Source organism: Paenirhodobacter huangdaonensis (assembly GCF_004022465.1).
Taxonomy (GTDB): Bacteria; Pseudomonadota; Alphaproteobacteria; order Rhodobacterales; family Rhodobacteraceae; genus Rhodobacter; species Rhodobacter huangdaonensis.
Window position 1 is genome coordinate 558,967 of the sequence record NZ_SAVA01000001.1, and the last position, 56,951, is coordinate 615,917.

The 56,951-nt window shown below is 69.9% G+C and carries 48 protein-coding genes and 1 riboswitch (1 of these 49 running past the window's edge); of the genes, 33 read left to right on the top strand and 15 right to left on the bottom strand.

Translation table 11 applies throughout. The features are described 5' to 3' along the window. Window positions 1-313 carry the start of a hybrid sensor histidine kinase/response regulator gene (locus EOW66_RS02690; protein ID WP_164881000.1) on the bottom strand. The gene continues 1,667 nt to the left of window position 1, outside the view, so only the first 313 of its 1,980 coding nucleotides appear in the window; the start codon lies at window positions 311-313; the stop codon falls past the left edge of the window. A gap of 342 nt (window positions 314-655) precedes the next feature. On the opposite strand from EOW66_RS02690, the gene EOW66_RS02695 reads away from it, so the two are divergent. From EOW66_RS02695 to metH, 9 genes are all read left to right on the top strand, one after another. Beyond that, entirely contained in the window at window positions 656-2,848 is a 2,193-nt protein-coding gene (locus tag EOW66_RS02695) for a 3-hydroxyacyl-CoA dehydrogenase/enoyl-CoA hydratase family protein (protein WP_128154606.1), read from the top strand. A gap of 51 nt (window positions 2,849-2,899) precedes the next feature. Further along, the gene (locus EOW66_RS02700; protein ID WP_128154607.1) at window positions 2,900-4,540 is read left to right on the top strand and encodes an acyl-CoA synthetase; all 1,641 of its coding nucleotides are present in this window, start codon (window positions 2,900-2,902) and stop codon (window positions 4,538-4,540) included. A gap of 166 nt (window positions 4,541-4,706) precedes the next feature. Further along, window positions 4,707-4,906, top strand: a riboswitch (cobalamin riboswitch). A 117-nt stretch (window positions 4,907-5,023) separates the two neighbouring features. Then, on the top strand, window positions 5,024-6,835 hold the full coding sequence (locus EOW66_RS02705) for a TonB-dependent receptor plug domain-containing protein (protein ID WP_164881001.1): 1,812 nt from the start codon (window positions 5,024-5,026) through the stop codon (window positions 6,833-6,835). A 43-nt stretch (window positions 6,836-6,878) separates the two neighbouring features. Beyond that, entirely contained in the window at window positions 6,879-7,667 is a 789-nt protein-coding gene (locus EOW66_RS02710) for an ABC transporter substrate-binding protein (protein ID WP_239017479.1), read from the top strand. Between the two features lie 8 nt (window positions 7,668-7,675). Beyond that, window positions 7,676-8,665, top strand: coding sequence for a FecCD family ABC transporter permease (locus EOW66_RS02715; RefSeq protein ID WP_128154773.1), 990 nt, complete (start codon window positions 7,676-7,678; stop codon window positions 8,663-8,665). Next, complete coding sequence (locus EOW66_RS02720) at window positions 8,662-9,402, top strand: ABC transporter ATP-binding protein (protein WP_164881002.1); 741 nt, start codon at window positions 8,662-8,664, stop codon at window positions 9,400-9,402. Before EOW66_RS02715 ends, EOW66_RS02720 begins: the two co-directional genes overlap by 4 nt. Next, window positions 9,399-10,082: an adenosylcobinamide amidohydrolase gene (locus EOW66_RS02725; RefSeq protein WP_128154613.1), complete on the top strand. Its 684-nt coding sequence runs from the start codon at window positions 9,399-9,401 to the stop codon at window positions 10,080-10,082. The genes EOW66_RS02720 and EOW66_RS02725 overlap by 4 nt, the downstream gene beginning before the upstream one ends. Window positions 10,083-10,187: 105 nt before the next feature. Next, window positions 10,188-11,231 (top strand): homocysteine S-methyltransferase family protein, encoded by a 1,044-nt coding sequence (locus EOW66_RS02730; RefSeq protein WP_128154615.1) that lies wholly within the window; start codon window positions 10,188-10,190, stop codon window positions 11,229-11,231. 9 nt (window positions 11,232-11,240) lie between these two features. After that, on the top strand, window positions 11,241-13,964 hold the full coding sequence (gene metH, locus EOW66_RS02735; protein ID WP_128154616.1) for a methionine synthase: 2,724 nt from the start codon (window positions 11,241-11,243) through the stop codon (window positions 13,962-13,964). Between the two features lie 87 nt (window positions 13,965-14,051). Here metH and EOW66_RS02740 read toward each other — a convergent pair whose 3' ends face one another. Continuing rightward, the gene (locus tag EOW66_RS02740; protein ID WP_128154618.1) at window positions 14,052-15,143 is read right to left on the bottom strand and encodes a hybrid-cluster NAD(P)-dependent oxidoreductase; all 1,092 of its coding nucleotides are present in this window, start codon (window positions 15,141-15,143) and stop codon (window positions 14,052-14,054) included. A 4-nt stretch (window positions 15,144-15,147) separates the two neighbouring features. Then, entirely contained in the window at window positions 15,148-16,386 is a 1,239-nt protein-coding gene (locus tag EOW66_RS02745; protein ID WP_128154619.1) for an aromatic ring-hydroxylating oxygenase subunit alpha, read from the bottom strand. Between the two features lie 252 nt (window positions 16,387-16,638). Here EOW66_RS02745 and EOW66_RS02750 point away from each other — a divergent pair, with 252 nt between their 5' ends. The 8 genes from EOW66_RS02750 to EOW66_RS02785 all read left to right on the top strand — a co-directional run bounded on the left by EOW66_RS02750 (window position 16,639) and on the right by EOW66_RS02785 (window position 25,948). Beyond that, window positions 16,639-17,586: a LysR family transcriptional regulator gene (locus EOW66_RS02750; RefSeq protein ID WP_128154621.1), complete on the top strand. Its 948-nt coding sequence runs from the start codon at window positions 16,639-16,641 to the stop codon at window positions 17,584-17,586. A gap of 131 nt (window positions 17,587-17,717) precedes the next feature. Beyond that, window positions 17,718-18,689 carry an ABC transporter permease gene (locus EOW66_RS02755; RefSeq protein ID WP_128154622.1) on the top strand — a complete coding sequence of 324 codons (972 nt, stop codon included), beginning with the start codon at window positions 17,718-17,720 and terminating at the stop codon, window positions 18,687-18,689. 63 nt (window positions 18,690-18,752) lie between these two features. Then, window positions 18,753-19,778: a sugar ABC transporter substrate-binding protein gene (locus EOW66_RS02760; protein WP_128154624.1), complete on the top strand. Its 1,026-nt coding sequence runs from the start codon at window positions 18,753-18,755 to the stop codon at window positions 19,776-19,778. Window positions 19,779-19,867: 89 nt separating this feature from the next. Further along, window positions 19,868-21,991 carry an ABC transporter permease gene (locus EOW66_RS02765; protein WP_128154626.1) on the top strand — a complete coding sequence of 708 codons (2,124 nt, stop codon included), beginning with the start codon at window positions 19,868-19,870 and terminating at the stop codon, window positions 21,989-21,991. Then, window positions 21,988-23,034, top strand: a complete 1,047-nt coding sequence (locus EOW66_RS02770; protein WP_128154628.1) for a hypothetical protein — start codon at window positions 21,988-21,990, stop codon at window positions 23,032-23,034. The genes EOW66_RS02765 and EOW66_RS02770 overlap by 4 nt, the downstream gene beginning before the upstream one ends. A gap of 2 nt (window positions 23,035-23,036) precedes the next feature. Continuing rightward, the gene (locus EOW66_RS02775; protein ID WP_128154630.1) at window positions 23,037-24,536 is read left to right on the top strand and encodes a sugar ABC transporter ATP-binding protein; all 1,500 of its coding nucleotides are present in this window, start codon (window positions 23,037-23,039) and stop codon (window positions 24,534-24,536) included. Window positions 24,537-24,558: 22 nt separating this feature from the next. Then, on the top strand, window positions 24,559-24,963 hold the full coding sequence (locus EOW66_RS02780; protein WP_128154631.1) for a carboxymuconolactone decarboxylase family protein: 405 nt from the start codon (window positions 24,559-24,561) through the stop codon (window positions 24,961-24,963). Between the two features lie 13 nt (window positions 24,964-24,976). Then, window positions 24,977-25,948: a quinone oxidoreductase family protein gene (locus tag EOW66_RS02785; RefSeq protein ID WP_128154633.1), complete on the top strand. Its 972-nt coding sequence runs from the start codon at window positions 24,977-24,979 to the stop codon at window positions 25,946-25,948. 3 nt (window positions 25,949-25,951) lie between these two features. Here the strand turns inward: EOW66_RS02785 and EOW66_RS02790 are convergent, their stop codons facing one another. Further along, a complete protein-coding gene (locus EOW66_RS02790; RefSeq protein WP_128154634.1) occupies window positions 25,952-27,337 on the bottom strand; it encodes an SLC13 family permease in 1,386 nt (461 codons plus the stop codon). 85 nt (window positions 27,338-27,422) lie between these two features. Between EOW66_RS02790 and EOW66_RS02795 the strand changes: the two genes are divergently transcribed. After that, a complete protein-coding gene (locus tag EOW66_RS02795; RefSeq protein ID WP_128154636.1) occupies window positions 27,423-28,223 on the top strand; it encodes an AraC family transcriptional regulator in 801 nt (266 codons plus the stop codon). Window positions 28,224-28,225: 2 nt separating this feature from the next. Here EOW66_RS02795 and EOW66_RS02800 read toward each other — a convergent pair whose 3' ends face one another. The 3 genes from EOW66_RS02800 to EOW66_RS02810 form a co-directional block, all read right to left on the bottom strand. Then, on the bottom strand, window positions 28,226-29,545 hold the full coding sequence (locus tag EOW66_RS02800; RefSeq protein WP_128154638.1) for an aspartate aminotransferase family protein: 1,320 nt from the start codon (window positions 29,543-29,545) through the stop codon (window positions 28,226-28,228). Next, window positions 29,542-30,609, bottom strand: a complete 1,068-nt coding sequence (locus EOW66_RS02805) for a phosphotransferase (RefSeq protein WP_164881003.1) — start codon at window positions 30,607-30,609, stop codon at window positions 29,542-29,544. The genes EOW66_RS02800 and EOW66_RS02805 overlap by 4 nt, the downstream gene beginning before the upstream one ends. A 174-nt stretch (window positions 30,610-30,783) precedes the next feature. Continuing rightward, a complete protein-coding gene (locus EOW66_RS02810) occupies window positions 30,784-31,716 on the bottom strand; it encodes a pirin family protein (protein ID WP_128154641.1) in 933 nt (310 codons plus the stop codon). A gap of 163 nt (window positions 31,717-31,879) precedes the next feature. Here EOW66_RS02810 and EOW66_RS02815 point away from each other — a divergent pair, with 163 nt between their 5' ends. The 9 genes from EOW66_RS02815 to EOW66_RS02855 all read left to right on the top strand — a co-directional run bounded on the left by EOW66_RS02815 (window position 31,880) and on the right by EOW66_RS02855 (window position 41,100). After that, entirely contained in the window at window positions 31,880-33,412 is a 1,533-nt protein-coding gene (locus tag EOW66_RS02815) for a VOC family protein (RefSeq protein ID WP_128154643.1), read from the top strand. Further along, window positions 33,405-33,734, top strand: coding sequence for a GNAT family N-acetyltransferase (locus EOW66_RS02820; protein ID WP_128154645.1), 330 nt, complete (start codon window positions 33,405-33,407; stop codon window positions 33,732-33,734). The genes EOW66_RS02815 and EOW66_RS02820 overlap by 8 nt, the downstream gene beginning before the upstream one ends. A 49-nt stretch (window positions 33,735-33,783) precedes the next feature. Further along, window positions 33,784-34,680 carry a LysR family transcriptional regulator gene (locus EOW66_RS02825; RefSeq protein WP_128154647.1) on the top strand — a complete coding sequence of 299 codons (897 nt, stop codon included), beginning with the start codon at window positions 33,784-33,786 and terminating at the stop codon, window positions 34,678-34,680. Window positions 34,681-34,828: 148 nt separating this feature from the next. Next, window positions 34,829-36,466, top strand: coding sequence for an ABC transporter substrate-binding protein (locus EOW66_RS02830; protein ID WP_128154649.1), 1,638 nt, complete (start codon window positions 34,829-34,831; stop codon window positions 36,464-36,466). A 94-nt stretch (window positions 36,467-36,560) separates the two neighbouring features. Continuing rightward, window positions 36,561-37,553, top strand: coding sequence for an ABC transporter ATP-binding protein (locus EOW66_RS02835; protein ID WP_128154651.1), 993 nt, complete (start codon window positions 36,561-36,563; stop codon window positions 37,551-37,553). Beyond that, entirely contained in the window at window positions 37,550-38,539 is a 990-nt protein-coding gene (locus EOW66_RS02840; RefSeq protein WP_128154653.1) for an ABC transporter ATP-binding protein, read from the top strand. Before EOW66_RS02835 ends, EOW66_RS02840 begins: the two co-directional genes overlap by 4 nt. An 11-nt stretch (window positions 38,540-38,550) precedes the next feature. Then, complete coding sequence (locus tag EOW66_RS02845) at window positions 38,551-39,477, top strand: ABC transporter permease (protein ID WP_128154655.1); 927 nt, start codon at window positions 38,551-38,553, stop codon at window positions 39,475-39,477. Window positions 39,478-39,487: 10 nt separating this feature from the next. Next, complete coding sequence (locus EOW66_RS02850; RefSeq protein WP_128154657.1) at window positions 39,488-40,345, top strand: ABC transporter permease; 858 nt, start codon at window positions 39,488-39,490, stop codon at window positions 40,343-40,345. Window positions 40,346-40,356: 11 nt separating this feature from the next. After that, on the top strand, window positions 40,357-41,100 hold the full coding sequence (locus EOW66_RS02855) for a glycerophosphodiester phosphodiesterase family protein (protein WP_128154659.1): 744 nt from the start codon (window positions 40,357-40,359) through the stop codon (window positions 41,098-41,100). Here the strand turns inward: EOW66_RS02855 and EOW66_RS02860 are convergent, their stop codons facing one another. Beyond that, window positions 41,101-42,318, bottom strand: a complete 1,218-nt coding sequence (locus tag EOW66_RS02860; RefSeq protein ID WP_128154661.1) for a bifunctional alpha/beta hydrolase/OsmC family protein — start codon at window positions 42,316-42,318, stop codon at window positions 41,101-41,103. It abuts the gene before it with no gap. A gap of 181 nt (window positions 42,319-42,499) precedes the next feature. Between EOW66_RS02860 and EOW66_RS02865 the strand changes: the two genes are divergently transcribed. The 6 genes from EOW66_RS02865 to EOW66_RS02890 all read left to right on the top strand — a co-directional run bounded on the left by EOW66_RS02865 (window position 42,500) and on the right by EOW66_RS02890 (window position 49,750). Continuing rightward, window positions 42,500-43,210, top strand: coding sequence for an ABC transporter ATP-binding protein (locus tag EOW66_RS02865; protein WP_128154663.1), 711 nt, complete (start codon window positions 42,500-42,502; stop codon window positions 43,208-43,210). Beyond that, a complete protein-coding gene (locus EOW66_RS02870) occupies window positions 43,204-45,573 on the top strand; it encodes an ABC transporter permease (RefSeq protein ID WP_239017475.1) in 2,370 nt (789 codons plus the stop codon). The genes EOW66_RS02865 and EOW66_RS02870 overlap by 7 nt, the downstream gene beginning before the upstream one ends. Before the next feature lies 1 nt (window position 45,574). Next, window positions 45,575-46,792, top strand: a complete 1,218-nt coding sequence (locus EOW66_RS02875) for an efflux RND transporter periplasmic adaptor subunit (RefSeq protein WP_128154665.1) — start codon at window positions 45,575-45,577, stop codon at window positions 46,790-46,792. A 118-nt stretch (window positions 46,793-46,910) separates the two neighbouring features. After that, a complete protein-coding gene (locus tag EOW66_RS20790) occupies window positions 46,911-47,528 on the top strand; it encodes a helix-turn-helix domain-containing protein (protein WP_128154667.1) in 618 nt (205 codons plus the stop codon). A gap of 10 nt (window positions 47,529-47,538) precedes the next feature. After that, on the top strand, window positions 47,539-48,801 hold the full coding sequence (locus EOW66_RS02885) for an FAD-dependent oxidoreductase (RefSeq protein ID WP_164881004.1): 1,263 nt from the start codon (window positions 47,539-47,541) through the stop codon (window positions 48,799-48,801). A 10-nt stretch (window positions 48,802-48,811) separates the two neighbouring features. Continuing rightward, a complete protein-coding gene (locus EOW66_RS02890; protein ID WP_128154671.1) occupies window positions 48,812-49,750 on the top strand; it encodes an ornithine cyclodeaminase family protein in 939 nt (312 codons plus the stop codon). On the opposite strand, the gene EOW66_RS02895 is transcribed toward EOW66_RS02890, so the two are convergent. From EOW66_RS02895 to EOW66_RS02925, 7 genes are all read right to left on the bottom strand, one after another. After that, window positions 49,751-50,671 carry a LysR family transcriptional regulator gene (locus EOW66_RS02895; protein ID WP_128154673.1) on the bottom strand — a complete coding sequence of 307 codons (921 nt, stop codon included), beginning with the start codon at window positions 50,669-50,671 and terminating at the stop codon, window positions 49,751-49,753. 70 nt (window positions 50,672-50,741) lie between these two features. Further along, complete coding sequence (locus EOW66_RS02900; RefSeq protein WP_128154674.1) at window positions 50,742-51,410, bottom strand: amino acid ABC transporter permease; 669 nt, start codon at window positions 51,408-51,410, stop codon at window positions 50,742-50,744. 12 nt (window positions 51,411-51,422) lie between these two features. Beyond that, window positions 51,423-52,091, bottom strand: a complete 669-nt coding sequence (locus tag EOW66_RS02905; protein WP_128154676.1) for an amino acid ABC transporter permease — start codon at window positions 52,089-52,091, stop codon at window positions 51,423-51,425. A gap of 7 nt (window positions 52,092-52,098) precedes the next feature. After that, the gene (locus tag EOW66_RS02910) at window positions 52,099-52,860 is read right to left on the bottom strand and encodes an amino acid ABC transporter ATP-binding protein (protein WP_128154678.1); all 762 of its coding nucleotides are present in this window, start codon (window positions 52,858-52,860) and stop codon (window positions 52,099-52,101) included. A gap of 65 nt (window positions 52,861-52,925) precedes the next feature. After that, window positions 52,926-53,756, bottom strand: a complete 831-nt coding sequence (locus tag EOW66_RS02915; RefSeq protein WP_128154680.1) for a substrate-binding periplasmic protein — start codon at window positions 53,754-53,756, stop codon at window positions 52,926-52,928. A gap of 471 nt (window positions 53,757-54,227) precedes the next feature. After that, a complete protein-coding gene (locus tag EOW66_RS02920; RefSeq protein ID WP_128154682.1) occupies window positions 54,228-55,961 on the bottom strand; it encodes an ABC transporter permease in 1,734 nt (577 codons plus the stop codon). After that, window positions 55,954-56,943, bottom strand: a complete 990-nt coding sequence (locus EOW66_RS02925; protein WP_128154684.1) for an ABC transporter substrate-binding protein — start codon at window positions 56,941-56,943, stop codon at window positions 55,954-55,956. Before EOW66_RS02925 ends, EOW66_RS02920 begins: the two co-directional genes overlap by 8 nt. Between the last annotated feature and the right edge of the window lie 8 nt (window positions 56,944-56,951).

The following is a 56,951-nucleotide window of genomic DNA, read 5'->3' on the forward strand; positions in this document are numbered from 1 at the left end:
TCACCCGGTCCATCGGCTTGGCCAGTTCGATCTGGATCCGCTCGGCGCGCCGCGCGCCGGCCATCCGCCCGCGCACCAGCACCGCTGCATCGCCCGGGCCATAATCGCCGCGCTCGGCAAAGCAGCGCACGAAGCTTTCATACGCCGCCCCCGGAAAGGCCAGCGCCGCGGGCAGGTCGTGCAGCTCGAGAAAGCGCCGGTTCCAGGCCAGCAGCCGGAACTCGGCGTCGAAGACGGCAAAGCCCTCCTCGAGTTCATTCAGCGCCTCCTCGAGCGGCACCGACAGGCCGGGGCGCACGGGTCTGTTGTCCATCTCGATTCCGATCGGTTCTCCTCCACCGCGGCCAGCATGCAACATCCCCCGCCCCGTTCAAAAGCCTGAAGCGCCGCGCGTCACATTTCGATACAATTCGACAAAACTTGCGCAACACCTGCATGAGCTAGTGCCGGATGCAGCCGGGGTCGGAGGGGCCCGGGCTGCGCACGGGAGGACCCGTCACCGGATCTCAGGGCCAGCGGCCGGCCGCCTTCCGCACGCGGAAGGCCGCCCTGCGCAAGGCGCCGCCGGACCGTCCCCCGGCCCCGAGACAGACGACCGGAGCGGCCCCCGCCCGGTCCCGACGGCCCCGCGGGGCATGACGAGAAAGGCACGAAGATGACGGAACTGACGCAGGCCTGGGGCGTGACGACGAGCGGATGCCGCCGCGCCGTGGTGATCGGGGCGGGCTCGATGGGCGCGGGCATCGCCGCGCAATTCGCCAACGCCGGCGTTCCGGTCGACCTGCTCGACATCCCGGCCGAGGGCAACCGCAACGCCCGCGCCGAGGCGGGCATCGCCGCGCAGCTGAAGGCGGGCGGTTTCGCCGGCCCGGGCCCCGCGGCACTGGTGCGCCCCGGCAACGTCGAGGATGACATCGCCCGCGTCGCCGAGGCCGACTGGATCATCGAGGCGGTGATCGAGAACCTCGAGGTCAAGCGCGCGCTCTTCGCCAAGATCGCGCCGCTGCTGGCGCCGGGCGCGGTGGTGTCGTCGAACACCTCGACGATCCTGCGCGAGCTGCTGACCGAGGGCTTCGGCGCCGAGTTCGCATCGCGCTTCGCGATCTCGCATTTCTTCAACCCGCCGCGGCACATGGCGCTGCTCGAGCTGGTCGCCGAGGACGGCGGGCCGGCGCAGGCCTTCATCCGCAAGGCCGGGCGCGCGGTGCTCGGCAAGACGGTGATCGACTGCCGCGACACCCCCGGCTTCATCGCCAACCGCATCGGTTGCACCTGGATGTCGATCGCCATGGTCGAGGCGTTGCGCCTTGGCCTGACGATCGAGGAGGCGGACGCCGTGCAGACCGCCTTCGGCATCCCGCGCACCGGCGTCTTCGGCCTGTCGGATCTGGTCGGCGTCGACATGATCCCGAGCATCTGGGGCTCGCTGATGGGCGAGCTGCCCGCCGGCGACGCGATCAACCGCTTCGACCTGCCGGCGAATGCGCTGGTCAGGGAGATGATCGCCAAGGGTCGCTTCGGCCGCAAGTCGGGCGCGGGCTTCTACCGCAAGGCCGCCGATGGCAGCCGCGAGGTGATCGACCCGGCAACCGGCGAGTATCGCGCGGTGCAGACCGTGGCGGTGCCCGGAGGCGGCAAGGATCTGGCGGCGCTGCTCGCCGATCAGGGCAAGCTTGGCGCCTATGCGCGCGAGGTGCTGGGCGAGGTGCTGCGCTATGCCGCGGCCCATGTCGCCGAGATCTCGACCGGCCCCGCCGCGCTCGATGCGGCGCTGGAGCTTGGCTTTGCCTGGCGCAAGGGTCCCTTCGCCATCGCCCAGAGCCTCGATGCCGCCAGCCGCGCCGCGCTGAACCTGCCGGCGATGCCCGCGGTGGTGAAGGACGCCGCGGCGCAGGACCCGCTCGACCGGGCGAAGGCGGCGGGCGCGAAGCTTGCCGGCAATGCCTCGGCGAGCCTGTGGGATCTGGGCGATGGCGTCGGCTGCCTCGAACTCACCACCAAGATGAACGCGGTCGACGACGGCGTCTTCGACATGATCGAGGAGACGCTGGGCCGGATGGGCGGCGCGGTGAAGGCGCTGGTGGTCGGCAACCACGACCCGCGCGCCTTCTCGGCCGGCGCCAACCTCGCCCGCTTCGTCGAGATGATCGAGAGCGCGGACTGGGACGCGATCGGCGGCTTCATCGCCCGCGGCCATGCGCTTTACCCGCTGCTGCGGCAGGCGCCGGTGCCCTCGGTCGCGGCGGTGCAGGGGATCACGCTCGGCGGCGGCTGCGAGCTGACGCTGCATTGCTCGGCCCGCGTCGTGCATCTCGAGGCGAAGATCGGCCTGCCCGAACACACGCTTGGCATCCTGCCGGGCTGGGGCGGCTGCACCCGGCTGACCGCGCGGCTTGGCGCGGCGAAGGCCTTCGCGGCACTGACCCAGCCGCGCCCGGCGGGCTCGGCCCGCGAGGCGGTGACGCTTGGCTTCCTCGATCCCACGACGACGCAGGTGGTGATGCACACGGATGACCGGATCGGCGCGGCGATGCAGACTGCGCTCGCGATGATCGACGGCTACGAGGCGCTGGCGCCCGAGCGGATCACCACCGGCGGTGCCGAGGAGGCCGAGGCGATCCTCGCGCCGCGCCGCGAGATGGTGGCGGCGGGCAAGCTCTCGGCGGCCGATCTCGCCGTGCAGGCGCACATCGCCTCGGTCATCACCGGCGGCCCGCTCGGCGGCGAGCTGGCCGAGGAGGACCTGCGCGCACTCGAGGCCCGCGCCTTCGTCGAGATGATGCAGGTGCCGCTCACGCTTGCCCGCATCAAGCACATCCTCGAGACCGGCAAGCCGCTGAGGACCTGATCAGACAACCTGCGGCCGGGCGCCCTGCCCGGCCACCCCAAGGGAGGACCCATGGAGCACAACATCTACAACATCGGGGGCGAAAAGACCCCGGCGAACTATCTGCCGATCACGCCGCTGAGCCTGATGGACCGCTCGGCCAAGGTCTATCCGGACCGGCTTGCGGTGGTCTACGAGGGCGTGCGCCGCACCTGGGGGGAGACCTATGCGCGCTGCCTGAAGATGGCCTCGGCCCTGTCGAAGCGCGGCTACGGCAAGGGCGACACGATCTCGATCATGGCGACCAACATCCCCGAGATGTTCGAATCGCATTTCTCGGTGCCGATGGCCGGCGCCGTGCTGAACGCGATCAACACTCGTCTCGATGCCGAGGCCGTGGCCTTCATCCTCAGCCATGCCGAAAGCAAGGTGATCTTCGTCGATCCGGAATTCGCCGAGATCGTCGACCGCGCCGTGCACATCGCGCGTCCGCGCGACCTGCTGGTGGTCGACATCACCGACCCGGCCTTCGGCGCGGCGCGCAAGATCGGCCAGATCGGCTATGAGGAGCTGCTCGCCGAGGGCGACGCCGATTTCCGCTGGATCCGCCCCGATGACGAATGGGACGCGATCACGCTGAACTACACCTCGGGCACCACCGGCAACCCGAAGGGCGTGATCTACCACCACCGCGGCGCGCATCTGAATGCGCTCGCGAATGTCGTGTCGTGGCACATGGCGGACCGGCCGGTCTATCTGTGGACGCTGCCGATGTTCCATTGCAACGGCTGGTGCTTCCCCTGGACCATCGCCGCTTCGGCGGGCGTCGCGGTCTGCCTGCGCGCGGTGCGCGACGAGCCGATCTATCGGCTGATCAAGGAAGAGGGCGTCACCCATTTCTGCGGCGCCTCGGTGGTGCTCGCGATGCTGGTGCACGCCCCGGCCGAAATGAAGGACGGCCTGCAGAAGGGCGTCAAGGTGCTGACCGGCGGCGCCCCGCCGCCCGCGATCATCATCGAGAAGATGGAGGCGCTCGGCTTCGACGTCACCCATGGCTATGGCCTGACTGAGACCTACGGCCCCGGCGTCACCTGCGCCTGGCACGAGGAATGGGACGGGCTGTCGCTGCCCGAACGCGCGAAACTCAAGGCGCGCCAAGGCGTGCGCAACCACGCGATGGAAGAGATCATGGTGGCGAACCCCGACACCCAGGAGCCGGTGCCGGCCGATGGCGTGACGATGGGCGAGATCTTCATGCGCGGCAACAACGTGATGAAGGGCTATCTGAAGAACCCCTCCGCCACCGACGAGGCCTTTGCCGGCGGCTGGTTCGCCTCGGGCGACCTCGGCGTGATGCATCCCGATGGCTATATCGAGCTGAAGGACCGCTCGAAGGACATCATCATCTCGGGTGGCGAGAACATCTCCTCGATCGAGGTCGAGGACGTGCTCTACAAGCACCCCGAGGTGATGGAGGCAGCCGTCGTCGCCCGCCCGCACGAACGCTGGGGCGAGACGCCCTGCGCCTTCGTCAAGCTGCGCCCGGGCTCGGAGGTGAGCGACAAGGAGCTCATTGCCTTCTGCCGGCAGAACATGGCGCATTTCAAGGCGCCGAAGACGGTGGTGTTCGGCGAGCTGCCGAAGACCTCGACCGGCAAGGTGCAGAAATTCGTGCTGCGCGACCGGGCGCGGGCGATGGAGCTGCAGTCCTGAGGCCGCAGCCTGCGGCGACAGACCAAGGGGGCCCGCGCGGCCCCCTTTTTCGTGGTGCCGCCGCCGCGGCATCCGCCCGCCCGCTGCCCTGCGGTATTTCCGCATCGCCGGCTCACCCGGCGCTCGCACCGGCTCACGGGCGCTTGACAGCGCCGCCCCCGATCGCGCAAGACGAACGCGCCTCGGTTCCGGGCCCAAAGTCCGGATGAAAAGGGAATGCGGTGCGCCTTCGGGCAATGCCGCAGCTGCCCCCGCAACTGTAAGCGGCGAGCGAAGACGGTAACTGCCACTGGGGCGATCCCCCGGGAAGGCCCGTCCGAGCCCAGACCCGCAAGCCAGGAGACCTGCCGCGGCACTCACCCTTGTCCGATGCGGGGCGCATCAGGTCAGCGGCCATCCGCAGTGGTGATTGTCGCCGTCTGCGGGATCTCCCGTCAGATTTCGTGTCACAAGGGGCCCTGCCCCGTCCTGAGGGAGTTCCGCATGCAACCGCTGCGCATCTCGCTGCTTCTCACCACCGCCCTCGTCGCCGCGCAGCCCGCCGGCGCCGAGGACACCACCGCACTCGACGAGATCACCGTCTCGGCCAATCTCGAGGCCACCGGCACCGACCGCACCGGCGCCACCGTCACCGTCGTCACCGCCGACGCGCTCGCGCAGGCCGGCGACACCCGCGTTGCCGATTACCTCGCGCGCCTGCCCGGGATCTCGGTGAACAGCTCGGGCCCGATCGGCACCACCGCCTCGCTCTATCTGCGCGGCGCACCGGCGCAATACATCCCCGTGCTGGTCGACGGCATCGAGGTGGGCGACCCCGCCGCGACCCAGGGCGCCTATGACTTCGGCACGCTCTCAACCGCCGATGTCAGCCGCATCGAGGTGCTCGAGGGCTCGAACTCGGCGCTTTACGGCTCGCAGGCGGTGGCCGGGGTGATCAACATCACCACCAAGCGCGCGACGAAACTTGGCACCGAGCAGTCGGTCGCCGCCGAATACGGGCAATATGCCACCCGCAAGTTCAGCTATTCGGTCGCCACCAAGACCGAGAATGCCGAGGCCGCGCTGACCTATTCGCATATCTCGACGCATGGCTTCTCGGCCCGCGACGAGAACGACGGCAATTACGAGGCCGACGGCTATCGCGCCAACCGGCTCAGCTTCTTCGGCCAGTACACCTTCGCGAACGGGCTGACGCTGGGCGCGAATGGCTTTGCCGAGAAGAGCCGGGGCGCGTTCGACGATTACGAAGGCGACGTCGCCGGCACGCCGGGCGATGACTATTCCACCCGCGACAGCAAGGGCGCGCGTGTCTTCGCCGATTTCGTCACCGGCACCGTCGCCAACACGCTCGAGGCGACCTGGTTCGACAGCGACCGGCAATCGTGCTCGAACGGCTGGTGCGACCCGTTCGACGGCACCCGCACCAAGTTCGGCTATCAGGGCGCGACCGATCTTGGCGCCACGGCGCGGCTCGCCTTCGGCGCCGACACCACCAAGGAGAAATCCGGCAGCGCCTCGACCCGCACCAACGGCGTCTTCGGGGAGCTGAACTGGGCCGCGGCGGAAAAGCTCGACCTGACCTTCTCGCTGCGCCACGACACCCACAGCGATTTCGGCAGCTTCACCTCGGGCCGGATCGCGGCGGTCTACCGGCTGCAGGACGACCTGCTGCTGCGCGCCTCGCTTGGCAACGGCTTCCGCGCCCCCTCGCTTTACGAGCTTTTCAGCGTCTATGGCGACCCGGAGCTGAAGCGCGAGGACAGCCAGAGCGCCGACATCGGCATCGAGAAACGCTGGGGCGAGACCGCAAGCCTGCGCGCCACTGCCTTCTATCTCGACGCCAAGGACCTGATCGGCTGGGATTACGCCGCCACCGCCTGCGGTCAGGCCTGGGGCTGCTATGCCCAGGTGCCGGGGCATTCGCGCCGCTCGGGGCTGGAGCTTGCCGGCCATTACCGGGTCTCGCCGCGTCTCGATCTGGCCGCGGCCTATACCTATACCGACAATTCGGTCTCGACCGGCTGGGCCGCGGTCGCGCATCATGACCTGACCGTCACCGCGACCGGCGCGATCACCGAGGCGCTTTCGGGCGACATGTCGGTGCATTACGTCGCCGACCGGCCCGACGGGATGGAGGATTACGCGGTGGTCAATGCCTCGCTCAGCTACGACTTCGGCGCCGGGCGGAGCGGCTATCTGCGGGTCGAGAACCTGTTCGACAAGGAATACCAGACGAACAAGGGCTATGGCACCTCGGACCGCGCCTTCTACGTCGGGCTTCGTGCGTCGTTCTGAGCGGCATAAGGGCTGGCGGGCGCTTGCGCTTGCCGCCGCGCTGATGCTGGCGCCACCCGCCGCGGCCGAGATGCCGCGGCGGGTGGTGTCGATCAACCTGTGCACCGACCAGCTCGCGATGCTGCTCGCCGCGCCCGGGCAACTGGTTTCGGTGTCGAACCTCGCCCGCGACCCGCTCGCCTCGGCGATGGCCGAACGCGCCGCGGCCTATCCCGAGAACCACGGCCTTGCCGAAGAGGTGTTCTCGCTGCGCCCCGATCTGGTGCTGGCCGGCACCTTCACCAGCCCGGCGACGACGGGTCTGCTGCGCCGCCTTGGCGTGCCGGTCGAGACCTTCGCCCCCGCCTCCGACATGGCGGCGGTGCGCGCCGAGATCCTCGCCATGGGCACCGCCCTTGGCCGTGACGAGGCCGCCCGCGCGATGGTGGCACAGTTCGACGCCGACCTTGCCGCGCTGCGCGCCGATCCCGCCACCGGCCCGCGCGCCGCGCTCTACTACGCCAACAGCTATTCTCTGGGCGACAAGACGCTTTCGGGCCAGATCCTCGCCGCCGCCGGGTTCCGCAATGTCGGTGCCGAGGCGGGGCTGAGCATCGGCGGCACCCTGCCGCTCGAGGTGCTGATCCTCGCCCATCCCGATCTCATCGTCTCGGGGCAGCGCTATCCCGGCGCCTCGCGCTCGGAAGAGGTGCTCGACCACCCCGCGCTCGCCGCGCTCGGCACCGCCTCGGCGCGGGCGGCGATGGCGGATCGTGACTGGATCTGCGGAACGCCCTATGTTCTGCGCGCCGTGCGGGCGCTGCGTGCCGCCCGCGACGGCCTGACGGAGTGACCATGCGCCTGCCCTATCCCGCGCTTCTTGCCGCGCTCGGCCTTGCCGGCGCCCTGCTGTTCCTCGCCTCGCTGCTGGTCGGCCCGGCGGCGATCGGGCTGTCGGACAGCCTCGCCGCGCTGATCCATGGTCAGGGCGAGGCGGTGACGCTGGTGATGCGCGAGGTCCGGCTGCCGCGCGCGATCCTCGGCGCGGCGATCGGCGCGGCGCTCGGGCTGTCGGGCGCGCTGCTGCAGGGGCTGTTGCGCAACCCGCTGGCCGAGCCCGGGCTGATCGGCACCTCCTCCTCGGCCGCGCTCGGCGCGGTGCTGGCGATCCAGACCGGGGTCTCGGCGGCCTTCGCGCTGGCCCTGCCGCTTGCCGCACTTGCGGGCGCGCTTGCCTCGGTCGCGGTCCTGCTGCTGCTGTCGGGCCCGCGCGGCTCGACGCTGACGCTGATCCTTGCGGGCATCGGGATCTCGTCGCTGGCCACCGCCACCACCGCGCTGATCCTGAACCTCTCGCCCAACCCCTTCGCCGCGAACGAGATCATCTTCTGGATGATGGGTTCGCTTGCCGACCGCTCGATGCTGCATGTGCAGCTGGCGCTGCCCTTCCTCGGCCTTGGCGCACTGCTGGCGATCCCCGCCGCGCGCAGCCTCGATGCGCTGACGCTGGGCGAGGATGCCGCGGCCTCGATGGGGGTGAACCTGCGCCGGCTGCGGCTGCTGACCGTGCTTGCCGCGGCGCTGATGGTCGGCGCCGCGACCGCGGTTGCCGGCGCCGTGGGCTTTGTCGGCCTCGTCGTGCCGCACCTGCTGCGCCGCGCCTGCGACGCGCGGCCCAGCCGGCTGCTCGCCGCCTCGGCGCTTGGCGGGGCGGCTGTGGTGCTGGCGGCCGATGTCGCGGTGCGCCTGATCGCCCCCGATCGCGACCTGAAACTGGGCGTGCTGACCGCGATCGTCGGGGCGCCCTTCTTCCTGCACCTGATCGTGCGCACCCGGCAGGAGGGGCTGTGATGCGCCTTGTCCTCGAGCATCTGACCGCCCGCCGCGGCCCCCGCCCGGTGCTGCATGACATCTCGCTGACGCTGGCCGAGGGCGAATTCGTCGGCCTGCTCGGCCCGAACGGCGCGGGCAAGACCACTCTGTTGCGCGCGGCGCTTGGGCTCTTGCCGGCCGAGGGGCACTCCTCGATTGCCGCACTGCCGCCGGCCGCGCGCGCCCGTGCCGCGGCCTTCCTGCCGCAGGGCCGCGAGATCGCCTGGCCGATGCCGGTCGAGACGCTGGTCGCGCTTGGCCGTCCCGGGCGCCGGCCCGAAGACACCGCCGCCGTCGCCCGCGCCATCGACCGGCTCGGCCTTGCGCCGCTGCGGCCGCGCCGCGCGACCGAGCTTTCGGGCGGCGAGCAGGCCCGCGTGCTGCTCGCCCGCGCCCTCGCGCAGGAGGCGCCGCTGCTGCTGGCCGACGAGCCCACCGCCGGGCTTGATCCCGAGCAGCAGCTTGCGGTGATGACGCTCTTTGCCGGGCTTGCGGCCGAGGGCGGCACGGTGCTCGCCTCGCTCCATGACCTCGGCCTTGCGGCGCGGCACTGCACCCGGCTGATCGTGCTCGACACGGGCCGGATCGTTGCCGATGGCGCCCCCCGCGCGGTGCTGACCGAGGCGCTGCTCGCCGGCACCTTCGGCATCCGCGCACATCTCTCCGAGGGACCCGAGGGGCTGATCTTCCAGCCGCTCGGCCGCATCGCGCGATGATCGTCACCTGCGACCGGCCCTGGCTTTGCGCCGATCTCGGTGCGCCGCACCGGGTGCTGAGCTGGGCCGTGCACAACGGCGGGCTGATCCGCGCCCCGGCGATCTGGTGGCGCGAGGTGCGCAACGCCGACCTGCCCGCCGACCTGGACGTCACGCCCTGGCTCGCGCGCGAGATGGCGGCGCACGGTGGCAACGATGCCGTCGGCCTGCTCACCTCGCGCGACATCCGCGCCCATGCCCTGACCCGCGCCGAGATCGAGGGCGTGACGGTCGAGGCGCTGACCACCGCGGGCCTGTCGAATGCCGAGGCCGTGGGCCGGCGGCAGGACTGGGCCGGCATGGACTGGGGCACGATCAACATTGCGGTGCAGGTCCATGCCGCGCTGACCGAACCCGCGCTTTTCGAGGCGCTCAGCATCGCCACCGAGGCCCGCACCGCGGCGGTGATCGAGGCGGCGATCGAGCTGCCCACCGGCCTTGCCACCGGCACCGGCACCGACTGCATCGCGATCGCCGCGCGCGAGACCGGCCCCGCCCTGCCGCATGCCGGGCTGCACACCGCGCTTGGCGAGGCGATCGGCGCCGCGGTGCGCGAGGGCGTCGCCCGCTGCATCGCCGAGTGGCGCATCGACATCCGCCGGCTGCGGCGCCTGAAGGCGGAGGGCAAGCCGCTCGACTGACCCCGAACTTCAATTTCATTCATAATCTTTACGAAAATTATGAATTTGCGCGCGGGTTGCCGGCGCAGTAGGGTCTTTGCTGCTTTGCAAGGAGGCCCGACGCCGATGATCAACCTTCGCCTGCCCCGCACCGAGGCCTTCGCCCGCCTCGAGGCGCTTTCCCGCGAGCGCATCCTGATCCTCGACGGCGCCATGGGCACGCAGATCCAGAGCCTCGGCCTGAGCGAAGAGGATTACACCGGCTGCGGTGGCGGCGCCTGCGCCTGCCACATCCATTCGGAGAAACCGCAGAAGGGCAACAACGACCTGCTGATCCTGACCCAGCCCGAGGCGATCGAGGAGATCCACCTGCGCTATGCCCGCGCCGGCGCCGATATCGTCGAGACCAACACCTTCTCCTCGACCATCATCGCGCAGGCCGATTACGGCATGGAGGACAAGGTGTTCGATCTGAACCGCGAGGGCGCGCGCCTTGCCCGCCGGGCGATGGACCGCGCCGAGGCCGAGGATGGCCGGCCGCGCTTCGTCGCCGGCGCCGTCGGGCCCACCAACCGCACCGCCTCGATCAGCCCCGACGTGAACGACCCGGGCTATCGCGCCGTCACCTTCGACGACCTGCGCCGCGCCTATGGCGAACAGATCCGCGGCCTGATCGCCGGCGGCTCGGACCTGATCCTGATCGAGACGATCTTCGACACGCTGAATGCCAAGGCCGCGATCTTTGCCTGTTTCGAGGCCTTCGCCGAGCACGGCGCGCGGCTGCCGGTGATGATCTCGGGCACGATCACCGACGCCTCGGGGCGCACGCTCTCGGGCCAGACGCCGACCGCCTTCTGGTATTCGGTGCAGCACGCGCAGCCCTTCACCGTGGGGCTGAACTGCGCCCTTGGCGCCGCCGCGATGCGCCCGCATCTGGCGGAGCTGTCGGCCGTCGCCGACACACGGATCTGCGCCTATCCGAACGCCGGTCTGCCGAATGCCTTCGGCCAGTATGACGAAGGCCCCGAGGACACCGCCCGGCAAGTGGCCGAGTTCGCCCGCGAGGGGCTGGTGAATGTCGTCGGCGGCTGCTGCGGCACCACGCCCGAGCATATCCGCGCCATCGCCGAGGCGGTGCGTCCCTTCGCCCCCCGCAAGATCCCCGCCTGAGGTAAGACCATGACCAACCACCTGCTGCGCCTCTCCGGGCTTGAACCCTTCACCCTCACCCCCGACATCCCCTTCGTGAACGTGGGCGAGCGCACCAACGTCACCGGCTCTGCGCGGTTCCGCAAGCTGATCACCAACCGCGACTATGCCGCCGCACTCGAGGTAGCGCGGAGCCAGGTCGAGAACGGCGCGCAGGTGATCGACATCAACATGGACGAGGGGCTGATCGACTCGAAGGCAGCGATGGTCGAGTTCCTGAACCTCGTCGCCGCCGAGCCCGACATCGCCCGCGTGCCGGTGATGATCGACAGCTCGAAATGGGAGGTGATCGAGGCCGGCCTGCAATGCGTGCAGGGCAAGCCGATCGTCAACTCGATCAGCCTGAAGGAGGGCGAGGACGCCTTCCGTGCCCATGCCTCGCTCTGCCTCGCCTATGGCGCCGCGGTGGTGGTGATGGCCTTCGACGAGAAGGGCCAGGCCGACAGTTTCGAGCGCAAGACCCGGATCTGCGAGCGCGCCTATCGCATTCTGGTGGACGAGCTCGGCTTCCCGCCCGAGGACATCATCTTCGATCCGAACATCTTCGCCGTGGCGACGGGGATCGAGGAACACGACAATTACGGCGTCGACTTCATCGAGGCGACGCGCTGGATCAGGCAGAACCTGCCCCATGCCCATGTCTCGGGCGGGGTGTCGAACCTCTCGTTCAGCTTCCGCGGCAACGAACCGGTGCGCGAGGCGATGCACGCGGTCTTCCTCTATCACGCCATTCAGGCGGGGATGGACATGGGCATCGTCAATGCCGGCCAGCTTGCAGTTTACGACCAGATCGACCCCGAGCTGCGCGAGGCCTGCGAGGACGTGGTGCTGAACCGCGTGCCCAAGGCCGGCGGCACCGCGACCGAGCGGCTTCTGACCATCGCCGAGCGCTTCAAGGGCGCGGGCGCGAAGGAGGAGAAGGCGCGCGACCTCGCCTGGCGCGAGTGGCCGGTGGCGAAGCGGCTCGAACATGCGCTGGTGAACGGCATCACCGAATTCATCGAGGCCGACACCGAGGAGGCCCGCCAGGCCGCCGCCCGCCCGCTCGATGTGATCGAGGGGCCGCTGATGGCGGGCATGAACGTGGTGGGCGACCTTTTCGGCGCGGGCAAGATGTTCCTGCCGCAGGTGGTGAAATCGGCGCGCGTGATGAAGCAGGCGGTGGCGGTGCTGCTGCCCTACATGGAAGAGGAAAAGGCCGCGAGGGGTGGCACCGGCCGCGAGACCGCTGGCAAGGTGCTGATGGCGACGGTGAAGGGCGATGTGCACGACATCGGCAAGAACATCGTCGGCGTCGTCCTTGCGTGCAACAATTACGAGATCATCGACCTTGGCGTGATGGTGCCGCCGCAGAAGATCCTCGAGGTGGCGAAGGCCGAGCAGGTCGATGCGATCGGGCTCTCGGGGCTGATCACCCCCTCGCTCGACGAGATGGTGCACATGGCGACCGAACTCGAGCGCGAGGGCTTCGATATTCCGCTGCTGATCGGCGGCGCGACCACCTCGAAGGTGCATACGGCGGTGAAGATCGCGCCGCGCTACACCCACAGCCAGGCGGTCTATGTCACCGATGCGAGCCGCGCCGTGGGCGTCGTCAGCCAGTTGCTGAGCGCCGAGCACAAGGTCGCCTATATCGACCAGATCCGCGCCGAATATCGCGACGTGGCCGAGCGGCACGAGCGCGCGGAGCTAGCGAAGCAGCGCCTGCCGCTGGCGGACGCGCGGGCGAATGCGCTGGCGATCGACTGGTCGGGCTATGCCGCGCCGGCGCCGCGCTTCCTCGGCACCAGGGTTCTCTCCGACTGGGATCTGGCCGAGATCGCGCGCTACATCGACTGGACCCCGTTCTTCCAGACCTGGGAGCTGAAGGGCGTCTATCCGCGCATTCTCGAGGACGAGAAGCAGGGCGCGGCGGCGCGCGCGCTTTTTGCCGACGCGCAGGCGATGCTCGAGCGCATCATCGCCGAGAAATGGTTCGCCCCGAAGGCGGTGGTGGGCTTCTGGCCGGCGAATGCCGAGGGCGATGACATTCGCCTCTTCACCGGCGAGGACCGCGCGACGCCGCTTGCCACCTTGCACACGTTGCGCCAGCAGACCCGCAAGCGCGAGGGCCGGCCGAACGTGGCGCTCGCCGATTTCGTCGGCCCGGCGGGCGTGCCCGACCATGTCGGCGGCTTCGTGGTGACGGCGGGCCCCGAGGAGCAGGAAATCGCCGCGCGCTACGAGCGCGCGAATGACGATTACGGCGCGATCATGGTCAAGGCGCTCGCCGACCGCATCGCCGAGGCGCTGGCCGAGCTGCTGCACGCCCGCGTGCGGCGCGAGTTCTGGGCCTATGCGCCCGACGAGGGCTATTCCCCCGAGGAACTCATCGCCGAGCCCTATCGCGGCATCCGCCCGGCGCCCGGCTATCCCGCCCAGCCCGACCACACCGAGAAGGGGACGATCTTCGATCTGCTCGACGCCACCGCGGCGACCGGGGTGACGCTGACCGACAGCATGGCGATGTGGCCCGGCTCTTCCGTCTCGGGGCTCTATATCGCCCATCCCGATGCCTATTACTTCGGCGTCGCCCGGGTCGAACGCGATCAGGCCGAGGATTACGCCCGGCGCAAGGGCATGACGCTCGCCGAAGCCGAGCGCTGGCTTGCCCCGGTGCTGAACTACGTGCCGGTGACCTCCTCGGCCGCCTGAAAACGCCCCCCGCAGACAAGAAGACGCCCGCCGGAAATGGCGGGCGTTTCAGTCGCAACGAGTGGCTTCTTCACGGCCTTGAACGGGTCAGACCTCGACCTCGACCTTGCCCATCGGGTTCGAGCAGCAGGCGAGGATCCAGCCCTCTTCGATGTCCTCGTCCGAGATCCCGCCGTTGTGCACCATATGCACCTCGCCCGAGACCTTCTTCACCTTGCAGGTGCCGCACAGCCCGAAGGTGCAGCCCGAGGGGATGTTCAGCCCCGCGCGCTTGGCGACGGCAAGGATCGTGTCGGTTTCGGCGCAGGGCGCGGTGATGCCGCTTTCGGTGAAGGTGACCTCGGCCTTCACCCCTTCCTCGGGGGTGATGTCCTCGATCACCGGCGCCTCGGCCTCGGTCGCCACCGGGGCGCCGAAGCTTTCCTGATGGTACTGCTCCATGTCGTAGCCGAGCGAGATCAGCATCTCGCGCACCGCCTGCATGAAGGGCTCGGGCCCGCAGCAGAACACCTCGCGCTCCAGATAGTCGGGCGCCATCAGGCCGAGCATGATCTGGTTCAGCCGGCCGTGATAGCCCGGCCAGGCGCGGAACGGGTCCGGCTCCTCGACCGAGAAGCGCAGCTGCAGCCCCGGCACCCGGTTCGCGAACTGCTCGAGCCGCTCGCGGAAGATGATCTCCGAGGGCCGGCGCGCGGCATGGACGAAGGCGATGTCGGGCATCTCGCCCGAATCCCAGGCCCAGGTGGTCATCGACATCATCGGGGTGATCCCCGAGCCCGCCGAGATGAACAGGTATTTCTTCGCCGGGTGGCGCAGGAAGGAGAAGATCCCCGAGGGCCCGAAGGCGCGGATCCGCATCCCGGGTTTCAGATGGTCAAGCATCCAGCGCGTGCCGATGCTGTCCTTCTGCGCCTTCACCGTGACCGAGATCGACAAGGGCCGCGACGGGCTCGACGAGATCGTGTAGGTGCGCTGCACGTTCCCCGCCGCCCCCTTCGCCGGATCGACCGGCAGATCGAGGGTGACGAACTGCCCCGGCTGATAGTCGAACCACGCGCCCGACGGCGCGCGGAAGGTGAAGGTGGCGGTGTCGGAGGTCTCCGGCACCACCATCGCGCATTCGAGCGGCTCCGAATCCTGCCAGGGCTCGGCGCCCCAGTTCAGCCGGGGTTTCGCCATCCGATTACTCCGCCGCCAGCGCCGGTTTCGGCGCAAGACGCGCCGACATCAGGTCGCAATACCAGTCGACGAACTGGATCACGCCCTCCTCGACCACGGTCGAATAGGGGCCGGGCTCGTAGGCCGGCGACAGGATGCCCTTCTGGTTCTCCTCGACGACGCGGCGGTCCTCGTCGTTCGTCGCTTCCCAGACCTCGGTCAGTTCCTTGAGGTTGTAATCCACCCCCTCGACCGCATCCTTCGGCACCAGCCAGGTGGTGGTGACGAGGGTTTCCGTGGCGCTGACCGGCAGCACCCGGAAGACGATCGCGTGATCGGCAAGGAAGTGGTTCCAGGTGTTCGGATAGAGGTAGAACAGCAGCGAGCCCGCGTCGTGGAAGGGCATCTGCCCCATCAGCTTGTTCACCGCGCGCTTCGTGCTCATGGTGTAGCTCTCGGCGTTGTTCAGAAGCGGGATGCGGGCCAGGCGCCACTGCATCTTCGGCTCGTTGGTGAAGCGCGAGGGCAGGCCCGCCTCCTCGCAGCGCGCCCAGTGCTCGAGGATCTCGGGCGCGGCGCTGTCCGGGCCTTCCATCGCCGTCATCGTCGGGCTGTCGGAATAGGTGCGGCACAGCGAGGGGTGCGAGCCGCCGCAGTGATAGCACTCGCGGTTGTTCTCGAACACGAGCTTCCAGTTGCCCTTCTCGACGATGGTCGAGGTGAAGGCGACCTTGGCCTCGGCGACGCCCGAGGGGGCGAGATAGGCCGACAGCTTTTCTTCCAGCAGCGTGGTGTCCGGGGGGGTGTCGGCGAGGCAGACGAAGACCATGCCGCCGATGGTCTTGCACGCCACCGGCTTCAGCCCGTGCGCCGCCGGGTCGAAGCCCTGCTGCATGTCCTTCGCATAGAGCAGCCGGCCGTCGAGCTCGTAGGTCCACTGGTGATAGGGGCAGACGATCTTCGGCGCCGAGCCGGTTTCCTTAGCGCACAGCCGCTGGCCGCGGTGGCGGCAGACGTTGTGGAAGGCGCGGATCGCGCCATCGGCGCCGCGCACGATCACGACCGGATAGGCGCCGATCTGCAGCGTCGCATAGGCGCCGGTCTTGGTCAGCTGCACCGCCGGAATCGCGAACAGCCATTCCTTGTACCAGATCTGCTCGAGATCCGCCTCGAAGACGCCCGGATCACAGTAGAGATCGCGTTCGAGCGCATAGTTCGGGCGGCGTGCATCGAGAAGCGCGCGGATTTCGGTCTTGCCCAGCATGTGGCACCTCTGTTGGCTCCGCGCCTTGCGCACGGATCGGGCTGAAGGGGGGCGGCAAGCCGCCGTGACTCGCTGCGGACGGGGCCGCATGAGCCCACTCTAGCCAGAGTTTTCGCGGCGCCGATCAACATTTGCGACACCGGATCGACGGAAAAAGACCTGCTGCTTTGCGCCGTCGCGGATGCAGCAGCATTGTTGACGCATCGCCCCGCCCGCGCCTAGGCTTTCACCGGCCAAACCGGAGCGCGCCCCATGGACATCCGCACCTATACCGCCTTCGCCGCCACCGCCGAGACGATGAACGTCACCCGCGCCGCCGAGCGGCTGAACCTGACGCAATCGGCGCTGTCGCGGCAGATCAAGGCGCTCGAGGACCACCTGGGCGTCGCGCTGTTCGAAAAGGCCGGGCGCAGCATCCGGCTCACCGCCGCGGGCGAGGCGCTGCGTGGCCGCGTCGGCGCGGTGCTCGCCGCCGACCGCAGCCTGATGGCCTGCGCCGAGGATCTGGCGAAGGGCGATGCCGGGCTTCTGCGCGTCGGCGCCTGCTCGCAGATGATCGAGCGCTATCTGCCCACCTTCCTGCGCGGCTGGCGCGCGGCCAATCCGGGGATCGAGCTGCGGCTCGAGGATGGCGGCGGGCCCGAGCTTGCCGGCAAGCTCAAGGACGGGCTGCTGCACCTCACCCTCTCGGCCGCGCCCTCGAGGCCGATCGACGTGCTCGAAAGCCTGCCGCTCGGCCAGCTCGGCTTTCTCGCCGTGGCCGAACCCGAACTTCTGCCCGAGGGCAATGCGCCGGTGGAACTGGCCGATCTGCTCGACCGGCCGATCCTGACGCTGAACCGCCGCCACGCCTCGCGCGAGGTGTTCGATGCCGCCTGCCGGGTGTCGGGGACCGTCGCCGACATCGTGCTGGAGAGCTATTCGCCGCACACGCTGTTCGCCATGGCCGAGGGCGGCAACGGCATCGCCGTCGTGCCCTCTTCGGCCAAGCCCCCGGTCGATCGGCTGGTCAGCCGGCCGATCGCGCTCAATGGCGATCCGGTGCTGTTCGGCATCTGCGCGATGTGGAACGCGCGGGCCGGGCTGCCGCTCTACGGCCGGCGCTTCATCGAGGCGCTCGGCGCCCATATCCGCGCCGATCAGGCGCTTGAGGACGGGCGCCTGCCCGCCACCCGCTACGGCCGGTTGCAGGCGGTCTGAGCCCCGACCCATTCCGGTTTCGCATGGATTTTGCCAGAAATTATTCATTGGACCACGCTGCGCGCGCGAGACTAGCCTGACCGGATCGGACCGCCCCGCGAGAGGACGGCCGCCACAGGAAGGTCTTGCCGATGGGTTTTCTCGGATCCCTCAATCAGGAGCGCATCGTCTTCGCGATCGCGGTGGCGATCTTCGTCGTCGCGGCGCTGACGCTTCCGGGATTCTTCACGCCCGACAATCTGGTGGCGATCGTGCGCTCGGTCTCGGTGCTGGGCATCCTCGCGCTCGGCATGGCGGTGATCGTGATCGGCCGCGGCATCGACCTGTCGATGGTGGCGGTGATGGCGATGTCGGTGGCATGGTATCTGCAGATGCTGGGCAACGGCATGAGCGACGGCGCGGCGCTTGGTCTGGCCCTTGCCGGCGTGGTGGCGATCGGCTTCGCGAACGGATTCCTTGTCGCCTATGCCGAGGTGCCGGCGATCTTCGTCACCCTCGCCTCGGCCTCCTTCGTCTACGGGCTGGTGCGTTCGCAGCTGATCGGCTCGGACGCGGTGCCGGTGCCGCCCGGGCACTGGGTGGCGGAACTGGGCGCGCTGCGGCTTGCCGACGTGCCGCTCGAGGTCTTCGTCTTCGCCGGTCTCGCCCTTGCCGCCTTCGTCTTCCTGCGCTTCACCAAATGGGGCCGCTATGTCTATTACGCGGGCGACAACCCGGCGGCGGCGCGCAATGTCGGCATGCCGGTGCGGCCGATGCTGGTGCTGCGCTATGTGATCTCGTCGCTCGTCGCCTTCGCCGCCGGGCTCCTGACCGCGGGCAGCCTGCAGTCGATGAACACCCGCGTGGTGAACTCGACCCAGCTTTACGACATCGTGCTGGTGACGGTGATCGGCGGCATCGGGCTTGCGGGCGGCAAGGGCGGGGTGCGCAATGTGCTGATCGGCGCGGCGCTGATCGGCATCTTGCTGAACGCGATGACCATTCTCGACATTCCGCTGCTCTATCAGAACCTGATCAAGTCCGCGATCCTGCTCGCCGCGATCATCTTCGACGGGCTGCTGAACCCGCGCGACGAGCAGACCGCGCAGCAAGGCGACATCTGAGACCGACGACCGCCACCGCGCGCCCGGTGCGCGCGGAGGGCCATTTCCAACAGGGGGAACGACATGAAGACATTGCTGAAGACTGCCGTGATGACCGCCGCGGCCGCGGGCTTCCTCGGCGCTGCGACGCTGCCTGCCGCGGCACTCGACGACCCGGGCCCCGCCGCCTATTCGGCCGCGCTGAAGGGCAAGAAGGTGATGCTGGTGCCGCTGTCGATGGGCTTCGACCTCGCCCAGGGCTGGACCGCCTTCCTGAAGCGCGAGATCGACGCCTTCGGCGGCACGCTCGAGACCCGCGACCCGAACTGGTCGGCCGAAGCGGGCGCGCAGGCGATCACCGAGGCAATTTCCTCGGCCGAGAAGCCCGACGTGCTGATCGTGATGTCGCCCGACCTGAACAGCTATTCGAAGCTGCTGAAGAAGGCGCAGCAGGCGGGGATCTACGTGATCCTTGTCGACAACCCGGCGAACTTCAAGGCCGACGTCTACACCGGCTCCGACTGGACCCAGCTTGGCCGGCTTGAGGCCGAGGCGGTGGTCAAGGGCTGCGGCGAGGGCAGCTCGAAGAAGATCGGCCTCGTGCAGGGCGATCAGGTCAATGCCACCAGCCTGTTCCAATATGCGGGCATCATGGAGGTGCTGGCGAAATATCCCGACTTCCAGGTCGTGGCGAAACCCGACTCGAACTGGGATGCCACCACCTCGCGCAATGTCACCACCACGATGCTGCAGCAAAACCCCGACATCTGCGGCATCATCGACTTCTGGGACGGCGATGCGACCGGCGCGGCCGCCGCGATCCGCGACGCGGGAAAACAGGATCAGGTCTACCTCGTGACCACCGGCGGCGGCGAGAAGGCCGCCGATTGCGACCGGCTCGAGGACGGCACCTATGACGCGGTGGTGATGACCGATCTCGCCCACGAGTCGAGCGACATGGTGGCGATGATCAAATACCTGCTGCAAAGCGGTCAGGCGCCGGGCACCTCGTCGGCCTATCTCTACACCCTGCTCAAGGCCACCACCAAGGCCGAGCTGACGCCCGGCACCTGCTGGGATCTGCAGGCGCTGCAGGCGGCGGCGAAGTAGGGCCTGCCCCTCACACGACTTCCACTCACGCGAACCGGGGCGGCCCTGCGGGGCCGCCCTCCCCTCCTCCCGAGCCGGACACCCCCGACATGCCGTCACGCGAACGCCTGCAGGCCCTGCGCTACAACCTCATTCCCGATCACCTGATCGGCGAGATCCTGACCAAGCGCTGGACCGACAACGCGATCCCGTTCCTCGTGCTGGTGGCGGTGATCGCGCTCTTCGGCACGGCGATCCCGGGGTTCTTCAACCCATTCAGCCTGCAGGAATCGACCCGCCAGCTCGGCGAGTTCGCGATCGTGGTGATCGGCCTCACCGTGGTGATGCTCGGCGGCGGCATCGACCTGTCGGTGGGCTCGATCTTCGCGCTGGCGACCTTCGCCTCGGTGGGCTCGTTCTTCATCCTCGGCCTGCCGGTCTGGGCAGCCTTTCTGGCGGCGCTGGCGACCGGCGCGGTCTTCGGTGCGATCAACGGCTATCTCGTCGGCTTCCTGCGGCTGCGGGCGTTTCTGACCACGCTTGTCACCTTCATCATCGGCCGCGCCGTCTTCGACATTCTGGTGGTGCAGTTCGGCGCCGCGATCCAGATGTCCTTTGCCAGCTCCGAGGCCTGGGACTTCATCGGCGACGGCACCTTTGCCGGGCTCTCGGTGCCGGTGATCGCGGCCGGGCTGCTGGCGCTCGTCACCCATGTCACCCTGACCCGCGCCCGCATCGGCTGGCACATCCTCGCCGTCGGCGGCTCGCGCCGCTCGGCGCATAACGCCGGCATCAAGGTCCGGCGCACGGTGTTCCTGACCTATGTCTTCTCGGGCCTGTGCTCGGGCGCGGCGGGGTTCCTGATCGCCTGCCGGCTCTCGGGCGCAGGCCCGGGCACCGGCGCCGGGCTCGAGATCCTCGCCCTCACCGCGGCGGTCGTCGGCGGCAATGCCCTCGGCGGCGGGCGCGGCTCGGTGGTCAAGGGGCTGATGGGCGCGGTGATCGTGCTGGTGATGACGAACGGGCTCATTCGCATGGGCTATGGTACCGGCACCAACCAGATGGTTCTGGGCATCATGCTGGCAATCGCCGTCACCATCGACATCCGCTGGCTGAAGAACCGCCACAAGGTGCTGAACGAGGTCTATGTCGCGCCGGTCTATCTGAAGATGGGCGAGACCCAGTCGGCCGAGCCGCATTCGGGCACGCCCTATGCGCTGAACAACCGCCTCGCCGCGGCCGCGCCGATCGGGCTGGGCGCGCTCGAGGGGCCCGAGGACGTGATCCTCGACGCCGACGACCACCTCTATTGCGGCACCCGGCATGGCGAGATCGTGCGCTTCTTCGCCCCCGACTACACCCGCTCCGAGGTCTTCGCCCATGTCGGCGGCTTCCCCCTCGGCCTCGCCTTCGACCGCGACGGCAACCTGATCTCCTGCGTGGGCGCGATGGGGCTTTACAAGATCGCGCCAGACCGCACGGTGACGCGGCTGAGCGCCGAGACCCGGCGCTCGCTCACCTCGGTGCAGGACGATGCGCGGCTGCGCGACCCCAATGACCTCGACATCGCGCCGGACGGGCGGATCTATTTCACCGACTCGACGAAGCGCTACGACGCCCACGACTGGACGCTCGACAGCATCGAGAACCGCGGCACCGGCCGGCTGCTGGTCTACGATCCCAGGGACGGCTCGACGAAGACGCTGCTCGACGGCTATCGCTACACGAACGGCGTGTGCATGGCCCATGACGGCAAGTCGCTGTATTTCGCCGAAAGCTGGGCCTGCCGGATCCACCGCTACTGGCTCGAGGGACCGAAGGCCGGCACCGCGGAATGCGTCATCAAGGACATGCCGGGCTATACCGACAACATCAACCGCGCCTCGGACGGCACCTACTGGATGGCCTGGCTCGGCATGCGCACGCCGAGCTTCGATCTGTCACTCCGCCACCCGGCGATGCGCAAGCGGATGACCCGCCGTCTGCCGCAGGACGACTGGCTGTTCCCGAACATCAACACCGGCGGCATCGTGAAATTCGACGACAGCGGCCGCATCCTGCAGACCTTCGGCGACCTCACCGGCGAGAACCACCCGATGGTCACCTCGATGCGCGAGCACAAGGGCGAGCTGTTCATCGGTGGCATCCTGAACAACCGCATCGGCCGCTACCGGATCGAGGGCGCCGCCCCCGAATGGACCGGGATGCGCGCCTATTGGGGGAGCCGCGCATGATCTTCGATCCGATCCTCGACCTCTTCCGCGGCAAGGCGGTGACGATCCCGCCGATGGATGGCGCATTCCGGCCGAATACCGCGCTTGAGGAGGCGCCGGTGCGCGCGCGTCTTGCCGAACCCGACAACCTCGCCGTGCTCGGGGGCGAGCTCATCGCCTCCTCGGGCAATGCGCTCTGCCGCCTCGTGCCGGGCGCCGAGCCCCGTCCCTTCCAGCGCTTCGCGGCGCCGGTGACCGCGCTGGCGGTGTCGGCCGAGGGGCAGCTTGCCGTCGCGCTTGAAACCGGCGCGCTGCTGGTCGACGGGGTGGCACAGCACCTGCTGCCCGAGGTGCGGGCGATCACCGGCCTTGCCTTCTCGGCCGACGGCGCGCTGTGGCTGACGAACGGCTCGGCCGAACACGCGCCCTCGGACTGGGCAGCCGATCTTATGAAGCGGCGCGCCACCGGCTCGATCTGGGTGCGCCGCGCCGAGGGCCAGCCCTTCCACAAGGTGGCGCAGGATCTGGCCTGGCCGAACGGGCTCTGCCCGCGCCCGGGCGGCGCCATCGCCTTTTCCGAAAGCTGGCGGCACCGGGTGATGGAGCTGAACGCAGAGGGCGCACTGAAACCGCTGATCGAGATGATCCCGGGCTATCCCGCCCGGATCTCGCCCGCCCCCGACGGCGGCGCGGTGCTTGCGGTCTTTGCACCGCGCAACCGGCTGATCGAATTCGTGCTGCAGGAAACCCATTTCCGCGAGGACATGATCCGCGAGGTGCCACGCGACTACTGGATCGCGCCGGCGCTCGCCTCGGGGCGCAGCTTCCTCGAACCGCTGCAATGCGGCGGCATCCGCACCATGGGCGTGCACAAACCCTGGTCGCCCTCGCGCTCCTGGGGGCTGGTGGTGCGGCTCGACCGGCAGATGAACCCGGTCGCGAGCGCGCACAGCCGCGCGAACGGGCATCGCCACGGCGTGTGCTCGGCGATCGTGCACGCGGGCCAGCTTGTCGTCGCCTCGAAGGGCGGCGATGTCATCGTCACCCTGCCGGCGGAGGGCTGAGCATGGACGATGCGATCCTGCGGCTCGAGAAGATGACCAAGGCCTATCGCGGCGTGCCCGCCGTGCGCGCGGTCGATTTCGAGCTGCGCAAGGGCGAGATCCATGCCCTTCTGGGCGAGAACGGTGCCGGCAAGTCGACCCTGACGAAGATGATGGCGGGCGTCGTCGCCCCCAGTTCCGGGCGGATGTGGCTGCACGGCCGCGAGACGGTCTTCGCCACGCCGAACGCGGCGCTCGAGGCCGGCATCGCGATGGTCTTCCAGGAGACCTCGCTCGTGCCCTCGATGACGGTGGCGCAAAACCTGTATCTCGGCTCCGAGAAGTTCCTGAACCGGCTGCGCGGCACCTACATCTCGGCCCAGCAATTCCTGCAATCGCTGAACTTCCCGGTCGATCCGGCGGCGATGGTCGAGACGCTGGGTGCCGCGAAGAAGCAGATGGTCGAGATCGCCCGCGCCGTCCATCACAACGCCGAGGTCATCATCTTCGACGAGCCGACCGCGACGCTGACCCCCGAGGAGAAGCGCCACTTCTTCGCGCTGATCCGCCGGCTGAAGGCGCGCGGCGTGTCGATCGTGTTCATCTCGCACGCGCTCGAGGAGGCGCTCGACCTCTCCAACCGCATCACCATCCTGCGCGACGGCGAGCTGGTGGCGACGGGCCCGACCGCCGGGTTCACCCGCGAGACGATCGTCGCCGCGATGGTCGGGCGCACGCTGTCCGATGCGCTTTACCGCGACCGCTCCGCCGCAGGCACGCGCCAGGCGGGGCAGAAGGTGCTGTCGGTGCAGGATCTGTCGATGGGGGCGATGGTGCGCAACACCTCGTTTTCCGTCTTTGCCGGGCAGGTCACCGGGGTCTTCGGGCTGGTGGGCTCGGGCCGGACCGAGACCTTCAAGGTGGTCTCGGGGATCTACAAGCGCGACTTCCTGAGGGGCGGCGCGGTGGCGCTCGACGGCCGGCCGGTGCGCTATACCGTGCCGCGCGAGGCGGTGCGCGACGGCATCGTCTACATCACCGAGGACCGCAAGGCCGAGGGCTTCTTCGAGACGATGTCGATTGCCGAGAACATCTATTCCGGGCTTCTGGCGGCGGGTCACGACCATGCCTGGTATGTCGGGCGCGCCGAGATGGCGGCGGTGGCGGCCGAGTGGACGCAGACCCTGAACATCCGCGCGATCAACGAGAATGCCCGGGTGGTCGAGCTCTCGGGCGGCAACCAGCAGAAGGTGGTGATCGGCAAGGGGTTGGTGCAGAAGCCACGGCTCGTCATCTTCGACGAACCCACCCGCGGCGTCGACGTCGGCGCGATTGCGGAAATCCACGCGCTGATCAACCGGCTTGCCGACGAGGGGCTCGCGGTGGTGGTGATTTCCTCCTACCTGCCCGAGGTGATGAACCTCTCCGACCGCATCCTCGTGTGCCGTCAGGGCCGGATCGTCGAGGAATTCTCGCCCGGCGAGGCGACCGAGGCCAGGATCATGTATGCCGCCGTGCATTGAGCGGCGGGAAAAGGAGGACGCGATGGCGACCGTGAAACTGATGAGCGATGCCGAGGCGGAGACGATCCCCGCGGTGAAGGCGGTGTTCGACGACATCCGCGCGACGCGCAAGACCGACTTCATCAACAACTTCTGGCGCGCGCTCGCCTTCGATGCGGGGTTGCTCGCGCGCACCTGGGAGGGGCTGAAGGCGGTGATGACCGTGCCCGGCGAGATCGACCCGAAGACGCGCGAGATGATCTATGTCGCGGTCTCGATCGCCAACAGCTGCAGCTATTGCGTGCATTCGCACACCGCGCAGGCGCAGGCGAAGGGCATGGGCGCGGCCGAACATGCCGAGCTTCTGTCGATCGTCGCGCTCGCGGCGCAGACGAACCACCTCGTCACCGGGATGCAGATCCCGGTCGATCCAGAATTCCTGCTGTAAGGAGGCCCCCGCGATGGACATGGCCCTTGTCGCCCGCCGCCCGGGCGGTCCCGAGGTGATGGAATGGAGCGCGGTCGAGACCGCCGCCCCCGGCCCCGGCGAGGCGCTGCTGCGCCACACCGCGATCGGGGTGAACTTCATCGACGTCTATCACCGCTCGGGCCTTTACGCCTGGCCCGAGGGCACGATGATCCCCGGCGCCGAGGCCGCCGGCGTGGTCGAGGCGGTGGGCCCCGGCGTCGACAGCGTGCGGCCCGGCGACCGGGTCGCCTATGTGCTGAAATTCGGCGCCTATCGCACGCGGCGCGTGGTGCCCGCGGACCGGCTGGTGCGGCTGCCCGACGCGATCCCCGACACGGTGGCGGCAAGCGTCATGCTGAAGGGGCTGACGGCGCAATATCTCGTCACCTCGTCCTACGCGGTGCAGCCCGGCGATACGGTGCTGGTGCATGCGGCGGCAGGCGGCGTCGGGCTGCTCCTCGGCCAATGGCTGCGCGCGCTCGGGGCGCGGGCGATCGGCACCGCGGGCGGCCCCGCCAAGGTCGCGCTGGCGCTCGAACACGGCTACAGCGACGTCATCGACTACACCGCCACCGACTTCGCCCCCGAGGTCGCGCGGCTGACCGAAGGCGCGCTCTGCGCTGCGGTCTATGACAGCGTCGGGCGCGACACCTGGCGCGGCTCGCTCGCCTGTCTGAAGCGCTTCGGCATGTTCGTGAACTTCGGCCAGTCCTCGGGGATGATCGAGGATTTTAAGCTCTCCGACCTCGCCAGGGGCTCGCTGTCGGCGAACCGGCCGATGCTCTTTGATTATGTCGATGCGCGCGAAGACCTCGAACGCCGCGCCGCCGATCTGTTCGGCCGGCTCGAACGTGGCGAGGTCCGCGCCGACGTGGTGGCGACGCAGCCGCTGCGCGAGGCGGCCGCGGCGCATGCGGCGCTTGAAGGGCGGCGCACCACCGGCACCACGGTGCTGATCCCCTGAGGGTCAGATCCAGCCCAGAAGCTTCCACCACAGGAAGTCGAGCGGCGCGAGGACGAGAAGCGTCAGCAACGCGAGCGGCAGCACCACCTTGACGAGGTGGGAAAGCCGCTCGCCCGAGAGCTGCATCGCCACCACGAGCGGCCCCACCTGATAGGGGAAGAACACCGTCGAGAAGCCGATCACCTGGGTCATCAGCACCGCCTTCAGGCTGAATCCGGTGAGGGTGGCAAGGTCCTGCGCCATCGGCGTCAGCACCGCGGGCACCCCCGGCACGGTGGCGAAGAGGCCGGTGCCGCTGGCCATTGCGACGAGCGACAGGAAATTCGTCGCATCCGCCCCGGGCGCCATCGGCAGCACCTTTTGCAGCCCGGCACCGAACAGCGCACCGAGCCCCGAGGCATTGACCATCGCGCCAAGCGCGAGCGCACCGACGACGAACAGCAGCATGCCGAAATCGACGCCCTGCCTGAAGGCCGGCGGCGTCACCACGCCGATCCCCGGCAGCAGCAGGATCACCGCCGCAACCAGCCCGACCCAGGCCGCGTTCACCCCGTGCCAGCTGTCGGTCATCCACAGCACCAGCGTCGCCAGCAAGATCACCGCCACCCGGATCTGCAGGCCGCGCTCGCCGGGTTTCGCGCCTGCCGCGGCCTCTGCCTCCAGCACGCGCGGCAGCGGCGCACCGACCTCGGCCGGGAACAGCCGCAGCACCAGCGCGACGGTCAGCGCCGCCTTCAGCAGGCCCAGCACCGGGTAATGCAGCAGCAGATATTCGGTATAGCCGAAATGGACGTGGTGGATGGTCTCGGCCGCGCCCGACAGCACCATGTTCGGGATGTTCGAGGGCAGGATCGCGAAGCTCGGCATGTTGCAGCCGATCGCCAGCACCGCGGCAATGCCGATGCGCCCGTTCGAGCCGCGGCCAAAGCCCGCCCGGTCGGCAAGCGCCATGCCGATCGGCACCAGCACCACCGCGCGCCCGACCGAGGAGGGCATCAGGAAGCCAAGCGCCATCGCCACGCCCATCAGCCCGGCGATGAGCCGCGGATAGGAGCGGCCGAGCACCGGCCCCACCGCTTCGGCGAGCCGCCCGCCAAGGCCCGACACGCCGATCGCCGTGCCGATGACGAAACCCGAGACGATCAGCCAGACCGCGGTCGAGCCGAAGCCCGCAAAGACCGTGGCGGCCGGCGCAAGGCCGAGGATCAGCACCACGGCGAAGAAGATCAGGCTGGCGAGGTATCCCGGCACCACCCCCGTCGCCCAGAGCGCCAGCGTGACCAGCACGATGCCGAGCGTGCGCGCCTGCTCGGGTGTCAGCGCGGCCGGCGGCAGCACCGCAAGCGCCAGCGCCGCCAGCACGACCAGCCCGACGAAAAGCGGTTTCATCGAAATTCTTGCGACTGACATGGGCCCTCCATTCGCCTTCGCCGCCACACTAGCCCCGCGCGCGCCCCTGCGTTAGACCATCATCATGACAAAGGATGTCGCCGAAACGCCAACCCGGCCCGCCAGCGGTGCGGGCTTCGTGCGCGATCCCGCGCGCCCGGTGCTGGTGCACAGCGGGCGGATGCCGGCCGGGCAGATGGTCGAGCCGCACCGCCACCCGCGCGGCCAGCTGATCTGGGCGATGCAGGGGGTGTTGCGGGTGACGAGCCACGGCGGCGTCTGGATCGTGCCGCCCAGCCACGCGGTCTGGATCCCGGGCGGCACCGACCACCACGTCACCACCGAGACCGAGGTCGAGATCCGCAACCTCTACGTCGACCCGACGCTGGCGCTGCGCCGGCAGGTGCCACGCTGCGCCGTGCTGCTGCTGACACCGCTGCTGCGCGAGCTGATCCTGCGGCTGGCCGCGCTGACGACCGACGCGCCCCTCGACGCGCGGCGGCTGCGGCTCGCCGCGGTCATCACCGACGAGATCGAGGCGCTGAGCGAGGCCCCCTTCAGCCTGCCCGGCGCGCATGACCCGCGGCTTTTGCGGCTGATGCGGCACCTGCGCGAAACGCCCGACGAGGCGCGCCCGCTGGCCGATCTGGCGGCCCTGGCCGGGGCAAGCCCGCGCACGCTGGAACGGCTGTTCCGCGCCGAGACCGGGCTCACCTTCCGGCAGTGGCGCAGCCGGCTGCGGCTGATGGCGGCGATCGAGCGGCTCGAGCGCGGCAAGAGCAGCACCGAGATCGCCTGGTCGCTCGGCTATCGCAGCCCGAGCGCCTTCGTCGCCGCCTTCCGCGCGCAATTCGGCCGGCCGCCGCAGAGCTTCCTGCAAGGCTGAACTCAGCCGAGCCCGCCAAGCACCCGGTCGAGCCGCGCGACCAGCAGATCGGCCTGCTCGCGGGTGAAGATCAGCGGCGGGCGGATCTTCAGCACATTCGCGCCCTTGGCACAGGCCGAGATCAGCACGCGCTCCTCGCGAAGCCCGTTGACGATCGCCGCCGTGCGCGCCGGGTCGGGGGTCTTCGCGGCGCGGTCCGAGATGATCTCGACGCCGATGAAGAGCCCTGCCCCGCGCACGTCGCCGATGCAGGGATGGCGGTCGGCAAGCCCGCGCAGCCCGGCGCGCAGATGCGCGCCGACGTCGCGGGCATGCGCAACGAGCCCCTCGCCCTCGATCACGTCCAGCACCGCAGTCGCCGCCGCAATCGCCACCGCATTGCCGCCGAAGGTGTTGAAATAGCGCGCCTTGCGGCCGAACTCGGCGACCACCTCGGGGCGCAGCGCAACCCCCGCGACCGGATAGCCGTTGCCCATCGGCTTGCCCATGGTGACGATGTCGGGGGTGACGCCGTGGCGCTGAAAGCCCCACATCGCGTCGCCGGTGCGGCCAAAGCCCGATTGCACCTCGTCAGCGATGTAAAGCCCGCCCGCGGCACGGACCGCCGCGACCGCGCCCTGCAGGAAGCCCGCGGGCCCGTCGAACACCCCGTCCGAGGCGAAGATGCCGTCGCAGATGAAGAGCGCCGGGCGGATGCCATGGCGGATGAGATCGGCGATCGCCGCCTCGACCGCGGCGGTGAAGGCGCCTGCCACATCCGCCTCGCGGTAGCTGTCGGGGGCGGGCACGGTGCGCACATGCACGCCCAGATCGACCGCCGGGCCAAGCGAGGGCGAGAATTCCGCCACCGCCTGGGTGACGCCGTGATAGGCGGTCTCGGTGACGATGATGCCGGTGCCGCCGGTGAAGGCGCGCGCGATCCGCACGGCAAGGTCATTCGCCTCGGAGCCGGTGCAGGTGAACATCATCTGCCCGATCTCGGCCGGCAGCGTGGCGAGCAGCCGCTCGGCATAATCGAGCACGCCCGCGTGCAGATAGCGGGTATGGGTCGCCAGCAGGCCCGCCTGCGCGGCGATCGCCGCCACCACCTTCGGGTGGCAATGCCCGACCGAGGTGACGTTGTTGTAGGCGTCGAGATAGGCCTCGCCCGCGGCGTCATAGAGCCACGCGCCCTCGCCCCGCACCAGATGCAGCGGCTTTTCGTAAAACAGCCGATAGGCGGGCCCGAGCAGCGCCTGCCGCCGCGCGATCAGCGCCGCGGTCTCGGCATCGAGGTCGGCCGCCCCCTCGACATAGGCGTTCACCATCGTCTCGCGCGTCATCGCACGCCCTCCTCAGCCGCGGCCCGCAGTGCCGCCGTGACATCCGCGCGCGGCAGGGCGGCAAATCCCGCCATCCCCGCCCGCGCGCCGCGGTTGTTTCGCAAGATATACTCGGCATTTTCCGGATAGCGCGCCGCGCGCCATTCGGTGATCGCGATCGAGGCGACCAGCCGCGCCACGATCAGGTCGCGCAGCAGCTCGATTTCCGCCGCATCAAGCGGCGTGACCGCGGCATAGGCCGCCACCATCCGCATGACCGGGGCAAGCGGATCGTCCTCGAGATGGGTGAGATAAGAGGCCGCCACCGCGACATCGATCGCCCGCGCCGTGCGCACCATGTCGCCGAAGTCGAGCACGCCCGCAATCCGCTCGGGCGCCTGCGGGTCGATGACGAGGTTGTGGTGGTTGAGGTCATTGTGCACCACCTGCCAGCGCAGCGCGGGCAGGCGCGGCGCCACCGCGGCGGCGAAATGGTCGATCTCGGCCTGAAGCTGGTCGCGCAAGGCGCCCGCGGGCAGCGAGGCGAGCAGCGGCGTCAGCCGCGGCAGGTGGCGGATGTCCCACAGGATCTCGTGCCCCGCGGCGGGATGGCGGAAGCCCGCCAGCCCCGCGCCCAGCTGCGCGGCAAGCGTGCCGATCTGCGCCGCCAGCGCCCCCGCCCCGCCCGTGCGCGCCACCGGCGTGCCCGGCACCCAGCTGAGCAGCCGCACCGTGCTGTCCCGCCCGTCGGCAAGGGCGAGCGGTGTCAGGAAATCGCCGCCGCGGGTCGCGACCATCCGCGGCACCGGCAGCGTCGGGGCGGTCCGTTCGAGCCAGCGCAGCGCCTCGACCTGAAACGCGGTGGTGGCGCGCGCCTCGGCCGGGTTCGCCACCTTCAGCACATAGCCCGGCCCGGCCTCGGTGGTGATACGGAAATTCGCGTCGCGCTCGCAGGCGAGGCTCTCGGCCCGGCCCTCGATCCCCCACAGATCGCGCAGCAGCGCCTCGGCCGCCGCGGTATCGACGGGCGGCGGCGGGCTGTCGAGGAGGACGGCGAAGATCGGGTCGGACAGCGCGCCACTCATCGGCACGCCCGGAAACGGGGCGCACAGGCCGGTCGCAAGGGGGAATGGGTCATCGCAGCGCCTCCGCATCGGCGGCCCCCCGCGCGGCGGGGCGCCCTTCGTCCGGCGCCGATTAGTTCACCAAGCGCCCCGGCGCGTCAATGCACCGGGGCAGCCGTTCGGGGCAGCTGTCGCTCAGGGCAGCGGGATGAACTCGTCGTGGTCGGTGGCGGGCAGGTCGAACAGCCCCTGCCCCCAATGCGCGGCGCGCCACTCTTCCTTCGCATGCTCGATCCGCTCGCGGCTCGAGGCGACGAAGTTCCACCAGATATGGCGCGGCCCGTTCAGCGTGGCGCCGCCAAGCGCCATGATCCGCGCGCCGCGCTCGCCCGCCTCGACGGTGATCCGGTCGCCCGGCCGGAACACCATCATCCGCCCCGCCTCGAAGCGCTGGCCGGCAACGCGGATCGCGCCCTCGGTGACATAGATGCCGCGGTCCTCGTGATCGTCGGGCAGCGGGAAGCGCGCGCCGGGGGCCAGCGTCACGTCAAGGTAGAAGGTTTCGGAAAACATCGTCGCCGGTGCCGCCTCGCCATAGGCGGTGCCGAGGATCAGCCGGGCGCTGACCCCGCCATCCTCGAAGAGCGGCAGCGCGCCCTTGCCGTGATGCTCGAACACCGGGGCCATGTCCTCGCGGTCCTCGGGCAGCGCGATCCAGGTCTGGATGCCGTAAAGGCTGTGCGGCCCGTGCTTGCCGGCCTCGCTGGTGCGCTCGGAATGAGTCACCCCCTTGCCCGCGACCATCCAGTTCACCTCGCCCGGCACGATCACCTGATCGGCGCCGGTGCTGTCGCGGTGATGGAAGTCGCCGCGGTAGAGATAGGTCACCGTGCCTAGCCCGATATGCGGGTGCGGCCGGATGTCGATGCCCTTGCCGGTGAGGAACTCGGCCGGACCGATATGGTCGAAGAAGATGAAGGGCCCGACCATCTGGCGCTGCACCGAGGGCAGCGCACGCTGCACCTCGAAGCCGCCCAGATCGCGGGCGCGGGGGATGATCAGGGTCTCGATCGCCTCGGGGCCGACGGCGTCGGGGTCGCCCGGGGCAAGGGCGGGGTTCCAGCTCATGGCGTGCTCCTGTCGTTGATGGACTCTGAAATAGCACGAAATCCGGAAACAGGTGAGGCGCAATGCGTTCGCATTTCGAGAACGCCGGGTTCGGCGCACCGCCGCTTCGCCGGGAGGCCACGGCGCCCTATCTTCTGCGCAACCCTCCTTCAGGAGAAATCCCATGACCACCGGACTGCATCACGTCACCGCCCTCACCCGCCGCGTTCAGGCGAATGTCGACTTCTACGCGGGCTTCCTCGGCCTGCGGCTGGTCAAGCGCACCGGCGGTTTCGAGGACGCAAACCAGCTCCACCTGTTCTACGGCGATGCCATGGGCGCGCCCGGCTCGCTCGTCACCTTCCTGGTGTGGGAGGATGGCGGGCCGGGCCGCGCGGGCCATGGCGCGCCGGGCGAGATCGCGCTCGCCGTCCCCGCCGACAGCATCGGCCTGTGGCTGACCCGGGCGCTCGCCGCGCATGTGCCGGTCGAGGGCCCCGCGCGCGAATTCGGCGAGACGGTGCTGCGGCTGAAGGACCCCGACGGCATCATCGTGAAGCTGGTCGGAACCGATCTGCCCGCCACCGCGCCGCTCGGCCCGGTCGAGGCGCCGCGCCGGCTGCGTGCGGTCACCCTCTTCACCGAGCGCCCGGACGAGACCGCGGCCTTCGTCGCCCGCTTCGGCTATCGCGAGGCGGCGCGCGAGGGCGCGGTGCGGCGGCTGGTGTCGGACACCGACGCGCTCGATATCCGCGACGCGACCGGCTTTTGGGAGGCGGCGGCGGGCACCGGCGGCATCGACCATGTCGCCTTCCGCGCCCCCGATGTGGCGGCGGTCGCGGCAATGGAGGCGGCGCTGGCTCCGGCCGAACCCACCGCGCTGCACGACCGGACCTATTTCACCTCGCTCTATGTGCGCGAGCCGGGTGGCAGCCTGCTCGAATACGCGACGGACGGGCCCGGCTTTGCGGTGGACGAGGCGCCCGGGCATCTGGGCGAGACGCTCTTCGTGCCGGTCGACGACCCGCGCCGCGCCGCCGATCTGCGGGTGATGCTGCCGCAATTTGCCCTGCCGGGCGCGCCGCGCCTGCCGCAGCGCGAGCTGCCCTTCGTGCACCGGATCTTCACCCCCGAAGACCCGGACGGCACGACGCTCGTGCTGCTGCACGGCTCGGGCGGGAACGAGGCCGACCTGCTGCCCTTCGCGCATCGGGTGAACCCGCGCGCGACGCTGATCGCCCTGCGCGGCCGCGCGGTCGAGGAGGGCACGCCGCGCTGGTTCCGCCGCGACGGGCTGATGCGCTTCGATCAGGACGACATCCGCGCCGAGGCCGAAGCCTTCGACGCCTTCCTGAGCGAGGCGCGCCGCGCCTATGGGCTCGACCCGGACGGGCTGAGCGTGATCGGCTATTCGAACGGGGCGGCGTTCCTCGGCGCGGTGCTGCAGCTTTACCCCGGCGCGGTGCGGCGGGCTGTGCTGCTGCGCCCGGCGGCGGCGCTGGAAAACCCGCCCGCCGCCGATCTCGCCGGCACCCGGGTGCTGGCGCTGACCGGGGCGCGCGACTTCTTCCGCGCCGAGGCGCCGAAGCTTACCGCGGCGCTGACCGCGGCCGGGGCCGGGGTCAGTGCAAGGACGCTCGACGCCGGGCATGAGATCACCACGGCCGACGAGGCCGCGGTGCGGGACTGGATCACAGGAGAAGAGACCCATGGCTGACATCACCCTCACCCGCGAATGGCCCGACGACCTGCACGGGCGCTATGTCGCCCGCATCGCCGGCATCGACGCCGAGGCGGAACTGACCTTCACCCGGCGCGGCCCGGCGCTCCTCAGTGCCGATCACACCGGCGCGCCCGATGCCCTGCGCGGCACCGGCGTCGCCGCGGCGCTGGTCGAACGGCTGGTGGCCGATGCCCGCGCCGAGGGGGTGAAGATCATCCCGCTCTGCCCCTATGTCCAGCTTCTCTACACCCGGAACCCGGACTGGGCCGATGTCTTCACCACCGCCCCGGGCGAGAAACCGAAACTGCCGCTTTAAGCCACGTTCGGGATTTGCGAACGGCACGGCGGGCGGATATCCTGCCCGCATGACCTGGACGCTCGCGGATATCGAGACCTTCCTTGCGGTGATGGAGACCGGCAGCGTCTCGGCCGCGGGCGCGCGGCTGCGACTGTCGAAATCGGTGGTCAGCAAGCGCATCGCCGAGTTCGAGGCGGCGCTTGGCACCGCGCTGTTCCTGCGCAGCGCCGGGCGGATCAGCGCGACCGATGCGGCGCAGGAGCTGGCCGAACGCCTGCGCCCGGCACTCGCCACGCTCGTTGCCGCGACCGAAAGTGCCGCCAGCGGCGCGCTGCGCGGCCGGCTTGCCATCGCCGCGCCGATGAGCTTCGGCATCCGCCATCTCGGCCCGGTGGTGGCGGGGTTTGCCCGCGCCCATCCGGGGCTCGAGATCGTGCTGAACTACGACGATCAGCACATCGACCTGGCACGGGCGGGCTTCGACGTGGCGCTGCGCATCGGCCGGCTGCGCGACAGCACGCTGATGGCGCGCCGGCTGTGCGAGGACCCGCGCGCGATCGTCGCGAGCCCCGATTACCTCGCCCGCATGGGCACCCCCGCCACGGCCGCGGATCTGTCTGCGCACGAGGCGATCGGCTATCTCAACACCCGCCCGGGCGAGGCCTGGGAGCTCGGCCCCGGCGTGCCGCCGCCCCGCCCCGCCCGTGTCGCCGCGAACAACGGCGAGGCGATGCGCGACATGGCGATTGCCGGGCTGGGCCTTGCGCTGCTGCCCTCGTTCATCGTGCATGACGCGCTGGCCGACGGGCGGCTCGTTGCGGTGCTGCCGGGCCTTGCCCCGCCGCCCCTGCCGATCAGCGCGGTCTGGCCGCCGATCCGGCCGATGCCGCGCAAGCTGCGGCTTTTCGTCGACCATCTCGTCGCCACCATCGGCGAGCACCCGCCCTGGCTGCCGCGCGGCTGAGCCCGCGCGGGCCTGTTACGCAAGTTTCGCACGGCGGTCGCCGGAACGTCACCTGAACCTGCTCAATGACCGGCAGTCCCGCCGCTCCACCGCGGCGGTCCCTGTTCCCGGGGCCCGGCCCCGCCTTGTGCCATTTCAGGAGACACCGATGATCCGCTTGAACCGCCGCCATGCCCTCGGACTGCTGGGCGCCACCACCGGCAGCCTGCTGCTGCCCGGCTATCTGCGCGCGCAGGGCGCCCGCCGCTCGATCACCGTCGCGGTGCAGAAGATCACCAACAACAACACGCTCGACATCTGGAACGAGCAGTCGAACGTCGGCGAGCGGGTGTTCTTCCCGAACCTCTGGGAAGGGCTGATCCTGCGCAACTGGATGGGCGATCAGGGCCCGGTGCCGGGTCTGGCGACCTCGTGGTCGCGGATCGACGACAAGACGATCGAGCTGAAGCTGCGCGAGGGCGTCAAGTTCCACAACGGCGACGAGATGACCGCCGAGGACGTCGCCTTCTCGTTCTCGCCCGAGCGCGTCTTCGGCGACACCCAGCCGGTCGGCGGCAGCACGATCTTCGCCGAGAACTACACCCCGGCGACGGCGAAGGACCTGCCCGCCAGCGTGCCGGGCATCGGCCGCCGCCTGTGGCCGGCGCTGCAGGGCGTCGAGATCGTCGACAAATACACCGTGCGCTTCCACAACGCGACGCCCGACGTGACGCTCGAGGGCCGGCTCTATGCCTTCGGCAGCCAGATCGCCAACCGCCGCGCCTGGGACGAGGCGGCCAGCTATGCCGAATGGGCGGCGAAACCCGTCACCACCGGCCCCTACATGGTCGCCGAGTTCAAGCCCGACGTGTCGCTGACCCTCGTCGCCTTCGACGACTACTGGGGCGGCCAGCCGCCGCTCGAGAAGATCACCTTCGTCGAGGTGCCGGAAGTGTCGAGCCGGGTGAACGGCCTGCTGTCGGGCGAATACGACTTCGCCTGCGACCTGCCGCCCGACCAGATCGGCGCGGTCACCGGCACCCCGGGCTTCGAGGTGCAGAGCTCGACCATCTGGAACCACCGGATCTCGGTCTTCAACACGCAAAACGAGGTTCTGGCCGATCCGCGTGTGCGCCGCGCGATGACCCATGCGATCGACCGCCAGGCGATCGTCGAGGCGCTCTGGGCCGGGCAGACGGTGGTGCCGGCGGGCCTGCAGTTCGACAGCTTCCGCAGCTCGGACATGTTCATCGAGGGCTGGGCCGCGCCCGAGTATAACCCCGAACTCGCCCGCGACCTGCTGAAGCAGGCCAATTACAAGGGCGACGCGGTGCCCTACCGGCTCCTCAACAACTACTACACCAACCAGACGCCGACGGCGCAGATCATGGTCGAGATGTGGCGTCAGGTCGGCATGAACGTCGAGATCGAGATGAAGGAGAACTGGGCGCAGATCCATGACCCCGCCGGGATCAAGGGCGTGCGCGACTGGTCGGCCTCGAACCTGATCAACGACCCGATCACCCCGCTCGTGGTGCAGTTCGGCCCGAACGGCGAGGCCCAGCAGAAGAAGGACTGGACCAACGCCGAGATGAACCAGCTCTCGGTGGTGATGGAGACCTCGACCGATCACCCCACCCGCAAGAAGGCGATCGCGCGGATGCTGGAGATCGCCGAGCGCGAGGACCCGGCCTATCAGGTGCTGCACCAGAACGCGGTCTTCACCGGCATGCGCTCGGACCTGCACTGGAAGGCGGCGCCGGCCTTCGCGATGGACTTCCGCGCCTCGAACTGGGCCGCGGGCTGACCCCCTGCCCCGGCCATTCCCCGGCGGGCCGCGTGCCCGCCGGGGCTTTGCATTCCGGCCCCGGCCGGAAGACCGCGCCTTTCGGAAGGACCTCATGGACAGACTGGTGGAAATCCGCGACCTGCGCGTCGCCTTCGACGGTGTCCCGGTGTTGCATGGCATCGACCTCGACGTGGCGCCGGGCGAGGCGCTTGGCCTGGTGGGCGAGTCGGGCTGCGGCAAGTCAGTGACCTGGCTTGCGGCACTTGGCCTTCTGCCGGCGAAGGCACGGGTCACGGGCTCGGTCCGGCTGGGCGCGGGCGAGCTGGTGGGCGCGCCGCGCGAAACGCTTGAAACCGTGCGCGGCAAGCGCATCGCGATGATCTTCCAGGACCCGTCGAGCGCGCTGAACCCGGTGATCCGGGTGGGCAAGCAGATCTGCGAGGCGCTGCGGCTGCACCGCGACCTGCGCGGCGCGGCCGCGAAGGCCGAGGCGATCCGGCTGATGGAGATGGTCGGCATCCCCGACGCGCCGCGCCGCTTCGACCTTTACACCCACGAATTTTCCGGCGGCCAGTGCCAGCGGCTGATGATCGCGATGGCGCTCGCCGGCCGGCCCGAGCTGCTGATCGCCGACGAGCCCACCACCGCGCTTGACGCCACGATCCAGGCGCAGATCCTCGAGCTGCTTGCCCGGCTGCGGCGCGAGACCGGCATGGCCACCGTCTTCATCAGCCACGATCTGGGCGCCGTCGCGCAGATCTGCGAGCGGGTCTGCGTGATGTATGCCGGCCGGATCGTCGAGGCGGGTCGCGTCGAGCGCCTCTTCGCGCATCCGCGCCACCCCTATACCCGCGGCCTCTTCGACGCGATCCCGCAGATGACCGGGCCGCGGCGGCGGCTGGTGCCGATCCCGGGCACGGTGCCCGATCCGCGTGCCCTGCCGCCCGGCTGCGCTTTCGCGCCGCGCTGTTCGCGCGCGCATGAGGCCTGCAGCCGCACCCGCCCCGATCTGCTGGTGCAGCCCGACGGCCGCACCCTCGCCTGCGCCTATCCGGTGCCCGAGGCGCGGCCCGAAACCTTCAGCACGGAAAGGGCGATGACATGAGCCGTCCCCTGCTTCTCGAGGCGCGCGACCTGGTGCGCATCTACCGCTCCCGCCGCGGCCTGACCGGCAAGATCGCCGAGGTCCGCGCCGTCGACGAGGTCAGCCTGAAGCTGCGGGCGGGCGAGACGCTCGGCATCGTCGGCGAGTCGGGCTCGGGCAAGTCGACGCTCGGGCGGATGCTGCTGGGCCTCGACCCGGCGCAGGGCGGCACGGTGCTGTTCGAGGGCATGGCGCTGCCGCGCTTCGGCACGCCGGTCTGGCGCCGGCTGCGATCGCGCATGCAGATGGTCTGGCAAGATCCGCTCTCGGCGCTTGACCGGCGGCTGACAGTGGCCGCGCAGATCCGCGAGCCGCTCGACATCCACCGCATCGGCACACCGGACGAGCGCCCGGCCCGCACCGCCGCGCTGATGACCGCGGTCGGGCTGCGTGCCGATCAGGGCGGGCGCTATCCGCACGAGCTCTCGGGCGGCCAGCGCCAGCGCGTGGTGATCGCCCGCGCGCTGGCCACCAACCCCGCGCTTCTGGTCTGCGACGAGCCGGTTTCGGCGCTCGATGTCTCGATCCAGGCGCAGGTGGTGAACCTGTTGCGCGACCTGCAGGGGCAGAAGGGCCTTGGCATGGTCTTCATCAGCCACGACCTGAAGGTGGTGCGCAACCTCGCCGACCGGGTCGCGGTGATGTATCTCGGCCGGATCGTCGAGGAGGGCCCGGCCGAGCAGATCTTCGCCGAGCCGCGCCACCCCTACACCCAGGCGCTGGTCTCCTCGATCCCGGTGCCGGGGCGGCCGCTCGATGCCCGCATCCTGCTGCAGGGCGAGCCACCGAACCCCGCCGCGCGGCCCCCGGGCTGTGCCTTCCACCCGCGCTGCCCGCTGGCGCAGGGCCTGTGCCGCAGCCGCGTGCCGGCGCTGCGTGTGCCCGAGCCCGGCCGCGCCACCGCCTGCCATGTCACCGCCGGGGCGAATGCCCCCGTCGCCGCCTGAAAGGACCGCCGATGCTGCGCTTCGTCGCCCTGCGGCTTGCCCGCGCGCTTGCCACGGTGATCGCCGTGATGACCTTCGCCTTCGTCGTGCTGCGCCTGTCCGGAGACCCGGCGCAGGTGATGCTGGGCCCCGACGTGCCACAGGAGGCGGTCGAGGCCTTCCGCCGCGCCTGGGGGCTCGATGCGCCGCTGTGGCAGCAATACCTCGCCTATCTTGGCGCGATCTTCCGTGGCGATTTCGGCGTCTCGATGCGCGACCATTCGCCGGCGCTGGCGCTGGTGCTCGAGCGCGTGCCGGCAACGCTGCAACTGACGATCCCGGCGCTGATCCTGAAGCTCGGCCTCGGCATCCCCGCCGGCGTCTATGCCGCGCTGCACCGCGACAGCATCATCGACCGCGGGGTGATCCTGCTTGCCGTCGCGGGCTTCACCATCCCCTCCTTCGTGCTCGGGCTGGTGCTGGTGCTGATCTTTGCGGTGACGCTCGGCGTGCTGCCCTCGGGCGGTTCGGGGACCTGGGTGCACGGCATCCTGCCGACGCTCACCATCTCGATCGGCGGCATCGGCGTTCTGGCACGGTTCTCGCGCTCGGCGATGATCGAGGTGATGGGCCAGCCCTATATCCGCACCGCCGCGGCCAAGGGGGTAAAATGGCGCAATGTCGTGCGCGGCCATGCGCTGCCGAATGCCGCGGTGCCGATCGTGACGCTGGTGGGTTTCATGGTCGGCTCGCTGATCGCCGGCGCCGTCGTCGTCGAGACGATCTTCAGCTGGCCCGGCATCGGGCGGCTGCTGATCGTCTCGGTCAGCAACCGAGACCTCGCCGTGGTGCAGTGCATCCTGCTCTTGATCGCCGCGGTGATGGTCGTCTCGAACCTTGTGGTCGATCTGCTTTACGGCGCGCTCGACCCGCGGCTGCGCGCGCAGCCCGCTGCCTGAGGAGGACGCCATGGCCCTTGCCGACATCCTGCCCCGCTCCCGCCGCCTGCGGCTGCCCGCGGGCCTGCCCGTCTCGGTCGCGCTCAGCCTTTTCTGGCTCGCCGCGATGCTGCTTTGCGCCGCGCTCGCCGATCTGCTGCGCCCCTACCCGATCACCCGCATGGATCTGGCGGCGCGGCTTGCCCCGCCGCTGACGCCGCACCATTGGCTCGGCACCGACGAGCTCGGCCGCGACGTGCTCTCGCGGCTGATCCAGTCGGTGCGGGTGTCGCTGGTGATCGCCTTCGGCGCGACGATCCTCTCGGCGGTCTTCGGCACCACGCTCGGCTTTCTCGCCGCCAAGGCGCGCGGCTGGGTCGAGCATGCCGTCGTCATGCTTGCCGATTTCCAGGCGGCACTGCCCTTCCTCATCATGGCGCTGGCGGTGCTTGCCTTCTTCGGCTCGTCGATGCCGCTGCTGGTCGGGCTGATGGGCTTTTACGGCTGGGAGCGCTATGCCCGCATCGCCCGCGGCCTGGCGATCTCGGCCGGCGCGCAGGGCTATGCCGCGGCGGTGGTGCAGCTTGGCGCCAGCCCCGCCCGCGTCTATCTGCGCCACATCCTGCCCAATGTCGCCTCGACGCTGATCGTGTCGATGACCCTGACCTTCCCCGAGATCGTCTTGATGGAATCGGGGCTTTCCTTCCTCGGCCTCGGGGTGCAGCCGCCCGAGACGAGCCTTGGCAACATGGTCGGTTTCGGCCGCGATTACCTGACCACCGCGCCCTGGATCATGCTTGCCCCCGCCGTTGTCATCACCCTGACAACTCTTTCGATTTCGCTGGCCGGAGACTGGCTGCGCGACCGGCTCGATCCCACCATTCGCTGAAGGAGCTTCCCATGACCGCCATCAACGGCCACCGCGGTGCCCGCAACCTCTGGCCCGAGAACTCGCTTCCGGGTTTTCGCAACGCGCTGCAGCTTGGCTGCGACGCGATCGAGTTCGACGTGCATCTGACCGATGCGGGCGAGCTTGTGGTGATCCACGATCCGCTGCTTGACCGCACCACCGACAGCACCGGCCCGGTGCGCGCGCTGACGCCCGAGACCCGGCGCCGCACGCTGCTGAAGGACAGCGACACCGGCGTGCCGACGCTCGGCGAGGTGCTCGAGGTGCTGGCGCCGGTGCACGGCCTTGGCCTGCATGTCGAGATCAAGCTCGACGCCGCCGGCCAGCCCTATCCCGGCATCGCCGCCCGCGTCGCCGATGCGCTGATCGCGCACGGGCTGGAGCGGCGCGCGCATCTGACCTCCTTCGATGTGGGCACCCTGCGCGACTGCGCCGAAGTCGCCCCGTCGATCGCCCGTCTCGTCTCGGCCGATGCCGACTGGGTGGCGCGCCAGGGCGGGCTCGAGACCTTCCTGGGCACCGTCGGGCACCTCGTCGACATCGTGGCGCTGCGCCACGACTATCTCGACGCGGAATGGCGCGCGATCACCGCGCTCTGGCCGAAGGAACGGCTCTGCGCCTGGACGGTGAACGACGCGGACCGCATCCGCCATTTCCTCGACCTCGGCATCGGCCATCTGACCAGCGACCGGCCCGACCTCGCGCTGCGCCTGCGCAGCACCGAGCCCGCCTGATCAGCCCGCCAGCCGGGTCTCGACCGTGGCACCGTGCGACAGCGTGCGGTGCACCGGGCAGCGATCGGCAATCTCGAGCAGACGCGCGCGCTGCTCGGCATCCAGCGGGCCGGCCAGCGTGATCTCGCGCGAGAACACGTCGATCCGCCCGCCCGCGGCCTCGACCGCCGCCGCATCCTCGGCATGGAGCTTGCGGTGGCTCACCTCGACCCGGACATGCTCGAGTGGCCAGTTCTTGCGCCGCGCATACATCCGGATCGTCATTGAGGTGCAGGCACCAAGTGCCGACGACAGCAGGCCGTAGGGCGAGAGGCCGCGGTCGGTGCCCCCCTGCGCCAGCGGCTCGTCGGCGATCAGGTGATGGCGCGGCCCGGCGGTGACATCCTGCGCAAACCCCGCCGGGTCGGCCTCGGACACCCGCACCACGCCCTCCGGCACCCCCTCCGAGGCGGGCTCGGACAAATCGAGGTAATGCGCGGCCCAGGCGGCAATCACCCCCGCGGCATAATCGGCCTCCGCGGGATCGCTGATCATGTGATCGGCATCATCGAGGGTGACGAAGCTTTTCGGGTGTTTCGCGGCCAGGAAGATCCGCGTCGCATTCTCGATCCCCACCACCATGTCGCGCGGCGCGTGCAACACCAGCAGCGCGCGGTGCAGCGCCGCAACCGCCGGACCGACCGAGAGGCCCGCAAGGCTCTGCACGAAATCGCGCCCGATCCGCAGCCGGGCCGAACCGATGCTGACCTCGGCGCCGCCCTCGGCCGCGATCTCGGCGATCGACTCGCCGAAATGCCGCGCAAGCGAGGCCGGCGCGAAGGAGGCACCGATCGTCGCCACCGCCGTCACCGAGGGCATCTCGGAGGCCGCCAGAAGCGCCGCGGTGCCGCCGAGCGAATGGCCGATCAGCAGCCCCGGCGCCATGCCGCGCGCGGCAAGGAAGCGCGCCGCCGCGGTCAGATCGCCGATGCTCGCGGTGAAGCTGCGCGTCGCGAACCCCCCGCCCGCGCCGTCGATCCCGGTGAAATCGAATCGCAGCACGGCGATGCCCGCCGCCGCCAGCCGCGCCGCGATCCGCTGGGCCGCGGCGATGTCGCCACCACAGGCAAAGCAATGCGCGAACAGCGCCGTGGCCAGCACCGGCCCCGCCGGCAGCTCCAGCCGGGCCGCGAGCGGGGTGCCGTCGTGGCCCGGAAAGGTAAGCGTTTCCGAGGGCATGGGAGTCTCCTTGCGTGAATTCTGGGGACCAAGGTGGGGCAAGGTGCCGGTGCCGGCAAGGGCACAGGATGCGGCGCTTCGCCCCACGACCGATCTTGCCCCGATACGCAGTTGTGCGGGATCAAGGTGGCGACGCCCCGATCATGCCATGATCGCGCCGGATGGGGGAGGAGGAGACCGCATGGCGCAGCCCGCCGTCTTTCGCGTCGAGGGGGTGACGAAGACCTATGTCACCGGCAGCGTCACTGTTGCCGCGCTGCGCGGCATTGACCTGACGCTGAACGAGGGCGAGCTCGTGGTCCTGCTCGGCGCCTCGGGCTCGGGCAAGTCGACGCTGCTCAACATCCTTGGCGCGCTCGACAGCCCGACGACGGGGCGGGTGTTCTTCCGCGACACCGAGCTGACCGGGCTCGACGATGCCGGGCTCACCGCCTTCCGCCGCGCCCATGTCGGCTTCGTCTTCCAGTTCTACAATCTGGTGCCCAGCCTCACCGCGCGCGAAAACGTCGCGCTGGTGACCGAGATCGCACGCAACCCGATGCCGCCCGAAGAGGCGCTTGACCGCGTGGGCCTTGCCGCGCGGCTCGACCATTTCCCGGCCGAGCTCTCGGGCGGCGAGCAGCAGCGCGTGGCGATCGCCCGGGCGCTTGCGAAGCGGCCCGAGGTGCTGCTGTGCGACGAGCCCACCGGCGCGCTCGACAGTGCGACCGGGGTGACGGTGCTGCAGGCGATCTGGGAGGCGAACCGCGATCTCGGCACGGTGACCGCCCTCATCACCCATAATGCCGCGATCCGGCAGATGGCGCATCGGGTGATCCGGCTCGCCGACGGGCGCGTCACCGCGATCGAGGAGAACCCAGATCCAAGGCCGCCGCAGGGGATCGAATGGTGATGCGCGCCCTCGACCGCAAGCTGTTACGCGATCTGCGCCGGATCTGGGCGCAGGCCCTCGCCATTGCCCTCGTGCTTGGCTGCGGGGTGATGGTGTTGGTGCTGGCGACCGGCACCGAACGCTCGCTGCGGCTCGCCCGGCAGTCCTTTTACGACCGCATGCAATTCGCCGATGTCTTCGCCAGCGCGACGCGGGTGCCGAAGGGGCAATTGGCGGAAATCGCCGCGATCCCCGGCGTCGCGCAGGCCGAGGCGCGGATCTCGATGCAGGTGGTGCTCGACCTGCCCGGGCAGACGAAACCGGCACAGGCGCGGCTCGTCTCGCTGCCCGAGGCCGGCGCGCCGGTGCTGAACCGGCCGGTTCTGCGCACCGGCCGCCTGCCCGACCCGCGCGCAACCGACGAGGTGGCGCTGTCGGAAAGTTTCGCCGAGGCGAACCACCTTTTCCCCGGCAGCAGTTTCGGCGCGATCCTGAACGGGCAGTGGCGCGAGCTGCGGGTGACCGGGCTGATGCTCTCGCCCGAATTCGTCTATCTGATCGGGCCGGGTTCGGTGATGCCCGACGACAGCCGCTATGGCGTGATCTGGATGGGCGAGGTGCCGGCCGCCGCCGCCGCGGGGCTGACCGGCGCCTTCAACGACCTTGCCCTCACCCTGACCCGCGGCGCCTCGCGCGACCGGGTGATCGACGCGCTCGACCGGCAGCTTGCGCCCTGGGGCGGTACCGGCGCCTATGGTCGCGATCTGCAAAGCTCGGACCAGTTCCTCTCGGGCGAGCTCGATCAGCTCGGCGCGATGGCGGTGATCCTGCCGCCGATCTTCCTGATCGTCTCGGCCTTTCTGGTGAACATGGTGATGGGGCGGCTCATTGGGCTCGAACGGCCGGTGATCGGGCTGCTGAAGGCGATGGGCTTCACCGGGCGCGAGATCGCGCTGCATTACCTGAAACTCGCCGCCGGCATCGGCCTCGTCGGCGTGCTGATCGGCTGGGGCGCGGGCTGGTGGCTCGGCGCCGAGCTGACCGCGCTTTACACCCGCTTCTACCGCTTCCCCTGGCTCGTCTACACCCCGGGCACGGCGAGCTTCGCGCTTTCGGCGCTGATGGGGCTTGGCGCGGTGGTGGCGGGCGCGCTGCGCGCGGTGCGCGGCTCGGCCCGGCTTGCCCCGGCGGTGGCGATGCAGCCCCCCGCCCCGCCGCGCTTCCGCCGCGGCCAGATCGACGCGCTGGCGGCGCGGTTTGGCCTGCGGCAGACGACGATGATGATCCTGCGCGCGATCACCCGCTGGCCCGGGCGGGCGCTCGTCACCTCACTCGGCGTCGCCGCCTCGATCGCGGTGCTGGTGGCCTGCTTCTTCACCTATGATGCGATTTCCTCGGTGATCGACGCCGCCTTCAGCCGCACCAACCGCCAGACCGTCACCCTGACACTGGCCGAGAACGCGCCGCGCTCTGTCCTTGAGGATGCGGCCCATCTGCCCGGCGTGCTGCGCGCCGAGGGGGCGCTGATGGTGCCGGTGCGGCTGAGCCACGGGCCGCGCTCGGAGCGCACGGTGCTCGAGGCGCGCAGCCCCGAGGCCGCGCTGGTGCAGACCCTCGATGCCGGGGGCCGGACCGTGCCGCTGCCCGCCGACGGGCTGGCGTTGCCCGAAAGCCTTGCGACGAAGCTTGATCTCGGCGCGGGCGATCGCCTCACCGTCACCCTGCTCGCCCCGCCGCGCGACAGCTTCGAGATTGCGGTGACCCGGGTGATCCGCCAGGATCTGGGCGAGACGGTGCGCATCCCCGCCGCGGCACTTGCCGCGCGGATGCGCATGGCCGAGCAGGTGAACCGCATAGACCTGCTGCTCGACCCCGACCGGATGGCCGAGTTCGAGCGCGCGGTGAAGGCCACCCCGGCGATCGCCGGCACGCTGTTCTGGCCCGACGTGCAGCGCCAGTTCGACGCCACGCTGAATGAGAACCTGACCCGCTCGGTCAGCATCTATGCCGTGCTCGGCGTGCTGATCACCATCGGCGTCGTCTACAATGCCGCGCGGATCCGGCTGTCGGAACGCTCCTATGAACTTGCCAGCCTGCGCGTGCTCGGCTTCAGCCGCGCCGAGGTCGGCGGGGTGCTGGTGGGGGAACTCATGCTGCTCACGCTTCTCGCCATCCCGCCCGGCCTGCTCGGCGGTTACGGTTTCGCCGCGCTGATCGCCGAGGGCTTCTCGACCGATGTGGTGCGCATCCCGCTGGTGATCGCGCGCCGCACCTATGCCGTGGCGGCGCTGATCGCCACCGTCTCGGCCCTGGTCGCGGCGCTGGCCGTGCGCCGCCGGCTCGACCGCGTCAGCCTTGCCACCGCCCTGAAACAGAGGGAATGACATGATCCGCCCCCGCCATCCCGCCCGCCGTTCCCTCGCCCTTGCCGCCACCGGGCTGCTCGCCCTTGCCGCGCTGGTCTGGGCGTTCTGGCCCGAGCCGGTCACCGTCGATCTCGCCCGCGTCAGCCGCGCGCCGATGGAGGTGACGGTCGCGGCCGAGGGGGTGACGCGGGTGCGCGACCGCTACGAGGTGACGGCGCCGCTGACGGGCACGGTGCGGCGGGCGCCGGTTGCCGTGGGCGATGCGGTGCGCGCGGGCGAGACCGTCGTCGCCCGGATCGAGCCGCTCGAGCCCGCCTTCCTTGACACCCGCGCCCGCGCCGGGGCCGAGGCGGCGGTGGCCGAGGCGCAGGCGGCACTCGCCCTTGCCCGCGCCCGGCTGGCGCAGGCCCGCGCCGATCTCGATCAGGCCGAAAGCGATTATGCCCGCAACGAGGCGCTGGCCGCGCTTGGCCGGGTCTCGCAGCACCTGCTCGAGGAGGCGACGACGACCCGCGCCGTCGCCCGCAGTGCGCTTGAGGCGGCGCAATCCTCGGTCGACCTGCAACAGGCGACGCTTGCCCGCGCCCAGGCCGCCCTTCTCGGCCCGGGCGAGGATGGCGCGGCCAGCGCCTGCTGCATCGACCTGCGCGCCCCGGCCAGCGGCGCCGTCCTCGAGCTTGCGAACGAAAGTGCGCGGCCGGTGCAGGCGGGCGATGTGCTGATGACGCTCGGCGATCTTGGCGATCTCGAGATCGAGGTGGACCTGCTGTCCTCGGACGCGGTGCGGGTGGTGCCCGGGGCCAGCGCGCATGTCGAGCGTTGGGGCGGACCCGAGACATTGGCCGCGCGGGTGCGCCAGATCGAGCCCGCCGCCTTCACCAAGGTCTCGGCCCTCGGCATCGAGGAGCAGCGGGTGCATCTCAGGCTCGACCTGCTCACCCCGCCCGAGGCGCGGCCGGGGCTGGGCGATCAGTATCGCGTCTATGTGCGGGTGGTGATCTGGCAGGCGCCCGCGGTGCTGCAGGTGCCGATCGGGGCGCTGTTCCGCGACGGGGCCGGCTGGGCGGTCTTCGTGGTCGAGAGCGGGCGCGCAAGGCTGCGGGCGGTGACGATCGGGCATCAGACCGACCTTGCCGCCGAGATCACTGCGGGGCTTGCCGAGGGCGCGCAGGTGATCGCCTTCCCCGGCGCGCGGATCGCCGAGGGCAGTCGCGTCACCGCCGCCCCGGGCGGCTGACCGCCCAATCCTTGGGCAAAACCGGCGTTCCGAGCGGATTTTCACCCCGGCACATCCGGATTAAATTTGCGTATACGCAAAATTCTTGCCCAGGCTCGGCGCAACGAAAGGGCCCGCCATGTGGAAGACCGAAATCCGTGACAGCGCCGAAACCGCGCCCGCCGCCGCGCCGGCCCCCTCGCTGGGCGCCAGTCTGAAGGCGCTGCGGCTTGACCGGGCGCTGACCCTGACCGCGCTGGCGACCGAAAGCGGGGTCTCGGCGGCGACGCTGTCGCGGATCGAAAGCGGTCAGCTCTCGCCCACCTTCGAGGTGATCGCGAAGATCTGCCGCGGCCTTGGCACCGGCCTTGAGGAGCTTCTGAGCTATGGCACGAGGAAGCGGCTCGCGGGCTGGCGCTCGCTGACCCGGGCGGGCGACGGGCGGGTGATCGAGACCCCGCATTACCGGCTCGAACTGCTGTGCGACGACGTGATCCGCAAGCCCTACCTCGTCTTCCGCGCCGAGATCCGCGCCCGCAGTCTGGACGAATTCGAGACGCTGCAGGCCCACCCCGGACAGGAACAGCTGGTGGTGCAAAGCGGCCGCGTGCGGGTCTTCACCGAACATTACGCCCCCGTCGACCTCGGCCCCGGCGACAGCTTCGCCTTCGACAGTGCGATGGGGCATGCGCTGGTCTCGCTGGATGCCGAGCCGGCAACCGTTCTGTGGGTCTGCGACCTGCGCGAGACCCCGTAAGGAGAGACAGATGCAAGACGACCGGGTGGTGGTGATCGGTGCGGGGGTCATCGGCACGATGACGGCGCGGGCCCTGGCAAAACGCGGGCAGCGCGTCACGTTGATCGAGCGGTTGCCGGGCGCGGCCGAGCTGTGCTCGCGCGGGAATGCCGGGATGATGGCGGTGGGCCATGCCAAGGCCTGGGCCGAGCCCGCGGCGATCCCGGCGCTTGGCCGGGCGTTGCTCGGGCGCGAGCCCGCGGTGCGGGTGAGCCGGCTGATCGACCCGGCGCTGTGGCGGTGGGGGATCGACTTCCTGCGCCACTGCACCGCCTCGGCCAATGCGGTGAACAGCGACCGCGAGCGGCGGCTGGCACGGTTCAGCCGCGACATGCTGAAGGCGGCCGAGACCGAGATGGGCCTGCCCGTCGCCACCGCGCACGAGGGCGCGCTCTACCTGTTTCAGGACGGCGCGCAGTTTCGCAGCTATGCCGCCAAGGTCGGCACCGGCGGCGAGATCGAGGCGCTCGGTCCCGCGGCGCTGATCGCGCGCGAACCGGGGCTTGCGGCGATGCGCGAGCGTCTGGCGGGCGGGCTGCTCAGCCACATCGACTCGGTCGGCGACTGTCACCTCTTCACCCGCCGCACCGCCGCCTGGCTGGCCGAAACCGGCCGCATCGAGATCCGCTATGACACCGCCGTCACCGGCTTCACCCGCCACAACGGCCGGATCGTCGCGGTCGAGACCTCGGCCGGCCCGGTGCCCTGCGCGCAGGTGGTTCTGGCAACCGGGGTCGAGACCCCTGACCTGACCCGCCCGCTCGGCTTTGCCCCGGCGATCTATCCGGTGAAGGGCTATTCCGGCACCTGGCGGATCACCGACCCCACCGGCGTGCCGCGCCTGCCCTTCGTCGACGAGACCGAGCTGCTGGCCGTCGCCAATTACGGCGACCGGCTGCGGGTGACGGCGATTGCCGAATTCGCCGGGCGCGACCGCAGCCTGCCGGCCGAACGGGTGAAACTGCTCGATGACTATGTGCGGCGCAGCTTCGGCACGGCGGTCGATCTCGACACGCCCGAGTTCTGGACCGGCCTGCGCCCGACCACCCCCGCGGGCCCGCCCTTCCTCGGCAAGGTGAAGGGCGTGGCCAACCTCTGGATCAATGCCGGGCACGGCCAGCTCGGCTGGACCATGAGCCTTGGCGCGGGCGAGATCCTCGCCCAGCACCTCACCGGCGAAACCCCGGCGCTGCGCGACGTCTCGGCGCGCGCACGCTGGCTTGCGGCGGCATAGGAGAGGGCCCGTGAAGATCCTGAGCCTTGCGGAAACCCGCGCCGCCCTGCCCTTCGAGGCGCTGATCGAGGCCCTCGACGCCGGCTTTCGCGCCGGGGGCGAGGTGCCGCTGCGCCACCAGCACCTGATGACCAACCCCGGCGCGGCCGAGGACGTGCTGCTGCTGATGCCGGCCTGGCAGGCGGCGGGCTGGGGCGGGGTGAAGATCGTCAACGTGCACCCGGGCAATGCCGGGCTCGGCCTGCCGGCGATTGCCTCGAGCTATATCCTCTTCGAGCGGCGCACCGGCGCGCATGTGCTGATCCTCGACGGTGGCGAGCTGACGGCGCGGCGCACCGCGGCGGCCTCGGCGCTGGCGGCGAAACGCCTCGCCCGCCCCGACAGCCGCCGCCAGCTGATCGTCGGCGCCGGCCGGGTCGGCGCGAACCTCGCGCAGGCCTATCGCGCCGCGCTGCCGATCGAGACGGTCGAGGTCTGGAACCGCACCGCGGCCTCGGCCGAGGTGCTGGCGGCCGAGCTGCGCGCAGGGGGCATCGCGGCGCAGGCGGTCACCGATCTCGCCGCGGCGGTCGGACGCGCCGATGTGATCTCCTGCGCCACGCTCGCCCGCGCGCCGCTGATCCGCGGCGACTGGCTGCGCCCCGGTCAGCACATCGACCTGATCGGCTCCTTCACCCCCGAGATGCGCGAGGCCGACGATGCGGTGCTGCGCCGCGCACGGATCTTCCTCGACACCGATCACGCCCGGGTGGAAAGCGGCGACATCGCGCAGCCGCTCGCCTCGGGCGCGATCGGCCTTGCCGACATCGAGGGCACGCTCGACACCCTGTGCCGCGAGAACCTGTTCCCGCGCCGGTCACGCGACGAGATCACGCTGTTCAAGGGGGTGGGCTCGGGGCTCGAGGATCTGGCCGCGGCGATCCTCGCCCATGACCGGGTGGTGGGCTGATCAGCCCGCCGCAGCGGCCCGCGCCGCCTCGAAGGCGCGGGTCTCGGCCGTCAGCCATTTGCAGAACACCTGCAACGGCTCGTAGCTGTCCTGATCGCGCGGCCAGCACAGGTAATAGGCCTCTTCCGAGCGCATCGGCGCATCGAGCGCGCGCACCAGCCGCCCCGCCGCGATCTCGTCGTCGATGAGGAAGGTCGGCAGCAGCGCCACGCCCAGCCCCGCCGCAGCCGCCTGCGCCGCCGTGGCGAACTGGTCGAAGAGCATCCCGTGCACGTTCTGCGCATCGACATCGTGGCGCAGGAAATACCGCTCCCACGCATCGGGGCGCGAGGTCAGGTGCAGAAGCGGCGCCGTGCGCAGATCCGCCGCGGTGCCGAAGTGATAGCGTTCCAGAACCTCCGGCGCGCAGGCCGGCACCACATCCTCGCCCATCAGATGGACGCAATCGGCGCCCGGCCAGTCGGTGCGGCCGAAATGGATCGCGGCATCGACCGCCTCGTTGCGAAAGTCGAACTGCGTCAGCCGGGTGACGAGGTTGATGGTGATGCCCGGGTTCTCGGCCAGAAACCCCGGCAGCCGCGGCGCCAGCCAGCGCGTGCCGAAGGTGGGCAGGATGGCCAGCGACAACGTGCCGCCATGCGGGTTCGCGCGCAGGTTCATCGAGGCCTGCGAGATCTTCTGCAGCGCCTCGCGCACCTCGCGCGCATAGGAGGCGCCGCCCAGCGTCAGCCGGATCGTCTGCTTCTCGCGGTGGAACAGGCAGGTGCCGAGCTGTTCCTCGAGCGCGCGGATCTGCCGCGACACCGCGCTTTGCGTCAGCGACAGCTCCTGCGCGGCGCCGGTGATCGACTGCAGCCGGGCCGCGGCCTCGAAGGCCTGCAGCAGCGACAGCGACGGCAGAAAACGGCGCGGGGTTTTCATCAGCAGGGCTCCGAGCAGCTCGCGCCTGCTTTCGCCCGCGCCCCGCGCCGAGACAAGCATTTTCTGCCGCTCAGACCGCAAGGCGACGCAGGATCCGCGCCTCGATGCGGCCGACGACCCGGGTCAGCGGGAAGGCCACGGCGAAATAGATCACCGCGATCGCCGTCAGCATCTCGACCGGGCGCCCGGTGCGGTTCGAGATCGAGGAGCCGATGAACATCAGATCCGCCATGCCGACCGCCGAGATCAGCGCGCTTTCCTTGAACAGCGCGACCGCATTCGACAGAAGCGTCGGGATCGCGCGCAGGAGCGCCTGCGGCAGTACCACCCAGAGCGCGAGGTTCATCCCGGTGATGCCGAGCGCGCGGCAGGTGTCGTATTGCTCGCGCGGGATCGACTTCAGGCTGGCGCGGAAGGTCTCCGAGGTGATCGCCCCGGCATAAAGCGTCAGCGCCACCACCGCCGAGGCGAAATTGCCCGGCTCGAAGCCCAGAAGCAACGGCAGGCAGTAGAAGATCCAGAACAGCTGGATCAGTACCGGCGTGCCGCGGAAGAGCTCGACATAGAAGGTTGCGAACGCCCGCAGCGGCATCAGGCGCGAGCGCCGCGCCTGCGAGGTGAGAAAGCCAAGCGCAATGCCGAGGGCAAGGCAGATCAGCGTCAGCCGCACACTCATCCACAGCCCGATCAGCAGCGCGTCCCAGTACTTGAACGGGACCATGGGGTCGAAATGCATCATCGGAACGCCTCCTCAGGCCTGGACGCGGTCGAACCGCGCCTCGATGCGCTGGACGATCAGCGAGACCGGCGCCGAGATCGCGAAATAGATCGCGGCGACGACGGTATAGGTCTCGATCGGGCGATAGGTCTCGGTGGCGAGCATCTTGCCCTCGTACATCAGGTCCGGAATCGCCACGAGCGCGACCAGCGCGCTTTGCTGGAAGATGGTGATGCCATTCGTCATCAGCACCGGCAGCGCGGCGCGCAGGGCATGCGGCAGGATGACATGGCGGATCCGGGTCCAGCCGCTCAGGCCAAGCGCCGCGCAGGCGTCATATTGCTCGCGCGGGACGGACTGGATCGCGGCGCGGTAGCCCTCGGCGTTGAAGGCGGCAAGGTTCACCCCAAGCGCCAGCACCGCCATCACCATCGGGTCGATGAACAGGTTGAACAGGATCGGCACGCAGTAGAAGAACCACACCACCTGCACCAGCACCGGGGTGCAGCGAAAGACCTCGACCATCGCCGCGGCGGGCGCACGCAGCAGCGCGCTTTTGGCGCCAAGCAGCAGCGCGACGGCAAAGCCCAGCGTCAGCCCGATCAGGTTCGCAAGCCCCGTGAGCTCGAGCGAGACCACAAGCCCCTGTCCGAGCTTGTCGAGGTTCTGCCATACATAGAAGAACTGCAGATCGTAGCTCATCGCGCCCTCACCTCTTCTTCGCGAAGACGCGCTCGACGAATTCGCGGGTGCGGGCGACCTGCGGGGCGTCGAGCACCTGCTCGGGCGGGCCGTCCTCGACCACCACGCCGCCGGCGGCAAAGACCACGCGGCTCGCGATGTTGCGGGCGAAATGCATGTCATGGGTGACGATCATCATCGGCATGCCGGCATCGGCAAGCTCCATCATCACCGCCTCGACCTCGGCCACGAGCTCGGGGTCGAGCGCCGAGGTCACCTCGTCGAAGAGCAGCAGATCGGGGTCGAGCATCAGCGCGCGGGCGATGGCGACACGCTGCTTCTGCCCGCCCGACAGCTGCGAGGGATAGGCGCGCGCCTTGGCCTCAAGCCCGAAGCGGGTCAGCAGCCCCATCGCCTTTTCCTCGGCCTCGGCGCGGGGCATGCCGCGGGTCTTCACCGGGGCGAGGGTGAGGTTGCGCAGGATGTCGAGATGCGGGAACAGCGTGTAGTGCTGGAACACCATGCCGACGCGCGCCTGCAGCTTGCGGTCGATCTTCGTCTTCGCCCCGTCGCGCAGGATATAGGGCTTGCCGTCCATGTAGATGTCGCCGCCGACGATGTCCTCGAGCCCCATGACGATGCGCAAGAGCGTCGACTTGCCGCCGCCCGAGGGGCCGATGATGACCAGCCGGTCGCCGCGGTCCATCGAGAGCGTCAGGCCCTTGAAGATCTCCAGATCGCCATAGGATTTGTGCAGGTTGTGAATTTTGAGGAGCTTGTCCTGAGCCATCGTCCTTGCCTTCGTGCAGAGGGGCGGGCGGAGGTCTGCCCCCGCCCGCCGGTTTTGGGTGGGGCTCACTGGCCCTCGGCCAGAACCTCCTGCACCGATTTCTCGACCAGCGCCTCGACATGGCCGGTGGCGACCTTCTCCTCGATGAAGATGTTCAGCGCGTCGATGTCCTTTGCCGGGAAGCCGGCATTCAGGCCAAAGCCGATGCCCTGCTTGGCGATCGCCGGCTCGGGCGCCAGATCGACGGCCCAGTCCTTGTTCGCGGCGATGAACAGCCGGTTGGTGTCGGACGGATCGGCCAGCACGTCGGCGCGGCGCGACATCACCGCAAGGCGCGCCTCGTCGGACGACGGCAGGCGCACGATCTTCGCCTTCTTCACCAGCGGCGAGACCGACTTGTCCATCGCGGTGCCCGAAACGACGGCGATGGTGACATCGTCCTTGTCGAGATCGGCCAGACTCTTCGCCCCCGCCGGGATCTTCGGGTTGTCCTTGTTGTAAAGCAGCGTGATCTCGTAGGGCACGGCCGGGTCCGAGAAGGCGATGGCGAGCGCCCGGGTCGGCGTGCGATTGAGCGCGAGCGACAGGTCCCATTTGCCGGCCTGCAGACCGGCGACGATGTTGTCCCACGTGGTGTCGACGAATTCGACCGGCACGTTCAGCACTTCCTCGCCGAACTCGCGGCACAGGTCGGCGAAGAAGCCGCTGTATTCGCCGGTGACCGGGTCGCGCATCACATAGGGCGGGAAGACGGCGGCGCCGCAGCGCAGCTTGCCCGCCGCCTGCACGCCCGCCCAGCCCTCTTCGGGCGAGCCGGCGGTTGCGGTGAGGGGGGCGGCAAGGCCGAGCACGGCGGCAAGGCCAAGCGCGGCAAGGGACTTGAACGGGTGGATCACGGGGGGCACTCCCTGATGAGACGGTTCTTCTGGCGGCACCCGGGCGGCAGGGCCGCGGGCTCGTCCCCAGATCGGCGACGGCGCGCCCCCCGAGACAATCAAGCGATGCGCAAAAGCTCATTCCGTTTCAGAATGAACATCCGGATTTTCATTGAATCCCAGCGGGCTGCACGGTGCGACCGCGGGTCCGCGGAACGATGCGGCGGCAGGAGGTCCGCGAAGCGCCCAATCTTTGAGCGCCATTTTGCCGGCAAAGAACGATTCTGTGCCGGCTGAGAAAGGATGAGGATTTCAGGCTTTTCGTCCGTTTCCGCCGCGCGCAGGCCTCGGAAGCCGCCACATCGGAAGCGCCGCGCGGCCGGTTCGCCCCGCGGCGCAGGCGCGATCAGAACGCGCGGCACGGCATTCCGCAACGGAATGACAGGGCGGAAAGGCGCGCCGCCGGGGCGTGGCCGGCAGCGGCAGCCGTGCTCAGACCCCGCCGCGCCAGGGCAGCACCCAGGGCGCCGAGCGGCGCGCGATGCGGTCGGTCAGGAGCGCCAGCGCCAGCACCAAGGCAAGCGACAGCACCGAGAGCGCCGCCGCCCCGGTCGAATTGCCCTGCTGTTGCAGCGCGAAGATCATCACCCCCACGGTCTCGGTCCCGGCCGACCACAGCAGCGCCGAGAGCGTGAGCTCGTTGAAGGCGGTCATCACCACCAGCACCGCCCCCGCGGCGGCGGCCGGCGCCGCAAGCGGCGTGAAGATCCGCGCGATGCGGCGCAGCGCAGGGGCGCCGGCGATCCGCGCCGCCTCGTCGAGTGCGGGCTCCATCGCCTGCGCGACCCCGCCCACCGGGCGCAGCACCAAGGGCAGGAAGCGCGCCAGATAGGCGAAAAGCAGGATCACCGGCGTGCCGTAGACGGAAACGCCCAGCCCCGGCAGCGGCGGCAGGAAGACGAGGATCATCGCGAGCGCCAGCACCGTGCCCGGCACCACGAAGGGGGCGTCGGCGAGCGTATCGAGCCGGCGCAGAAGCGGTTGCCGGGCGATCTGCGCGAACCAGGCGAAGGGCAGTGCCACAAGGGCCGAGAGCGCCGCCGCGGTCAGCGACAGGCCCAGCGAATTCACGAAGGCGCGGCGGATCACCGGATCGGCGAGCGTCTGCGTGACATTCGCGAGCGTCACCGTCTCGGCCGTCAGCCGCATGCCGAGCGCCGGCACCAGCGCCGTGCCGAGAAGCGCCGCGATCGGCGCGATCAGCAGCACGCCGAGCATGGCCCAGAGCACCGCCAGCGCCAGCCCGCGCCCGCGCCCCGGATCAAAGCCCGCGAAGGGCCGTCCGGCGGCGACCGGCACCGAGAGGCGGCAGATCAGCGCGCTGCGGGCCAGAAGCGCCAGCCCCGCCAGCCCGATCAGCATCAGCGCCAGCACCGCGACCTGACCGAGCACCTGCGGGCCAAAACCATTGAGCCGCTGATAGATCAGCGTGGTCAGCATCGGGAAGCGGCCCGGAATGCCCAGAAGCGCCGGCACGCCGAAATTGCCCACCGCCGCCGCGAAGGCGAGGATCGCGCCGGCCAGGATCTGCGGCAGGCAGAGCGGCGCGATCACCCGCGCGACGATGCGCATCGGGCCGGCGCCCGCGATCCGCGCCGCCTCGACCAGATCCGCCGGCACCGCGCCCAGCGCCGCACGCACGGCGAGAAAGACGAGCGGCATATGCTCGATCCCCATCAGCCAGGCGACGCCGGCGCCCGAGTAAAGCGGATTGCGCGCGCCCGCCCCGGGGGCAAGGCCGAGCGGCGCAAGGATCGGCGAGGAGGAGCCGAAAAGCTCGATCCAGGCAAGCGCCATGATCTGCGACGGGATCAGCATCGGCGCGAGCGCGAGGAAGGTCATCGCCACCCGCCCCGGCAGCCGCATCAGCCCGAGCGCCAGCGCCAGCCCGGTGCCGAGCGTGACCGAGACGGCAACCGATCCGGCCGAGGCGGTGAGCGTGTTCGCCAGCGCCGCCCGCGCCGCGCGGCTGAAAAGCGCCTCGCGGATCAGGCCAAGGGGGCGGCCGGCATCGTCGGGCCCGAAGGCCTCGAGCAGCAGCCGCGCCAGCGGCCACAGGCCAAGGCCGAGGACGTAAAGGGCAATCAGGGCGATGACGAGACCGTCACCGCCCGGAAGGCGCGCGCGCAGACCCGCGCGCGCGGCAGAGGCCGTCAGATCAGCCACCGAAAAGGTCCGAGAAGGTCTCTTTCGTGTCCTTGTCGGCGGCGAGCATCTTCGCCGGATCGGCCGACAGGATCTTCAACGAGGCGGGGTCGGGATAGCCCGCGGGCTGGGCCACGCCCTCGAGGATCGGGAAATAGCCCTGCGCCGCCGACTGTTCCTGCGCCGCACGGCCCAGCTCCCAGTCGACGAAGACCTTCGCCGCCTCGATGTTGTCGCTGTCCTTCAGGATCGCGACCGGCTGGGTGATCGACGAGACGCCTTCCTTCGGGAAGACGAAATCGACGGGCGAGCCCTTGGCCTTCGCATTCATCGCCATGTATTCGATGATGATGCCATAGGCCTTTTCGCCGCGCGCCACGGCCTCGAGCACGGTGCCGTTGCCCTGCCCCGCGACCGCGCCGTTCTTCGCCAGCGCCTCGTAATAGGGCCAGCCGAATTCGGGCTGCTGCACCATGGTGCCGACATGGATCACCGCCGCGCCGGAGTAGAGCGGGCTCGGCATGATCGTCTGCGCCGCGATCTCGGGTTTCTCGAGATCGGCCCAGGAGGTCGGCGCCTGTTTCACCAGCGTGGTGTTGTAGACGATGCCGGTGGTGATCAGCTTGGTGCCGAAGAAGGTGTGGTCGGGGTCGACGACCGCGGCCGGAATGCCGGCAAGCGGCGCGTTGTCATAGGCATAGAGGCGGCCGTCGGCCTTCAGCTGGGTCATCGCCACGGCATCGGCGATCAGCATCACGTCGGCCGGGCTGCTGCCCGCGGCAAACTCGGCCTGCAGCTTCGACATCAGCTCGGTCGTGCCGGTGCGGAACACCTCGACGGTGATCTCCGGGTGGTCCTTGTTGAAGGCGGCGACGACGGCGGCCATCTGGTCGCTCGGCTGCGAGGTGTAGACGGTGATCGTGCCTCCGGCCTGGGCCAGCGCGCCGGTGGCGAGCGCGGTGGAGGTGAGGAGCCCGAGGGCGAGGCGGCGCAGGAGCGTCATGGTTGGGT

What these genes read in the sequence shown, in the direction of transcription:
- EOW66_RS02695 (WP_128154606.1), top strand. Translation starts at nt 656, where the DNA reads ATGACGGAACTGACGCAGGCCTGGGGCGTGACGACGAGCGGATGCCGC.
- EOW66_RS02700 (WP_128154607.1), top strand. Translation starts at nt 2,900, where the DNA reads ATGGAGCACAACATCTACAACATCGGGGGCGAAAAGACCCCGGCGAAC.
- EOW66_RS02705 (WP_164881001.1), top strand. Translation starts at nt 5,024, where the DNA reads ATGCAACCGCTGCGCATCTCGCTGCTTCTCACCACCGCCCTCGTCGCC.
- EOW66_RS02710 (WP_239017479.1), top strand. Translation starts at nt 6,879, where the DNA reads ATGCTGGCGCCACCCGCCGCGGCCGAGATGCCGCGGCGGGTGGTGTCG.
- EOW66_RS02725 (WP_128154613.1), top strand. Translation starts at nt 9,399, where the DNA reads ATGATCGTCACCTGCGACCGGCCCTGGCTTTGCGCCGATCTCGGTGCG.
- EOW66_RS02730 (WP_128154615.1), top strand. Translation starts at nt 10,188, where the DNA reads ATGATCAACCTTCGCCTGCCCCGCACCGAGGCCTTCGCCCGCCTCGAG.
- metH (WP_128154616.1), top strand. Translation starts at nt 11,241, where the DNA reads ATGACCAACCACCTGCTGCGCCTCTCCGGGCTTGAACCCTTCACCCTC.
- EOW66_RS02740 (WP_128154618.1), bottom strand. Translation starts at nt 15,143, where the DNA reads ATGGCGAAACCCCGGCTGAACTGGGGCGCCGAGCCCTGGCAGGATTCG.
- EOW66_RS02745 (WP_128154619.1), bottom strand. Translation starts at nt 16,386, where the DNA reads ATGCTGGGCAAGACCGAAATCCGCGCGCTTCTCGATGCACGCCGCCCG.
- EOW66_RS02750 (WP_128154621.1), top strand. Translation starts at nt 16,639, where the DNA reads ATGGACATCCGCACCTATACCGCCTTCGCCGCCACCGCCGAGACGATG.
- EOW66_RS02755 (WP_128154622.1), top strand. Translation starts at nt 17,718, where the DNA reads ATGGGTTTTCTCGGATCCCTCAATCAGGAGCGCATCGTCTTCGCGATC.
- EOW66_RS02760 (WP_128154624.1), top strand. Translation starts at nt 18,753, where the DNA reads ATGAAGACATTGCTGAAGACTGCCGTGATGACCGCCGCGGCCGCGGGC.
- EOW66_RS02765 (WP_128154626.1), top strand. Translation starts at nt 19,868, where the DNA reads ATGCCGTCACGCGAACGCCTGCAGGCCCTGCGCTACAACCTCATTCCC.
- EOW66_RS02770 (WP_128154628.1), top strand. Translation starts at nt 21,988, where the DNA reads ATGATCTTCGATCCGATCCTCGACCTCTTCCGCGGCAAGGCGGTGACG.
- EOW66_RS02775 (WP_128154630.1), top strand. Translation starts at nt 23,037, where the DNA reads ATGGACGATGCGATCCTGCGGCTCGAGAAGATGACCAAGGCCTATCGC.
- EOW66_RS02780 (WP_128154631.1), top strand. Translation starts at nt 24,559, where the DNA reads ATGGCGACCGTGAAACTGATGAGCGATGCCGAGGCGGAGACGATCCCC.
- EOW66_RS02785 (WP_128154633.1), top strand. Translation starts at nt 24,977, where the DNA reads ATGGACATGGCCCTTGTCGCCCGCCGCCCGGGCGGTCCCGAGGTGATG.
- EOW66_RS02790 (WP_128154634.1), bottom strand. Translation starts at nt 27,337, where the DNA reads ATGAAACCGCTTTTCGTCGGGCTGGTCGTGCTGGCGGCGCTGGCGCTT.
- EOW66_RS02795 (WP_128154636.1), top strand. Translation starts at nt 27,423, where the DNA reads ATGACAAAGGATGTCGCCGAAACGCCAACCCGGCCCGCCAGCGGTGCG.
- EOW66_RS02800 (WP_128154638.1), bottom strand. Translation starts at nt 29,545, where the DNA reads ATGACGCGCGAGACGATGGTGAACGCCTATGTCGAGGGGGCGGCCGAC.
- EOW66_RS02805 (WP_164881003.1), bottom strand. Translation starts at nt 30,609, where the DNA reads ATGAGTGGCGCGCTGTCCGACCCGATCTTCGCCGTCCTCCTCGACAGC.
- EOW66_RS02810 (WP_128154641.1), bottom strand. Translation starts at nt 31,716, where the DNA reads ATGAGCTGGAACCCCGCCCTTGCCCCGGGCGACCCCGACGCCGTCGGC.
- EOW66_RS02815 (WP_128154643.1), top strand. Translation starts at nt 31,880, where the DNA reads ATGACCACCGGACTGCATCACGTCACCGCCCTCACCCGCCGCGTTCAG.
- EOW66_RS02820 (WP_128154645.1), top strand. Translation starts at nt 33,405, where the DNA reads ATGGCTGACATCACCCTCACCCGCGAATGGCCCGACGACCTGCACGGG.
- EOW66_RS02825 (WP_128154647.1), top strand. Translation starts at nt 33,784, where the DNA reads ATGACCTGGACGCTCGCGGATATCGAGACCTTCCTTGCGGTGATGGAG.
- EOW66_RS02830 (WP_128154649.1), top strand. Translation starts at nt 34,829, where the DNA reads ATGATCCGCTTGAACCGCCGCCATGCCCTCGGACTGCTGGGCGCCACC.
- EOW66_RS02835 (WP_128154651.1), top strand. Translation starts at nt 36,561, where the DNA reads ATGGACAGACTGGTGGAAATCCGCGACCTGCGCGTCGCCTTCGACGGT.
- EOW66_RS02840 (WP_128154653.1), top strand. Translation starts at nt 37,550, where the DNA reads ATGAGCCGTCCCCTGCTTCTCGAGGCGCGCGACCTGGTGCGCATCTAC.
- EOW66_RS02845 (WP_128154655.1), top strand. Translation starts at nt 38,551, where the DNA reads ATGCTGCGCTTCGTCGCCCTGCGGCTTGCCCGCGCGCTTGCCACGGTG.
- EOW66_RS02850 (WP_128154657.1), top strand. Translation starts at nt 39,488, where the DNA reads ATGGCCCTTGCCGACATCCTGCCCCGCTCCCGCCGCCTGCGGCTGCCC.
- EOW66_RS02855 (WP_128154659.1), top strand. Translation starts at nt 40,357, where the DNA reads ATGACCGCCATCAACGGCCACCGCGGTGCCCGCAACCTCTGGCCCGAG.
- EOW66_RS02860 (WP_128154661.1), bottom strand. Translation starts at nt 42,318, where the DNA reads ATGCCCTCGGAAACGCTTACCTTTCCGGGCCACGACGGCACCCCGCTC.
- EOW66_RS02865 (WP_128154663.1), top strand. Translation starts at nt 42,500, where the DNA reads ATGGCGCAGCCCGCCGTCTTTCGCGTCGAGGGGGTGACGAAGACCTAT.
- EOW66_RS02870 (WP_239017475.1), top strand. Translation starts at nt 43,204, where the DNA reads ATGGTGATGCGCGCCCTCGACCGCAAGCTGTTACGCGATCTGCGCCGG.
- EOW66_RS02875 (WP_128154665.1), top strand. Translation starts at nt 45,575, where the DNA reads ATGATCCGCCCCCGCCATCCCGCCCGCCGTTCCCTCGCCCTTGCCGCC.
- EOW66_RS20790 (WP_128154667.1), top strand. Translation starts at nt 46,911, where the DNA reads ATGTGGAAGACCGAAATCCGTGACAGCGCCGAAACCGCGCCCGCCGCC.
- EOW66_RS02885 (WP_164881004.1), top strand. Translation starts at nt 47,539, where the DNA reads ATGCAAGACGACCGGGTGGTGGTGATCGGTGCGGGGGTCATCGGCACG.
- EOW66_RS02895 (WP_128154673.1), bottom strand. Translation starts at nt 50,671, where the DNA reads ATGAAAACCCCGCGCCGTTTTCTGCCGTCGCTGTCGCTGCTGCAGGCC.
- EOW66_RS02900 (WP_128154674.1), bottom strand. Translation starts at nt 51,410, where the DNA reads ATGATGCATTTCGACCCCATGGTCCCGTTCAAGTACTGGGACGCGCTG.
- EOW66_RS02905 (WP_128154676.1), bottom strand. Translation starts at nt 52,091, where the DNA reads ATGAGCTACGATCTGCAGTTCTTCTATGTATGGCAGAACCTCGACAAG.
- EOW66_RS02910 (WP_128154678.1), bottom strand. Translation starts at nt 52,860, where the DNA reads ATGGCTCAGGACAAGCTCCTCAAAATTCACAACCTGCACAAATCCTAT.
- EOW66_RS02925 (WP_128154684.1), bottom strand. Translation starts at nt 56,943, where the DNA reads ATGACGCTCCTGCGCCGCCTCGCCCTCGGGCTCCTCACCTCCACCGCG.